The sequence below is a fragment of the Streptomyces justiciae genome (genome assembly GCF_015163075.1).
GTDB lineage: Bacteria > Actinomycetota > Actinomycetes > Streptomycetales > Streptomycetaceae > Streptomyces > Streptomyces justiciae.
In genome coordinates this window covers 111,505-167,167 of record NZ_JADDXU010000011.1, presented here as the reverse complement: position 1 = coordinate 167,167, position 55,663 = coordinate 111,505, and the positions used below count along the sequence as shown (strand labels likewise).

At 72.9% G+C, this 55,663-nt stretch carries 51 protein-coding genes (2 of these 51 running past the window's edge); 15 read left to right on the top strand and 36 right to left on the bottom strand.

The window, feature by feature from the left end:
* Both IQ210_RS28675 and IQ210_RS28670 read right to left on the bottom strand, forming a co-directional pair.
* Positions 1-1,262, bottom strand: partial view of an ABC transporter substrate-binding protein gene (locus tag IQ210_RS28675; RefSeq protein WP_194082051.1) — the 5' portion only. Its footprint begins 130 nt before the window's first position; 1,262 of the gene's 1,392 nt are visible here — the first part of the coding sequence; it begins with the start codon at positions 1,260-1,262; its stop codon lies beyond the left edge, outside the window.
* A 330-nt stretch (positions 1,263-1,592) separates the two neighbouring features.
* Positions 1,593-2,660, bottom strand: coding sequence for a LacI family DNA-binding transcriptional regulator (locus IQ210_RS28670; RefSeq protein ID WP_228048475.1), 1,068 nt, complete (start codon positions 2,658-2,660; stop codon positions 1,593-1,595).
* Positions 2,661-2,881: 221 nt separating this feature from the next.
* Here IQ210_RS28670 and IQ210_RS28665 point away from each other — a divergent pair, with 221 nt between their 5' ends.
* Together IQ210_RS28665 and IQ210_RS28660 are read left to right on the top strand one after the other, a co-directional pair.
* The gene (locus tag IQ210_RS28665; RefSeq protein ID WP_194082050.1) at positions 2,882-3,337 is read left to right on the top strand and encodes a DUF6153 family protein; all 456 of its coding nucleotides are present in this window, start codon (positions 2,882-2,884) and stop codon (positions 3,335-3,337) included.
* Positions 3,338-3,430: 93 nt separating this feature from the next.
* Positions 3,431-4,978 carry a multicopper oxidase family protein gene (locus tag IQ210_RS28660; protein WP_194082049.1) on the top strand — a complete coding sequence of 516 codons (1,548 nt, stop codon included), beginning with the start codon at positions 3,431-3,433 and terminating at the stop codon, positions 4,976-4,978.
* Positions 4,979-4,983: 5 nt separating this feature from the next.
* On the opposite strand, the gene IQ210_RS28655 is transcribed toward IQ210_RS28660, so the two are convergent.
* The 3 genes from IQ210_RS28655 to IQ210_RS28645 all read right to left on the bottom strand — a co-directional run bounded on the left by IQ210_RS28655 (position 4,984) and on the right by IQ210_RS28645 (position 7,189).
* On the bottom strand, positions 4,984-5,505 hold the full coding sequence (locus tag IQ210_RS28655; RefSeq protein ID WP_194082048.1) for a mycothiol transferase: 522 nt from the start codon (positions 5,503-5,505) through the stop codon (positions 4,984-4,986).
* 11 nt (positions 5,506-5,516) lie between these two features.
* A complete protein-coding gene (locus IQ210_RS28650) occupies positions 5,517-6,161 on the bottom strand; it encodes a dihydrofolate reductase family protein (RefSeq protein WP_194082047.1) in 645 nt (214 codons plus the stop codon).
* 104 nt (positions 6,162-6,265) lie between these two features.
* On the bottom strand, positions 6,266-7,189 hold the full coding sequence (locus IQ210_RS28645) for a LysR substrate-binding domain-containing protein (RefSeq protein WP_194082046.1): 924 nt from the start codon (positions 7,187-7,189) through the stop codon (positions 6,266-6,268).
* A 120-nt stretch (positions 7,190-7,309) separates the two neighbouring features.
* On the opposite strand from IQ210_RS28645, the gene IQ210_RS28640 reads away from it, so the two are divergent.
* Both IQ210_RS28640 and IQ210_RS28635 read left to right on the top strand, forming a co-directional pair.
* Positions 7,310-9,013: an NAD-dependent malic enzyme gene (locus IQ210_RS28640; RefSeq protein WP_194082045.1), complete on the top strand. Its 1,704-nt coding sequence runs from the start codon at positions 7,310-7,312 to the stop codon at positions 9,011-9,013.
* Positions 9,014-9,119: 106 nt separating this feature from the next.
* Positions 9,120-9,836: a YoaK family protein gene (locus IQ210_RS28635; protein WP_194082044.1), complete on the top strand. Its 717-nt coding sequence runs from the start codon at positions 9,120-9,122 to the stop codon at positions 9,834-9,836.
* 45 nt (positions 9,837-9,881) lie between these two features.
* Here IQ210_RS28635 and IQ210_RS28630 read toward each other — a convergent pair whose 3' ends face one another.
* From IQ210_RS28630 to IQ210_RS28620, 3 genes are read right to left on the bottom strand one after another with little or no spacing between them, the layout of a single operon-like run.
* A complete protein-coding gene (locus tag IQ210_RS28630) occupies positions 9,882-10,628 on the bottom strand; it encodes a metallophosphoesterase family protein (RefSeq protein WP_194082043.1) in 747 nt (248 codons plus the stop codon).
* Positions 10,625-10,882 carry a BON domain-containing protein gene (locus tag IQ210_RS28625; protein ID WP_194082042.1) on the bottom strand — a complete coding sequence of 86 codons (258 nt, stop codon included), beginning with the start codon at positions 10,880-10,882 and terminating at the stop codon, positions 10,625-10,627. The genes IQ210_RS28630 and IQ210_RS28625 overlap by 4 nt, the downstream gene beginning before the upstream one ends.
* Positions 10,879-11,604: a nucleotidyltransferase family protein gene (locus IQ210_RS28620; RefSeq protein WP_194082041.1), complete on the bottom strand. Its 726-nt coding sequence runs from the start codon at positions 11,602-11,604 to the stop codon at positions 10,879-10,881. Before IQ210_RS28620 ends, IQ210_RS28625 begins: the two co-directional genes overlap by 4 nt.
* A 146-nt stretch (positions 11,605-11,750) precedes the next feature.
* Here IQ210_RS28620 and IQ210_RS28615 point away from each other — a divergent pair, with 146 nt between their 5' ends.
* Positions 11,751-12,533: an Fpg/Nei family DNA glycosylase gene (locus IQ210_RS28615; protein ID WP_194082040.1), complete on the top strand. Its 783-nt coding sequence runs from the start codon at positions 11,751-11,753 to the stop codon at positions 12,531-12,533.
* A gap of 28 nt (positions 12,534-12,561) precedes the next feature.
* On the opposite strand, the gene IQ210_RS28610 is transcribed toward IQ210_RS28615, so the two are convergent.
* From IQ210_RS28610 to IQ210_RS28570, 9 genes are all read right to left on the bottom strand, one after another.
* A complete protein-coding gene (locus IQ210_RS28610) occupies positions 12,562-12,789 on the bottom strand; it encodes a DUF6480 family protein (protein WP_194082039.1) in 228 nt (75 codons plus the stop codon).
* Positions 12,786-12,974 (bottom strand): hypothetical protein, encoded by a 189-nt coding sequence (locus IQ210_RS28605; protein WP_194082038.1) that lies wholly within the window; start codon positions 12,972-12,974, stop codon positions 12,786-12,788. The genes IQ210_RS28610 and IQ210_RS28605 overlap by 4 nt, the downstream gene beginning before the upstream one ends.
* Positions 12,975-13,076: 102 nt before the next feature.
* Positions 13,077-14,936: a hypothetical protein gene (locus IQ210_RS28600; RefSeq protein WP_194082037.1), complete on the bottom strand. Its 1,860-nt coding sequence runs from the start codon at positions 14,934-14,936 to the stop codon at positions 13,077-13,079.
* Entirely contained in the window at positions 14,933-18,613 is a 3,681-nt protein-coding gene (locus IQ210_RS28595; protein WP_194082036.1) for a vWA domain-containing protein, read from the bottom strand. Before IQ210_RS28595 ends, IQ210_RS28600 begins: the two co-directional genes overlap by 4 nt.
* Positions 18,610-19,770, bottom strand: a complete 1,161-nt coding sequence (locus tag IQ210_RS28590; RefSeq protein WP_194082035.1) for an ATP-binding protein — start codon at positions 19,768-19,770, stop codon at positions 18,610-18,612. Before IQ210_RS28590 ends, IQ210_RS28595 begins: the two co-directional genes overlap by 4 nt.
* Positions 19,771-19,861: 91 nt before the next feature.
* Complete coding sequence (locus IQ210_RS28585) at positions 19,862-24,769, bottom strand: DNA-binding protein (protein ID WP_194082034.1); 4,908 nt, start codon at positions 24,767-24,769, stop codon at positions 19,862-19,864.
* Positions 24,766-25,632 carry a DUF4132 domain-containing protein gene (locus tag IQ210_RS28580; protein WP_194082033.1) on the bottom strand — a complete coding sequence of 289 codons (867 nt, stop codon included), beginning with the start codon at positions 25,630-25,632 and terminating at the stop codon, positions 24,766-24,768. The genes IQ210_RS28585 and IQ210_RS28580 overlap by 4 nt, the downstream gene beginning before the upstream one ends.
* A 194-nt stretch (positions 25,633-25,826) precedes the next feature.
* A complete protein-coding gene (locus tag IQ210_RS28575; protein WP_194082032.1) occupies positions 25,827-26,315 on the bottom strand; it encodes a hypothetical protein in 489 nt (162 codons plus the stop codon).
* Positions 26,316-26,375: 60 nt separating this feature from the next.
* On the bottom strand, positions 26,376-28,421 hold the full coding sequence (locus IQ210_RS28570) for a DUF1996 domain-containing protein (protein WP_194082209.1): 2,046 nt from the start codon (positions 28,419-28,421) through the stop codon (positions 26,376-26,378).
* A gap of 304 nt (positions 28,422-28,725) precedes the next feature.
* On the opposite strand from IQ210_RS28570, the gene IQ210_RS28565 reads away from it, so the two are divergent.
* A complete protein-coding gene (locus tag IQ210_RS28565; RefSeq protein ID WP_194082031.1) occupies positions 28,726-29,196 on the top strand; it encodes a DUF5709 domain-containing protein in 471 nt (156 codons plus the stop codon).
* 291 nt (positions 29,197-29,487) lie between these two features.
* Positions 29,488-30,741 carry a sulfite oxidase gene (locus IQ210_RS28560; RefSeq protein ID WP_194082030.1) on the top strand — a complete coding sequence of 418 codons (1,254 nt, stop codon included), beginning with the start codon at positions 29,488-29,490 and terminating at the stop codon, positions 30,739-30,741.
* Between the two features lie 14 nt (positions 30,742-30,755).
* Here IQ210_RS28560 and IQ210_RS28555 read toward each other — a convergent pair whose 3' ends face one another.
* Positions 30,756-31,811, bottom strand: a complete 1,056-nt coding sequence (locus IQ210_RS28555) for a Glu/Leu/Phe/Val dehydrogenase (protein ID WP_194082029.1) — start codon at positions 31,809-31,811, stop codon at positions 30,756-30,758.
* A gap of 79 nt (positions 31,812-31,890) precedes the next feature.
* Between IQ210_RS28555 and IQ210_RS28550 the strand changes: the two genes are divergently transcribed.
* Complete coding sequence (locus IQ210_RS28550; protein WP_194082028.1) at positions 31,891-32,346, top strand: Lrp/AsnC family transcriptional regulator; 456 nt, start codon at positions 31,891-31,893, stop codon at positions 32,344-32,346.
* Positions 32,347-32,353: 7 nt separating this feature from the next.
* Here the strand turns inward: IQ210_RS28550 and IQ210_RS28545 are convergent, their stop codons facing one another.
* Together IQ210_RS28545 and IQ210_RS28540 are read right to left on the bottom strand one after the other, a co-directional pair.
* Positions 32,354-33,448 carry a winged helix DNA-binding domain-containing protein gene (locus IQ210_RS28545; RefSeq protein WP_194082027.1) on the bottom strand — a complete coding sequence of 365 codons (1,095 nt, stop codon included), beginning with the start codon at positions 33,446-33,448 and terminating at the stop codon, positions 32,354-32,356.
* Between the two features lie 14 nt (positions 33,449-33,462).
* Positions 33,463-33,885, bottom strand: a complete 423-nt coding sequence (locus IQ210_RS28540) for a VOC family protein (RefSeq protein WP_194082026.1) — start codon at positions 33,883-33,885, stop codon at positions 33,463-33,465.
* A gap of 107 nt (positions 33,886-33,992) precedes the next feature.
* On the opposite strand from IQ210_RS28540, the gene IQ210_RS28535 reads away from it, so the two are divergent.
* On the top strand, positions 33,993-34,991 hold the full coding sequence (locus IQ210_RS28535; protein WP_194082025.1) for a helix-turn-helix transcriptional regulator: 999 nt from the start codon (positions 33,993-33,995) through the stop codon (positions 34,989-34,991).
* On the opposite strand, the gene IQ210_RS28530 is transcribed toward IQ210_RS28535, so the two are convergent.
* Positions 34,954-35,862 (bottom strand): glycoside hydrolase family 16 protein, encoded by a 909-nt coding sequence (locus IQ210_RS28530; protein WP_194082024.1) that lies wholly within the window; start codon positions 35,860-35,862, stop codon positions 34,954-34,956. The genes IQ210_RS28535 and IQ210_RS28530 overlap by 38 nt on opposite strands.
* A 239-nt stretch (positions 35,863-36,101) precedes the next feature.
* On the opposite strand from IQ210_RS28530, the gene IQ210_RS28525 reads away from it, so the two are divergent.
* The gene (locus tag IQ210_RS28525) at positions 36,102-37,259 is read left to right on the top strand and encodes an FUSC family protein (RefSeq protein ID WP_194082023.1); all 1,158 of its coding nucleotides are present in this window, start codon (positions 36,102-36,104) and stop codon (positions 37,257-37,259) included.
* A 77-nt stretch (positions 37,260-37,336) separates the two neighbouring features.
* Positions 37,337-37,771 carry a VOC family protein gene (locus IQ210_RS28520; RefSeq protein ID WP_194082022.1) on the top strand — a complete coding sequence of 145 codons (435 nt, stop codon included), beginning with the start codon at positions 37,337-37,339 and terminating at the stop codon, positions 37,769-37,771.
* A 10-nt stretch (positions 37,772-37,781) separates the two neighbouring features.
* Here the strand turns inward: IQ210_RS28520 and IQ210_RS28515 are convergent, their stop codons facing one another.
* Positions 37,782-38,630 (bottom strand): YhjD/YihY/BrkB family envelope integrity protein, encoded by an 849-nt coding sequence (locus IQ210_RS28515; RefSeq protein WP_194082021.1) that lies wholly within the window; start codon positions 38,628-38,630, stop codon positions 37,782-37,784.
* Positions 38,631-38,840: 210 nt separating this feature from the next.
* Positions 38,841-39,776 (bottom strand): LysR family transcriptional regulator, encoded by a 936-nt coding sequence (locus tag IQ210_RS28510; RefSeq protein WP_194082208.1) that lies wholly within the window; start codon positions 39,774-39,776, stop codon positions 38,841-38,843.
* 71 nt (positions 39,777-39,847) lie between these two features.
* Here IQ210_RS28510 and IQ210_RS28505 point away from each other — a divergent pair, with 71 nt between their 5' ends.
* Entirely contained in the window at positions 39,848-40,735 is an 888-nt protein-coding gene (locus IQ210_RS28505; RefSeq protein WP_194082020.1) for an SDR family NAD(P)-dependent oxidoreductase, read from the top strand.
* 18 nt (positions 40,736-40,753) lie between these two features.
* On the opposite strand, the gene IQ210_RS28500 is transcribed toward IQ210_RS28505, so the two are convergent.
* Positions 40,754-41,410: a phosphotransferase family protein gene (locus IQ210_RS28500; RefSeq protein ID WP_194082019.1), complete on the bottom strand. Its 657-nt coding sequence runs from the start codon at positions 41,408-41,410 to the stop codon at positions 40,754-40,756.
* 127 nt (positions 41,411-41,537) lie between these two features.
* On the opposite strand from IQ210_RS28500, the gene IQ210_RS28495 reads away from it, so the two are divergent.
* On the top strand, positions 41,538-42,320 hold the full coding sequence (locus IQ210_RS28495) for a DUF899 family protein (RefSeq protein WP_194082018.1): 783 nt from the start codon (positions 41,538-41,540) through the stop codon (positions 42,318-42,320).
* A gap of 33 nt (positions 42,321-42,353) precedes the next feature.
* Here the strand turns inward: IQ210_RS28495 and IQ210_RS28490 are convergent, their stop codons facing one another.
* The 10 genes from IQ210_RS28490 to IQ210_RS28445 all read right to left on the bottom strand — a co-directional run bounded on the left by IQ210_RS28490 (position 42,354) and on the right by IQ210_RS28445 (position 51,825).
* Positions 42,354-43,022: a DNA alkylation repair protein gene (locus IQ210_RS28490; protein WP_194082017.1), complete on the bottom strand. Its 669-nt coding sequence runs from the start codon at positions 43,020-43,022 to the stop codon at positions 42,354-42,356.
* Positions 43,023-43,060: 38 nt separating this feature from the next.
* Positions 43,061-44,119 (bottom strand): LLM class flavin-dependent oxidoreductase, encoded by a 1,059-nt coding sequence (locus IQ210_RS28485; RefSeq protein ID WP_194082016.1) that lies wholly within the window; start codon positions 44,117-44,119, stop codon positions 43,061-43,063.
* Between the two features lie 50 nt (positions 44,120-44,169).
* The gene (locus IQ210_RS28480) at positions 44,170-44,994 is read right to left on the bottom strand and encodes a DUF1684 domain-containing protein (RefSeq protein WP_194082015.1); all 825 of its coding nucleotides are present in this window, start codon (positions 44,992-44,994) and stop codon (positions 44,170-44,172) included.
* A gap of 30 nt (positions 44,995-45,024) precedes the next feature.
* On the bottom strand, positions 45,025-46,425 hold the full coding sequence (locus tag IQ210_RS28475; protein ID WP_194082014.1) for an NtaA/DmoA family FMN-dependent monooxygenase: 1,401 nt from the start codon (positions 46,423-46,425) through the stop codon (positions 45,025-45,027).
* Positions 46,422-47,522, bottom strand: coding sequence for an LLM class flavin-dependent oxidoreductase (locus tag IQ210_RS28470; protein WP_194082013.1), 1,101 nt, complete (start codon positions 47,520-47,522; stop codon positions 46,422-46,424). Before IQ210_RS28470 ends, IQ210_RS28475 begins: the two co-directional genes overlap by 4 nt.
* 297 nt (positions 47,523-47,819) lie before the next feature.
* A complete protein-coding gene (locus IQ210_RS28465) occupies positions 47,820-48,083 on the bottom strand; it encodes a hypothetical protein (RefSeq protein ID WP_194082012.1) in 264 nt (87 codons plus the stop codon).
* A 43-nt stretch (positions 48,084-48,126) separates the two neighbouring features.
* On the bottom strand, positions 48,127-49,005 hold the full coding sequence (locus IQ210_RS28460) for a TauD/TfdA dioxygenase family protein (protein ID WP_194082011.1): 879 nt from the start codon (positions 49,003-49,005) through the stop codon (positions 48,127-48,129).
* Between the two features lie 36 nt (positions 49,006-49,041).
* Entirely contained in the window at positions 49,042-49,857 is an 816-nt protein-coding gene (locus IQ210_RS28455; protein ID WP_194082010.1) for an ABC transporter ATP-binding protein, read from the bottom strand.
* The gene (locus IQ210_RS28450) at positions 49,844-50,896 is read right to left on the bottom strand and encodes a taurine ABC transporter substrate-binding protein (protein ID WP_194082009.1); all 1,053 of its coding nucleotides are present in this window, start codon (positions 50,894-50,896) and stop codon (positions 49,844-49,846) included. Before IQ210_RS28450 ends, IQ210_RS28455 begins: the two co-directional genes overlap by 14 nt.
* A 71-nt stretch (positions 50,897-50,967) precedes the next feature.
* Positions 50,968-51,825, bottom strand: coding sequence for an ABC transporter permease (locus tag IQ210_RS28445; RefSeq protein WP_322656893.1), 858 nt, complete (start codon positions 51,823-51,825; stop codon positions 50,968-50,970).
* Positions 51,826-52,167: 342 nt separating this feature from the next.
* Between IQ210_RS28445 and IQ210_RS28440 the strand changes: the two genes are divergently transcribed.
* Positions 52,168-52,905: a VOC family protein gene (locus IQ210_RS28440; protein WP_194082007.1), complete on the top strand. Its 738-nt coding sequence runs from the start codon at positions 52,168-52,170 to the stop codon at positions 52,903-52,905.
* Positions 52,906-52,920: 15 nt separating this feature from the next.
* Here IQ210_RS28440 and IQ210_RS28435 read toward each other — a convergent pair whose 3' ends face one another.
* Positions 52,921-53,115, bottom strand: a complete 195-nt coding sequence (locus tag IQ210_RS28435) for an antibiotic biosynthesis monooxygenase family protein (RefSeq protein WP_322656892.1) — start codon at positions 53,113-53,115, stop codon at positions 52,921-52,923.
* A 184-nt stretch (positions 53,116-53,299) separates the two neighbouring features.
* Here IQ210_RS28435 and IQ210_RS28430 point away from each other — a divergent pair, with 184 nt between their 5' ends.
* Positions 53,300-55,033: an SMP-30/gluconolactonase/LRE family protein gene (locus IQ210_RS28430; protein ID WP_194082006.1), complete on the top strand. Its 1,734-nt coding sequence runs from the start codon at positions 53,300-53,302 to the stop codon at positions 55,031-55,033.
* 9 nt (positions 55,034-55,042) lie between these two features.
* On the opposite strand, the gene IQ210_RS28425 is transcribed toward IQ210_RS28430, so the two are convergent.
* Positions 55,043-55,663, bottom strand: partial view of a hypothetical protein gene (locus IQ210_RS28425; protein WP_194082005.1) — the 3' portion only. 54 nt of this gene lie beyond the right edge of the window; only the last 621 of its 675 coding nucleotides appear in the window; its start codon lies beyond the right edge, outside the window — the gene reads right to left on this strand; it ends in the stop codon at positions 55,043-55,045.

Here is a 55,663-nt window from a genome sequence, read left to right as displayed (position 1 = left end):
GCCGCCTGGTCGAGGAACGGAGGCCACTGGAAAGAGGAGTTGACGGTGGAGCTGATGTCGGCGAAGACCTGGTTGACCTTCTGGCCGCCGTAGAAGGAGGGTGTGTCCCCGACGAACTCGGCGTCCGTGAGCAGGGCCTTGGTGGCGGGGAAGAAGAACTGATCGGTGGCGAACATCTTCGCGCTGGCCGGGTCGCTGTTGAGGAACTGCGCGAACACGGCGGCGGCGATGGGGTTCTTGGTGGAGCGGATGACCGCGGTCGTGGAGCCGCCCCAGTTGCCCGAACTGGGCTTGGCCGCGTCCCACTGCGGCAGCGGCGCCGCCCGCCACTTGCCGGCCGTGGCCTTGGCGGAACCGGACAGGAACACCGGCCCCCAGGCGGCGGTGATCCAAGTGGCGTACTTGCCCTTGTTCAGGGCGGCGTACCAGGAGTCCGTGAAGTCGGGTTCCACGCCGATGACGCCCTCCTTCGCCAGGCCGCCCCAATAGGAGCCCAGCTTGCGGGAGACGGCGTCGTCGACGCTGATGGTGAGGTCGCTCTTGCCGGAGGAGGCGTACGGCTTGGCGCCCGCCTGCCAGAGCAGACCGTGCCAGGCGGCGACCTGGTTGGCGGCGAGGTTGGTGAGGTAGACGTCCGGGTCCGCCTTGTGCAGCTTGCGGGCGGCGGCCGCGAACTCGTCCCAGGTGGTGGGCACTTCGATGCCGTGCTCGTCGAAGATGTCCTTGCGGTACAGCATGCCCATCGGGCCGGTGTCCTGCGGTATCGCCCAGATCTGGCCGTCAGCTCCGCTGACCTGGCCCCAAGTCCAGTCCACGAACGTCGACTTGAGTGCCGCGGCGCCGTACGGGCGCAGATCCAGCAGGCTGTCGGTGATCGTGAAGGTGGGGATGGCCTGGTACTCGATCTGCACCATGTCCGGGGCGCCGCTGCCGGCCTTCAGGGCCGTCCGCAACTTCGTGTACTGGGGCGTGCCTTGACCGGCGTTGACGACCTTGACCTTGACGGCCGGGTACTTCTTCTCGAACAGGGCGACTTCCTTCGCGATGTTCGGGACCCACGTCCAGAACGTCAGCTCGGTCGGCGTCGTCATCGCCTTGTCGATGTCGGCCTGGGCGACCGGCTTGGCGGCGGCCGTGGAGCCGCCGGAGTCGCCGCCGCCGCACGCGGTCAGGGCGGCGCCGAGCGACAGGGCGCCCGTGGTGCTGAGGAACAGCCGACGGCTCATCGGCGAAGGGGTGGACGCGGAGGCGAAGTTGGGCATGGTGAACTCCCGCCGGAGGCGAAGATGGCGGCACGCCTGGCGAGGGCGTGCGGGGGCATGGTGGGGTGCGGCGCGTCGAGGAGCGCGCACGGGTCGGCCGGGGCGCGGAGGCCGGAACACGGCCGGGCGGTGCGTACGGAGTCAGGGGGAGGCCGGCGCGTGCGTCGCGTTCCGTGGAAGTCGCTGTCGCGGCCGGGCGGGGCGGGTCGCGGAAGGCCGGGGGAGACCCGGGGGTGCGGCCCGTCGTGTGCAGGTGCGGCTCGGCGTCGTCCGGGGCGGGGTCCCGATGGTGCGGATGCCCGGGCGGAGGTGCCGGAGGTCAGTCGGCGGTCACTGCTCGGTGGCGCGGCCTCCCTTCATGAGCGGCCCGCTGGACGCCCGGACGATGAGGTCGACCGGTGGGTCGGCGGCCGGCAGCTGTGTCGCGTCCGGGTTCTCGATGGCGTGCACCAGACGCTTGAGCCCTTCCTGGGCCACGGTGTCGAAGGGCTGGCGCACCGTGGTCAGGGGAGGCGTCACATAGGCGGCGACGGGAATGTCGTCGAAGCCGACGACACCGACGTCCTGCGGCACCCGCCGCCCGGCCTCGGTCAGGGCCCGGACCAGACCGATCGCCATGTCGTCGTTGGCGGCGAACACGGCGGTGACCTCGGTGTCCCGGGCCAGTTCCCGGCCCGCCGCGTATCCCGACGCGGCCGACCAGTCGCCCTCGATGACCTCGGGCACGGTCCGGCCGTGCGCGATCAGCGCGGACCGCCACCCCTCCAGACGGTCGCGGGCGGCGTACCACCGCTGTGGACCGGCGAGGTGATGGACCGTCATATGTCCGAGTTCCAGGAGGTGTTCGGTGGCGGCCCGGGCCATCGGTCCGGCGCCGCCCCCCGCGGTCAGCACCAGGGGCGCGGTCACCGGTGAGGGCGCGCCCAGCACGAGGACGGGTACGTCGACGCGCAGGGGTGTCTCTCCCGCGGTGCCCTCCTCCTCGATCGGCTCGGAGATGACGATGCCGTCCACGCCCTGGTCGAGGAGTGAGCCGACCGCGCCGGCGACGCCTGCCGGATCGCCTTCCATCGTGTTGACCACCCGGAGCGCGTACCCCATGTCCCGTACGGCCCGCTCGACGCCCATGAGCAGTGAGGCGGGACCGTACAGGGCGGTGCCCAGCGTGACCACTCCGATGGAACGGGTGCGTCCCGAAGCCAGCGCCCGGGCGGCGTTGTTGCGCCGGTAACCGAGCTGCTCGGCGGCGTCGAGGACGCGTCTGCGCACGTCGGCGGAGACGTACGGCTCGTCGTTGAAGACCCTGGAGACCGTCTTCTGCGAGACCCCGGCCAGCCGGGCCACGTCCACGCCGCTGGGCGCCGCGGAGTTCCCGCCGCGCTTCGTCCCTGGCGCCATGTGTGTCTCCCGTCGACCGTTTCCGGCTGTTTCGACCACTTGATCGAAGTCCGACTGCCGCAGGCATCCTTTCAATGACTGCGCAGTCATGTCTACGCGGACATGTCTACGCAGTCATACGGGAGTCGTCAAGGGTTCGGGACGGATCAGGCTTCCTCCGGTGGGCCCCGGCGTGCGACGGCCCGGCCCCACCATTACCCCCTCCGGGTATATTGGCGGCGATGACGATGACAGTGCGGGGAACCTCCACCCAACGGAACCGTGCCCGGCAGGGCGTGGGCCGTGTGGTGTGCGCCGCTGTCGTCGCCGTGCTCGCGGCACTCGCCGTGCTGGCCCATCACGAGCTGTCCGCCACGCCGACCGCCGGGCACGTCATGACCATGTCGGCCGGCGATATGGCCTCCGTTGCCGGGCATCGGCACGGTCGTACGGTCGGACAGGCCGCCCTCAACGGTGTACCGCAGGTCGGCGGAGTGGATCGGGCCGCCTGCTCGGGGACGGCCATGCAGCACTGCTCGGCCGCCGGCCTCGAGGTGGTGAAGCTCCGAGCGCCCGTGGAGACACCGGTGCTGTGGAGTCCCGCCGAGGCCGAAGCCGTCGTCGGGGTGCCTGAAGCCACCAGCACGGTGGAGCGCGCACCCCCGGACCTGTCCGTCCTCTCCCAGCTGCGCATCTAGGCCGTGCCCAGCGGCTTCCTCGCGCCTGCACATCAGGCCGCGAAGCCCTCCGGCACGCCACCTTCCCTCTGCGCACCTGAGATCGAGGACCCCATGAACAGCATCCACCGCCGCTCCGTCCTGCTCGCCGGACTCGGCGCCGCGGGCGTCGGCGCGCTCGCCGCCTGCACGAGCGACTCCGGTACGACCCCCGCCGCCCTGGTCGACCCGTCCGGCCCGGCGGTCGCCGCGGCCGAGAAGCAGCGCAAGGGCACCGGCAGGGCACACCACGTGAACCTCACCGCCGCCCCCGCCGTGCTCGACCTCGGCGCCGGGATCACGGCCAAGAGCTGGGCCTTCAGCGGCCGCGCCCCGGGCCGGGAGATCCGCCTGACCGCCGGCGACACCCTGGCCGCCGAACTCTCCAACCAGCTGCCCGACCGGACCGCGACCTCCCTGCACTGGCACGGCATCGCCCTGCGCAACGACATGGACGGCGTCCCTCCGGTGACCCAGCGGACGGTCCGCGCGGGCGCCAACTTCACCTACCGCTTCATCGCCGACGCGCCGGGCACGTACTTCGTCCACCCCCATGTCGGCGTCCAGCTCGACCGCGGCCTGTACGCGCCGCTGATCGTGGACGACCCCCGGGAACCGCTGTCGTACGACGACGAATGGGTCGTCGTCCTCGACGACTGGGTCGACGGGGTGACCGGCACCCCCGACGAGGTCCTCGCCGAACTCCGGCAGGGCATGGGCGGGATGGACATGGACGGCATGGACATGGGAGAGGCTTCTGCACCTCCGTCAGGCGGCATGTCGATGAGGTTCATGCTGATGGGCGCCGAGAGCGCGCTGCTCGGCGGCGACGCCGGAGACGTCAAGTACCCGTACCACCTGGTCAACGGGCGCGTCCCCGCCGACCCCGAGGTCTATCGGGGCAGGCCCGGGCGGCGGGTCCGGCTGCGCCTGATCAACGCGGGCGGCGACACCGCGTACCGGGTCGCGCTCGGCGGCCACCGGATGACCGTCACGCACACCGACGGCTTTCCGGTCGAGCACCAGCAGGTCGACACCCTCCTGATCGGGATGGGGGAGCGGTACGACGTCCTGGTCACCCTCGGCGACGGGGCCTTCCCGCTCGTCGCGCTGGCCGAGGGCAAGGACGCCACCGGCATGGCCCTGGTCCGTACGGGATCGGGGGCCGCGCCGAAGGCGACCGTCCGCCCGAAGGAACTGGACGGACGGATGCTGACGGCGTCCGAGCTGCGCGCGGCCGACGACGTCCGACTGGCGTCCAGGAAGGTGGACCGGGTGCACCGCGTCGAGCTGAGCGGCGGCATGGCCAAGTACAACTGGACCGTCAACGGCAAGGCGTTCGACATGGACGACCCGGCCGCGCACCCGCTCACGGTCGAGGAAGGGCAGCGCGTCCGGCTCGACTTCGTCAACAGCACGCAGATGTGGCACCCGATGCATCTGCACGGGCACACCTACCAGCTCGACGGCGGTGGCCCGCGCAAGGACACCGCCGTCGTGCTGCCGAAGAAGAAGCTCTCCGTCGTCTTCGACGCCGACAACCCCGGCCGGTGGATGCTGCACTGCCACAACGCCTACCACGCGGAGGTCGGCATGATGGCACTGGTCGCCTACCGGGACTGATCGTTTCAGGTCAGGACCAACCAGCGGCGGCCGTCGATGAGTTCGCGGGCCGCGTCGAGATGTCCGGCGTGGCACGCGGTCTCGGTGATGACGTGCAGCAGGACGTCCCGCAGGGTATGGAGGTGCGGCTCGCCGAACAGGTCGTGCGGCCACCAGGCCAGGGCGGCGCCGGCGGGGGTGGCGGCGATGACCTCGTCGGCGAGTTCCGCCTCCCGCCGGTAGCCGTCGAGCACGTCGGCCGCCGGTACGCCGGGGGCCACCCGCCAGGCCTCGTCGCCGCTCGGCAGACCGCGGATCACCTCCTCGTCCCCGGCGACGACGGCCCGGAACCAGAAGCGCTCGACGTCCAGCGCGAGGTGCTGGACCATCCCCAGGCAGTGCCATCCCGAGGGCAGCACGGGCCGTCGTAGCGCCTCCTCCTGTTCGGCTCCGTCGATGCCGTCGAGGATGCCGAGCACATGGCGTCGCTGGGAGTCCAACACCCGGAGGAGGACGCTGACTTCGCTGTCCTGAACGTGTGGGGGCATCGGCCGTCCCGTCACTTGCGCCAGAGGAGGTGGTGGGTGACGCCGCTGGAGCTGGGCACGACCTCCAGATGGAAGCGGTCCCGCAGGTCGTCCGGGGAGTCCCACAGCCGCAGTCCCGTCCCGAACTTCACCGGCGCGACGGCCACATGGAGGCTGTCGACGAGGTCGGCGTCGAGGAACTCGCGGACGGTGGTGACCCCGCCGCCGAGCCGGACGTCCTTGCCCTGCGCCGCTTCCCGCGCCAGCTCCAGCGCGGTGGCGGGGTCGGCGTCCACGAAGTGGAACGTGGTGTCGGAGAGGGTGATCGAAGGGCGCGGGTGGTGGGTGAGCACGAACACCGGGGTCCGGAACGGCGGTTCGTCACCCCACCAGCCGCGCCACTGGTGGTCCTGCCAAGGGCCGCGCTGCGGGCCGAACTTGTTGCGGCCCATGATCTCGGCGCCGATGTTGTGCCTGAAGTCCCGGGTGAAGTAGTCGTCCAGGCCCCGGCTGCCACCCGGGTCGGTGTGGTTGGGCCAGCTCGCCGTCGCACCCGCCCAGGAGAACAGCCGTTCCGCCCCGTCGAGGCCGAACGGGTTCTCCAGGCTCTGGTTCTCGCCGGCGGCGACGCCGTCACTCGAGACCATGAAGTTCTGTACGCGCAGTAGCTGTGCCATGTGTTCCTCCTGAGGCGTCGACGACGGTGGGGAGACTCTGCCCGCCACCGAAACTCATCGCCGATTCCGCGATCAGTCGGAAAAGAGTCGGAGCGGGTGTCTGCTCACTGCTCCTGCGCGGACACGTGCTCCTGCTCCGCGACCGCCGCCGCGTGGTCCAGGGCGTGGTCGATGAAGCGCAGGGAGTTGGCCGGCAGGGTGCGGGACGTCAGCCAGGCGATGCCGATGTCGCGGGTGGTCTCCACGTCGGTGACCTGGAGGTAGCGAGGGGCACGGCGGCCGGAGGGCGCGGCGGAGTGCGGGCGGGGCAGGAGCGAGACGCCGAGGCCCGCCGCGACCAGGCCGCGCAGCGTGGCCACCTCGTCCCCCTCGAAGCCGGCGCGCGGAGTGAAGCCGGACCTCCGGCACAGCGCCTCGGTGACGGCCCGCAGCCCCTGTTCGTGCCGGAGCATGATGAACGGCTCGTCGGCGACCTCGGCCAGCCGCGCCCGGCGGCGCTGGGCCAGCCGGTGCCCCGGCGGCACGGCCAGCCACAGCGGCTCCACCAGCAGGCGCCGCCAGGTCACCAGCGCATGGCCGGGGTCCTCGGCGGTGAGCAGCAGGTCGGCCGTGCCGTCCAGCAGCGTCTGGAGGAGCACCGCCTCGCTGCCCTGGCGCAGTTCGAAGCGGGCGAGGGGGAACCGCTCCCGGTAGCCGGTGATCAGCGACGGCAGCAGCCAGGTGCCCAGGGAGTGCAGGAACGCGAGCGGGATCAGGCCCGACTCCGGCGACACCGTCTCCCGCACCGCCCGCAGCCCGTGGTCCAGCCGGTCCAGTACGGCGTCCACGTGCTCCTTGAAGACCTGCCCCGCGGGCGTCAGCCGCAGCACCCGGCCCACCTGCTGGAAGAGCTCGGCTCCGACCTCGCGCTCCAGCCGCCGCAGCGCGCGGGACAGGGCCGGCTGGGTGAGATGCGCCTCCGCCGCGGCCTGCGTCACGGTCGCGCCCTCGGCCACGGCGCGGAACGACCGGAGTACCTGCACGTCCATGGAACCGATGCTATCGGCGCATGCATTTGGACGTATCCAGGCATTGGACGCATCGAATACGGCAACACGACGATGGAACCCGAGCCCCAGAACCTCTTCACCCCTTCAGGGAGAACGACGATGAACACCCGGTGGAACCCGCAGACCCGAGGCTTCGAGACATCGGCCCGCGGCCGGGCCGTCCTCGCCGATCCCCGGCTGAACCGCGGCACGGCCTTCACCGCACCCGAACGGCGCGCCCTCGGCCTCGACGGTCTCATCCCGCCCCGCGTGCTGACCCTGGACCAGCAGGCCGACCGCGCCTACGGGCAGTACACCGCGCAGCCCAGCGACCTCGCCAAGAACGTCTACCTGACCGCCCTGCACGACCGGAACGAGGTCCTGTTCTACCGGCTGGTGAGCGACCACCTCTCCGAGATGCTGCCCATCGTCTACACCCCGACCGTCGGCACCGCCATCGAGCGCTACAGCAACGAGTACCGGCGCCCGCGCGGCATCTACCTCTCCGTCGACGCACCCGAGGACATCGAACCCGCGCTGCGCGCCTCCGGCCTCACGGCCGCGGACGTCGACCTGGTCGTGGCGACGGACGGCGAGGCCATCCTCGGCATCGGCGACTGGGGCGTGGGCGGCATCGACATCTCGGTCGGCAAGCTCGCCGTCTACACGGCCGCCGCCGGCATCGACCCGGCCCGCACCCTGGCCGTCGTCCTCGACGTCGGCACCAACCGCGAGCAGCTCCTCGACGACCCGCTCTACCTGGGCAACCGCCACCCCCGCGTGGACACCGAGACCTACGACGCCTTCATCGACGCCTACGTCACCACCGTGAGCCGGCTCTTCCCCGACGCGCTGCTGCACTTCGAGGACTTCGGACCGGCCAACGCCCGCCGCATCCTCGACCGTTACCGTTTCGAGCGGTTCGTCTTCAACGACGACATCCAGGGCACCGGCGCGGTCAACCTCGCCGCCGTCCTGTCCGGCGTCCGCGCCAGCGGGCTGCCGCTGCGCGAGCACCGCGTCGTCGTCTTCGGCGCGGGCACGGCCGGGATCGGCGTCGCCGACCAGCTCCGGGACGCCCTGGCCGCGGACGGACTCGGCCACGAGGACGCCACCCGCCGCTTCTGGGCCGTCGACCGGTACGGGCTCCTCACCCAGGACCAGGACGGCCTGCGCGACTTCCAGCTCCCCTACGCCCGCCCCGCCGACGAAGTAGCCGACTGGCAGCGGGATGACAAGCTCGGCGGCATCCCGCTGGAGGAGGTGGTCCGCCAGGTCCGCCCCACCGTCCTGATCGGCACCTCGGGTCAGGGCGGCGCCTTCACCGAGACCGTCGTCCGCGCCATGGCCGAGCACACCGACCGCCCGATCATCCTGCCGATGTCCAACCCGACCCGGCTCGCCGAAGCCGTCCCCGCCGAGCTGCTCGACTGGACCGACGGCCGCGCCCTGGTCGCCACCGGCAGCCCCTTCGAGCCCGTCACCCGGGACGGGGTCACCCACCTCATCGGCCAGGCCAACAACGCGCTGGTCTTCCCCGGCCTCGGCCTGGGCGCCGTCGTCGCCCGCGCCACCCGCGTCACCGACGGAATGCTCGCCGCCGCGGCCCACGCCGTCGCGGCCCAGGTCGACCCCACCGCACCCGGGGCGGCCATCCTGCCCCTCACCGACGAACTGCGCCGCACCTCCACCGCCGTGGCCGTCGCCGTGGCCCGCGCGGCGGCTGAGGACGGGGTCGCGCGTACGACGATCGACGCGACGATCGAGGAACGGGTTCGCGAGGCCATGTGGGAGCCGGTGTACCAGCCGGTGACCGCGGTCTGAGAAGCGACGGCGAGGCTCGGAAACGGACGACGACAGTGATAGCCGGTGCACGGCCCGGTGACCGCGGTCCGAGAGGCGGTTCCGAGGCTCGGAAACGGACGACGACATGAACTGCCGTACCCGGCCGGAGACCGACCGCCCCGCGCCCCTGCTGCGCAGCGCCCTCGTCGCCGACCCCCGGCACGACTGGCTCCCGATACCGCTGCTCGTGCTCACCCTGCTCAGCGGAGTGATCGACGCCGTCAGCCTGCTCGGCCTCGGCCATGTGTTCGTGGCCAACATGACCGGCAACGTCGTCCTCGTCGGCCTGGCGCTGAGCGGTGCGCCGGGGCACGCGCCGACCGGCCCGCTGATCGCCCTCGGCGGTTTCGTCCTCGGGGCGCTGCTGATCCGCGCGGTGCCACCGCGCCGGGTCAACTCCCGTACGTTGCTTGCCTTGTGTGCGGCGACGGAGTCCGTCCTCCTCGCCCTCGCCGCGGTGTCCGGCGGCGCTCGCTCCGTCCAGGTGCTCCTCTGCGCCGTGGCGCTCGGCATGCAGAACGCGGCCGTCCGGCGGGTCGGCATACCGGAACTGACGACCACGGTCATGACCGGCACCCTGACCGGCCTCATCGGCAGCCGCGCCGCGGAGCGCACGGCGTCCGGCGACCTTAGGCGCACCTTGAGTGTCCTCACCCTGCTGGCCGGGGCCGGACTCGGGGCGCTCAGCGTCCGTCTGGTGGGCACGCAGGGGACGCTCCTCGCGGAGGCGGTGTTGGCGGCCCTGGTCGCGCTGTCCGTGTCGGCGAGGCGTGCGGTCCTGCGGCGGTTGATCACGCCGTGAGGCCTGAGGTTCTGTGGCGGTCGGTCGCGAGGTGAGGGCCCGGGGCTACACCCGCGCCGCCCCCTCGTCCGCCGTATGCAGCTGGTACACGTTGAACGCCCGGCGGATCACCGGCTGGGCGACGTTACGGACCCGTACGCCACCGGCCGTCATCCCGTGCTCGGTGCCCATGTGGGCGTGGCCGTGGACGGCGAGGTCGGCGCCGCCGGTGTCGATCGCCTCGGCGAGGAGGTAGGTGCCGAGGAAGGGGTAGATCTCCAGGGGTTCGCCGGCGAGGGTGTCGGCCACCGGGGAGAAGTGGGTGAGCGCGATCCGCGCCTCGCAGTCCCGGTCCCGCAGCTCTTCAAGCGCTTCGCGCAGGCCGTCGGCGCAGTGCCGGGAGTAGCGGACGAACTCCTTCATCAGCGGCTCCCCGAACTCGCCCGCGCTGCGCCCCACGAATCCGCCGCCGAACCCCTTGGTCCCGGCGACGCCGACGCGGGTGCCCGCGCAGTTCAGGACGGTCGCCTCGCGCTCCAGGACGGTCACGTCGGCGTCCTGGAGGATGCCGGTGACCTTCTCGGGCTGGTCGTCATGGTGGTCGTGGTTGCCGAGTACGGCCACCACCGGCACCGCCAGCCCCTGGACCTCCCGGGCCACGACGCGGGCTTCCTCCGGGGTGCCGTGCCGGGTGAGGTCCCCGGCGAGCAGCAGCAGGTCGGCGCAGTCCGGCAGCGTGTCGAACGCGGGCCGCAGCAGCCCTTGGCTCTCGGCACCCATGTGGATGTCACCGACGGCGGCGACGCGGATCACGGCAGCTCCTCCGCATGGTCGGGCGAGGTGTTCTCGGCGACGACGACATCGCTGTGCACGGCGAGTTCGGCCAGCTCCTCGCGGGCGGTGCGCAGCAGGATGTCCCGGCACTGGGCCGAGGGGACCGTGCCGGTGATCACGACCGTCTGGCCGTGCACCTCCACGCGTACGCCCAGTTCCCCGAGCTCCTCGGCGGCGAGCCGGTCGCGGAGGTGGGCGACGCGGTACTCGACGTTCCCGGCGGGGTCGGTCATCGGGACACCTCTTTGTGCGGCTCCTGGGGCGGGATGACGTCCAGCCGTTCCAGGAAGTAGAGGAACGCGTCGGGCATCGGGGCGCCCGCGCAGGTACGGCGTACGCCGTCCCAGTCGATCTTCTCGCGCAGGGTGCGGGCGATCGGCAGCACCGCACCGAAGTCGCAGTGGTGCTCGGAGAAGGCCGCCATCAGGCTGCGCATGAGGTCGGTCGGCGACAGGACCGGCATGTGCACCGAGTCCACCGACAGGTTCTGGGCCCGCCCCAGCAGCTCCGTGGTGACGGGCTGGTGGGCCAGCTCGAAGATGAGGTCGACCTGCTGTCCGAGACAGGTGGCCTTCAGCAGCCAGTCCTCGGGCGGCCTGCGCACCGGCAGACCGGCTTCCCGCAGGTCCTCCGCGACGGCTTCGGCGTCCTCGGGGCGGATGCAGAAGTCGACGTCGTGCTGGAGGTTCTGGGCGCCGCCGTGCGCGTACACGGCGACACTGCCGGCGAGGGCGAACGGGTATCCCGTCTGTTTCAGCAGCGCCCCGGTCCGTTTCGCGGCCCGCAGGATGGCCTGGTTGCGGTCGAGCGGGAGCTCCTCCGGACCGGCGTCGTCGGTGAGGGAGTCGTGCGCGAGCGCGCCGCCGCGGAGGAGGAGGTCCGGTTCCTCCGAGGCGAGGTGCAGTTCGGCCACGTCGCTACGCCGACCGGCCGTGTCGTCGCCGTGCTGCGTCATCGCTGCCCCTTCTTCGCTGCCCCTTCTGCGCCAGAGCGCCCCGAGTACCCGGCGTACGGTCCGCGACACGGATGCGTCGCTTTGCCGGCTCGAATGGCGGGGTACCCGGCGAAGCACGAAAGCCGGGGCACGAGAGCGGGAACGCCATGCCTGAACTTCCGGACGTCGAGGGATTCCGCAGGGTGCTGACGCAGTGCGGCAAAGGCCGCACCGTCGAGGATGTCGAGGTGCGGGACGCCGGGGTGCTTCGGGGAGTGACCGGGAAAAAGCTGCGGCAGGAACTCAAAGGCAAGCGTCTCGGGACGGCATGGCGGCACGGGAAATGGCTGTTCGTGCCAGTTGAGGAGGACGGTCTGACGCTCGCCTTCCATTTCGGCATGACAGGCTCGCTGCGGTGCTGTTCTTCGGACGAGCCGCCGGAAACCCACGACCGTATTTCCATCACATTCGACGGCGGTCAGGAATTGCGCTATCGCGATCAGCGCAAGCTCCAAGGCGTCCGGTTGTGTGACGACGCCGAGATCGAGCACAGGGTCAATGATCTGGGTCCCGATGCCCGTGCCGTTCCGCGCGCGGAATTCGAGGAATTGCTGTCGACGCGAAGGGGAGCCGTCAAAAGTGCGCTGATGGATCAGTCCGTCATCGCGGGCCTGGGGAATCTGCTCTGCGACGAGATTCTCTGGCGGGCCCGCGTCCATCCGCGTACTCCGGCGCGGGATCTCGATGCGAGGGCCTTGCGCGGTCTTCACACGCGGATGGGCCGCGTCCTGGATACGTCCGTCCGCGCCGGGTGTGTGCCGCCCCGCCGCTCCTGGCTCACCGGGCACAGGGACGAGAGCGACGGGGTGTGCCCGCGCTGCGGACAGTCCCTGCGTTCCAGCCGGGTGTCCGGGCGCCGCACGGTGTGGTGCCCCGGGTGCCAGAACTGAAGGGTCCACCTCGGGCCGCTCGCGACCGCTAGGCGATCAGTACGACGGCCATGCCGATCAGCCCGATCACGAACAGCGCCACCAGCAGCATGATCAGGACGAGCGGCACGGGGCCCCAGGCCCGCCGTAGCTCCGGTGGCTCGGGGTGGGAGATGCCGGACGTGCCGGACTCGGCGGGAGGCGTCTCACCGGGCGGCACCCCGCCCCCTGGTTCGAGTCCCGTCGTCCGCTTCGGCTCGGGGTCGGGGCTGGTCATGACTCACGCTCCTGTGGGCTGTCGGTCGGGCCGACGACGTGACCGGCCCCGTCGTCGGCCGCGTCGTCGCGTTCGCCCTCCGCCTGCGAAGGCGTCGTACGCTCGGGCACCGGCCCGTCGGCCGTGTCCGGCGCGTCACGCTCTTCCCGTTCCCCCTCCGCCTGTGACGGGGTCGGATAGGTCATCGTGATCACTCCTGACGGGATGGCGATCGACCCGCCGGGTACCCCTGTCGACGGCCGGTGACACGACCATCGGTGTCGCAGGGGACAGCGGCGACGGGGTGATCACCCCACGACCGCTGACGGCCGCCAGGTCGCCTCCACGAGGGCCCGTTCCGTGCCGGACAGGCAGACGGCCGCGGCGAGCCACGCCCGCGCGTACCCGTCAGGATCGGCCTGCTGGGTCCGCCCGAACACGTCGCGGCTCCGGCGGTCGGCCTCCGCGGCCAGCGCCTCCGCCAGGTCCGCGGCCGTCCGGAAGCCGCTGCGCCGCAGAGCTGCGGCTCCTGCGGCCCGGTCGCCGTTGCGAGCGGGCTCGGCGGCGGCACGCCGGCCCCCGGACACCGCCACCTCGACCAGGCGACGCAGCCGCCACAGCGGCGCCTCGGCCACCGGGTCCGGCGGCAGCGCGGACACTCCGGTCACCGCCGGCAGCTCCTCGGCGGGCGGGAAATGCGCGCCTTCGAGGCGGTCGTAGCCCAGATCGGCATGCCCCGCCCACTCGGCCGGCAGCCGCAGCGTCGCCGCCCCGTCCGGCAGCGGTCCGACCGCCAGCGGCCGCAGCGTCGCGGCCCGGTCCGGATCGAGGCGCCCCACCACACGCAACCGCAGTCCCGGCCGCGCTGCCAGCCTGCGGAAGTTGGCCGCATGCGCCAGCCCCGGGTGGCTGCTGGCCGGCACCAGCCGGAACAGCAGGCCCTCCCCGTCGGCCGCCAACTCCCGTACGAACAGGTGGTCCTCGTTCGCTCCTACGACGATGACGTCACAGCCGATCAGCTCCTCGGCGCCCTGCCCCGACCGCTCCGGATCGCTCGCCGCGCCGACCGCGAACCGTGCCACCGCGGCCTCGGCCAAGGGGCGGGAGAACAGGCCGGCGAGCGGACCCGACGTCCAGGACAGGCCCGGCACCGGGGTGGCCCGGACCCCCTTGCCGGCGCCGAGGCGACCGTCCGGGGAGAGCGTCGCGCCCGAGATCAGGAGCCCGCCCCGGGACAGCTGGGCGTGATCGACGCTGCCGGAACCGAGCGCGACGGTGGCCGTGGCGGCGCCCCGGGCCCGGGACGCCCCGCCGGGCTTGACGTCCGCCACCGAGAACCAACGCCCGTCGTCGGAGAGGACATGGGTGACGACGCCGCCGTAGCCGGTGGCCGAGATCACCGGCTCCCGGCAGACCCCGTGGACCCGCAGTCCGCCGCCCGGACGGTAGCCGCGCCGTGCGGTGCCGACCAGGGCCGTGTCCGGGTCGGAGGCTGCCAACAGGCCGCTGGTGAGGAGCAGTTCACGCAACGCCGCCACCAGGTCGGCCAGCCGATGGCCGTCGTGCCGGGCGCGGGCGGCGCGTACGGCACGTACCACCCGTAGAGCGGCGGCTTCCGGGCGGTGCAGCCCGGCGAGCCGGGCGGTGTGCGCCGCCCGCAGCAGCTCGGCCTGCGGTACGGCACCCGCGCCCGGCACCCCGGCCGCCAGCAGCGCGGCTGCCGCTCCCCACAGCCCGGCCGCGGCGGCCACCTGCGCGGGGGTCGGCCCGGCGCTCGGCTGTCCGGAGTCCGTGTCCTGCTGCGAAGTCGTGAGCTCCGGCGCATCATCGGGCGCGCTCTTGGACGAGGGAACCGGCGTCTCGACGGCCGTGTCCGCGTCGGCCACCGGAGCGGCGCCCAGCACCGCCGTGCGATGCAGGCACCGGGGCGCGAGCAGACAGCTGCACTCCGCCTGCCCGGCGTCCGTGACCGCGCCGGACGGCCCGGGCGTGAGCGTGACCTCGGCGTCCTCACCGCACCGCACGCGCCGTACGGCGCCGTCGACCGTGACGGGCAGCGTCGCGTACGTCTCGATCGTGGCGTCCAGCTTCTTGCGCAGCCGGGACGTCAGTTGCTCCACGGCGGCGGCGACCACCTCGGGCGCCACGGGAGGAAGTTCGGCGTTCATCGGGCCTCTCCGCGGAGACGGTCCCCCACCCAGCGGGCGAGGGCCAGGGGACTGAGGGCGGCGACCGGCATCCCGGCCGCGACCAGCTGCTGGGCCACGGGGACCGAGTAGCGCGGGGTGCCGGTGTCGTCCAGGGCGGCGCAGCCCATGAGATGCACCCCGGAGCTCGCGAGGGCGCGTACCTCGCCGAGGAGTCCGCCGAGCGGATACCCCTCCTCGAAGTCGCTCACCACCACCACGAGGGTCCGGCTGGGGACGGTCACCAGGGAGCGGGCGTGCGCCAGACCGGCCGCGATGTGCGTGCCGCCGCCGACCTTCACCTCCAGCAGCAGTGACAGCGGGTCGTCGACGCGGTCCGTCAGGTCGATCACCTCCGTGGAGAAGGCGAGGAAATGCGTGCTGAGGGTGGGCACGCCGCCGAGGACGGCCGCGGTGAGCGCCGACCAGATGACCGACGCCTCCATCGACCCGGACACGTCGACCACCAGGATCAGCCGCCAGTCCGCCTCCCTGCGCGACCGGGTGCTGAACACCGGCCGCTCCGGGACGACCAGGGTGCGGCCGTCCTCGGTCCTGCGGGTGTGGGCGAGGTTCGCCCGCAGGGTGCGTGGCAGGTCGATGCGACCGCCCGGACGGCGGGTCGGACGGGGTGTGGCCAGGCCTGTCAGCGCCGGACGCAGCTTGGTGGCCAGCTCCTTGGTGAGTTCGTCGACGAGGCGGCGCACCAGTGGGCGCAGCCGGGCCAGTTGTTGCTCGGGCATCCCGCCGGCCAGGTTCAGCACGGACGTCAGCAGGTCGACCGAGGGGCGGACGGCCTTGGGGTCGAGTTCGGTGAGCACGTCCGCGCGGCCCTGGTCGGCGGCCCGGGCGAGGACCTCCTCGCGGACGTCGGCGCCGAACAGCGCGTCGAGTTCCTCGGCCCACTCGCGGGCGGTCGGGAAGGACGCGTCCTGCCCGCCACCCTGTCCGCCCTCGCGGCCCAGGTCGGCGGAGCCCTCGCCACGACCGGTGCCGTACAGCTCGTCGAGCGCGTGCGCGTAACGGCGGGCGTTCTGCGGGAGTTTCTCGCTCTCGCGGCCGAGGAGGAGGCGCCAGCGGTCGGTGGGCGTGAGGTGGAGGGGAGCGTCGGGGTGTGGGCGGGAGGGCGATGAAGGTCGGGAGCTGGGAGTCTGCGGGGGTGATGTGTCCTGAGCTGTGGGCAGGCTCGTGCCGAGCGGTGGGCGCAGTGACTCGACCGCCGCGCGGCCCGCCGCGTCGGCGGCCGTCCACAGGGCGAGCAGCTGCGGCGAGGCGCCGAGGGAGAGGTCGAGGCGGTCGCCCAGGCGCTCGGTGACCGTGTCGAGGAGCCGGTCGCGGCCGGCCGGGCTGAGGGTGTCGAACCCACCGCGCAGGGCGGGCAGTCGGGCGAGGAAGCCCTGGTCGGTGAGTGCGTCGATGCGGTCGAGCAGGGGGTCCAGCGCGGTCGGCGCCGACTGCAGCAGGGGCGCGGCTCCGCCGAGCAGGCCGGTGAGGCGACGGCTGAGCGCATGCCGCTGGTCCGGTCCGGTGGCGGTGTCGATCCAGCCCGCGGCGCGGGAGCCGAGGGTGTCCGCGTCGTCGAGGTCGAGCAGGACGCGGGCGGCGAGCGCGGCTCCCTGGACGAGCGGGGAGCCGGTGCGCGCGAGGTCGTTCAGGGCGTCGTCCATGCGCAGCCCGAGGCGGTGTTCGCCCGCTCGGGAGGCGAGGGCGATGAGGGCGCCCGTCTCCTCGGGGTCGTCGCTGCCCGCCAGGCCCGGCAGGGACCGTACCGCCGACTCCAGGAGTTCGGCGGCGAGTTCGGCCGCGGTCTGTCGGCCCTCGGGTGTGGTGCCGGGCAGATGACCGCGCCGCAGTGCCTCCAACAGGTCGAGGGCGGCGAGGAGTTCGGGGAGGGTGGCACTGGCGGGGAGGATCTCGGCGGCGTCCGCGAGGCGCTCGGCGACCAGGGCGGGCAGGTCGCAGCGGGCGGCGTCGCGCAGTCCGGCGAGCACGAGGGCGCTGGTGGGGCCGCCCTCCGCAGACTTCCTGCGGAAGTTCTCGCGCAGGGTGCCCTCGGCGGCGCCCGCCGCCGTGACGCCGCGGATGCCGGCCAGGTCCAGCCGGACGGGCACGGCAGGGGTCCACGACAACCGCCACCGGGTGGTGAGTGCGGACGCGTCGCCCGTACCGGACACCTGGACCGGTTCGCCGTATCCGGCGCCGCAGACGGCGAGCCGCTGGAGGAGGATCTCCCGGCGGCCGTCCAGGGCCGAGCGCAGCGGGTCGAGCCGCAGCTCGCGCGCGGTGGGGTCGTCGGGGCCGGGCAGGCGCAGCGCGGCGAGTTCGGCCTCGACGGACGGGCCGAGCCCGGAGCGGGGCGTACCCGGGGCGACCCGGCCCCGGTCCGTGCCGACCAGCACCGTCTCCAGCGCCTTGGCGAGGGCCCGGCCGCGGCCCAGGGGCTCGCCCTGGCCCATCACGGTCGTCAGCGCCTCCAGCACCTCACCGCGACCGGGGGCGGCGAGCCCGCGCAGCCGGGCCAGGTCGCCCGCCACCCGCAGGGTCTCCCGGGCCTCGCCGGTGCCGGCGACATGCCCGGCCGCGCGCAGCTCACGGCACACGTCGGTGATCGCCCGGGCGGCGGTCTCGTACAGCCGCCCGGGATCGCCCGCGGCCATGAACACCGCCTGCTGCCAGCGCGGGTCGCGGATGCCGGCCGGATACCCGGAACGGGAGTCCAGCAGGTCGAAGGCGTACGGGACGAGGGAGGTGACGACGGCGGGACGCTCCGCGGAGGAGCCGGGCCGGCCGGGTGCCGCGCGGTGTGTCCCGCGCCCTTCGGCCGGCACGAGGGCCCCCTCAGGAGACGGCGCGACCTGTGCCGTACCGGGCGGCTGGTGCTCCTCAACGGTGACCACGCCGGGGCGTTCCCCGGCCATCGGCTCGGCATCTTCCGCCAACGCCGGTGCGTGGAAGGCGCCGACCACGGCCGCGACCCGGCGGCCCCCGGTCGCGGCGCGGGTGATCGTCTCGCGCATGTACGCCTCGCGCGCCAGGTCCACCGCGGGCACTCCGCCCGTGGACGCGGCGTCGTGGCGCAGCGCCCAGCCGACGGACAGGGCGGCGCGGCGGACGGCCTCGGGGGCACAGCCCGGCGCGAGGACCTCCACGCTGCGGTCCCACATGTCGTCGCCGTCACGCCCGGTCCCGGCCGCGGTGAGTGCCGCCGCGAACGCCGTGGGCGTCCGGTCGGCCGGGGTGCGGAGGTCACCGGACAGCTCGTCGCCAGGGCCGCGTGGGTCCCCGTCCGGGGCGTCGGCCCATCGCGGGTCCGACATCGGCAGGTCGCAGCACACGACGTCCACCCCGCGCTCCCGGGCCCAGCGGATCGCGGCGAGTTCGGGCGAGAAGTCGGCGAACGGGTAGAAGCCGAGCCGGCCGCCCTCGCCGGCCCCGGCCAGCGCGACCGGGGCGACGGTGCCCGGCGCGCCGAGATGGGGCAGCCACGGCTGGAAGTCGGCGGGCAGCTCCACGCACACGACCTCGGCGCCGGACGCGTCCAGCAGGGCGGGCACGACGGCGGCGAGCGCCGGGCTGTGGTGCCGTACGCCCAGCAGGTACGGCACCGTCGAGTCGGCGAGGGCGGTGAGCGCCGCCCTCGGTTCCTGAACGAGCGTCACCGAAGGTTCTCCCGCAGGTCCCAGAGGCGACGCCAGGTCGCCGAGCCGTCCTCGGCGCGGCGGCGCACCGGACCGTCCCAGTAGCCGAGGAGCCGCGCGTGATCGGCCGGGTCGTCCTTGCGGACCACGCCCAGCAGATGGCCGGGGACCAGGTCGAGGGAGTCACCGCCGGGCAGATACGCGGCGGCCACCCCCAGGGAGGCGGCGACCTGCACCGCTTCCGCGGTGGACATCACCGTGCCGGGCCGCTCCACGTCCCAGCCCTCGGCCGAGCGCCCGGCCCGCAGGTCGCGGAAGACGGTGACCAGGACGTCGAGCACCGCGTCGTCGACGCCGAAGGCGGCACCCGCCCGTTCGACGGCCGCCGTGGCCTGCCGCTTGACCAGGGCGGTCTCGGCCTCGACGTCGGCGATCGGGTGCACGGTCTCGAAGTTGAAGCGGCGCTTGAGGGCGGCGGACATCTCCGACACCCCGCGGTCGCGGAGGTTGGCGGTGGCGATGACGGTGAACCCGGGAGCGGCGGCGACCTGGGCGTCCTCGGTACCGGACAGCTCGGGCACGCTCATCCGCCGGTCGGACAGGATCGACACCAGCGCGTCCTGGACCTCGGGCAGACAGCGGGTGATCTCCTCGACCCGGGCCACCTGCCCGGCGCGCATCGCGGCGAGCACCGGCGAGTCCACGAGCGCCTGCGGGGTGGGGCCCTGGGCGAGGAGCAGGGCGTAGTTCCAGCCGTAGCGCAGGGCGTCCTCGGTGGTGCCCGCGGTGCCCTGCACGGTCAGCGCGCTGGTGCCGCTGACGGCGGCCGACAGCAGCTCGGACAGCATCGACTTGGCGGTGCCGGGCTCGCCGACGAGCAGCAGGCCGCGCTCTCCGGCGAGGGTCACCACGCACCGCTCCACCAGGGCGCGTTCGCCGACGAACTTGGGGGCGACGACCAGCTCGTCCGGCAGGCCGGCCGGGGCTTCGGGCAGCTTGAGGGTCTCGCCGCCACTGCCGCAGACGAAGGTGATCACCGCGCGGGGCGTCAGCAGCCAGCCGGGCGGCCGGGGGCCGTTGTCGTGGGCGGCGAGGAAGGCGAGTTCGGTGGCGAAGCGTTCTTCGGCGGGCAGGGTCTGCCGGGGCGGGAGGGCCGTCACCGTGTCGGTCAGGGGCATGGAGTTCCTTGCTCGGGAGATCGGTCTGAGTGGATGCGTGGGGGGAACGGGGGCGCCGCAGGTGAGCGGCGCCCCGGACTGCTCTGTCGCGTCAGCGGCGGCGTCCCCGCCGCGCCTTCTTGAGCTCCTCGAACCGGGGAGCGTCACCGTCCTGGACGCGCTGCCACGCCCGGCGGTAGAGGTCCGCGGCCGGTTCGAGCGGCACGATCACGCCGAACGGCACGTGCTCGGCGGTGACGTCGCCGAACAGCGGCAGCTTCCAGCGCTCCAGCGGAACGCGCGGCGCCGACTGCTCGACCCAGCCGCCGGGCAGGAACAGCGACCGTCCCGCCCGGGTCCGGGTGGCCTCGACCACGAGGTCGCCGGCGGCGAGTTCGGCGCGGGCGGCCTTGAGCCGGGCCGGCTTCCAGCCCGTCCACCGGGCCGTCATGCGGTCGGTCGGGTCGGGCATGGCGAGCAGCATCAGATAGAGCGTGGCGGCGTCCTCGCCCAGGCCGTACTCCTTTGCGGCCTCCGTGACCAGGTCGGGAACCGAGCGGCTCGGGTCCTGCGGCCACCAGGTGCCGTCCTTGTCCCGGTCGCCCGCGATCGGCTCGCCGGGGTCGGCGAGAAGGGCCGCGAACCGCTGGTCGCGGACGAGGCGCAGGGCCGCTTCGGCGGCGTAGGGCCGCTGGTCGTCGACGCGGACCGCGGGCAGGTAGGGGTCCTGCCCGGCCTCGTCGAGCAGGGCGACCCGCAGGCCCGGGGCGGGCTGGTCGTCGTGGGTGGACAGGACGACGGCGCCGTACCGCTCGAAACCCTCGCCGACCTCGGTGGGGGCACCGGCGGTCCTCCGGAACTCCGGCAGGCTGATGTACCGCCCCAGGTCGAGCATGAGCCCGGGGTGCGCCAGCCGTTCCCGCACCGCGGTGAGGGCCGGTGGCAGGGCGGCGCGGACCGGGTCGCCCGCGGGCAGCCGGTGGGCGAGCCAGGCGACGAGGCCGACCGAGCCGGTCAGGGTCCCCGCCGTGAAGCCGTCCTTGTCGTTCCCTACGGGGCGCACCCGGTCGCCGCTGACCTCCCACTCCAGGTCCCGGCTCAGCTGCGGGGAGCCGGCCGGGTCCAGCAGCGCGGGCAGCGCCTGCCGCACCGGCCAGGTCGAGTACCGGAAGGCGCGGACCCCGTCGCTGAGCAACGCCTCGGGGACGGCGACCCGCTTGCCGACCTCGGCGTTCCACACCGCGGCGGCAGCCGCCACGTCCGGGCCCTCGGACCACAGCCGCGTGGGGTCGGCAGGCAGCAGCGCGCCCACGACGGCGGCCCGTACGGCACCGTCGACGTTGCTCAGCTCGTCCTTGGCCACCGCGGCCGGGGCCACCTTCACCCCGATGACGGCGCGGGCCTCGGCGCTCAGGAAAGTCCGCTCGTAGACGTCGATCCCCGGCAGACCGGCGACGATCAGCCGTGCCATGGTGTCGGTCACGCCGGTCAGCCGCGCGAACTCCTCGGCGGCCTCCGGGAACCAGGGCGCCGGACCGCGCTCGGCCAGCTCCGCGAGGAACGCGCCGAGCCGTCCCGTGGCCGCTTCCTCGCCCAGCGGCTCCGACGACACCGCCTTGTACGGCTGCGGGATCTCGAACCGGCCCGCCGGGTCGTGGAAGTAACCCGTGAAGGTGCAGCCGTCGTCGTCGAGCGCCCGGCGTCCCGTCACGGCGACGAAGGCACCGTCGGCCAGCGGGAGCACGCCGTTCCACGCGCCCTCGCGCCAGTCACCGCCCGGGGTGCGCAGCGGCGCCGCCTCCAGACGCAGACCCACCTTGCGCCAGTGAGCGGACGCGGCCGGTGCCAGCCCGAGCCGGTCGAACTCGGCGAGCAGCGTGCGCAGTACCTCGCGGTGCTCCTCTGTGGTGGTGCCGGAGGCCGCCCGGTAGGCGAGGGCGGTGGTGCGGTCGAGAACGGTCTCCAGGTCCGGGTCGCCGCTCGGCAGTGCGTGGCCGTCGAGGTGCAGCTGTACGTCGGGACGGTCGGGGAGGGCGGTGTCGGCGAGCCCGGTGGCCCGGGCCAGGACGCGCAGGGCGCGGAAGACGGTGTCGGCCTCGTCGTCGCGGTTCCACCAGTACCGGCGGGACACACCGAGGCCGTTCATCGCGTCCGTCAGCAGACGGTCCGCCGGCCCGGCCGGCCCCTCGTCCTCCAGACCGCCCTCGAGGGCACGGGTGAGCCGGGTCGCCGCCGCGTCCAGCACCGCCTGCTGCGCCGCGGCATAGCGGACGACACCGGCGATGCCCTTCACGAGCGCCTCGTGGGTGACCGGCAGCAGGGCCCGGATCGCGTCGGGCAGCGCCTCGTCGGCCTCGTTGGTCGCGGCGGCCAGCAGCGCGGCGGCCGTGTCCCGGTCGATGCCCCGCAGCGCCTTCGAGCCCTCCGGGTCACGCGGCGTCAGGCACTCCCACCACTGCACGGGCGGCAGCAGCAGGGTGCCCTCGCCGAAGACCCCGGGGGTGCGGTCGGTCTTGCCCCAGGCGGTGACGACGCCGTCGGCGTCGATCACTTCGAGCTGCCAGTTGTTGCGCACCACGGCACTGGGCCGCTCGGCGCCGGGGAACGTCACGAGCGCGGTCGGACGTCCCGCCTGCGCGGGCACGGTGACGGTGCGTCCGGCGAGGTCCTCGGCGCGCAGTGAGCCGTCCGGCAGCTTCACCACGCGCAGCCCCGCCAGCCCGTTGACCGGCACGCAGGCCGGGGTGGCCTCGGCGGTGGGGGCGGGACGCAGTCGTCCGCCCTCGTACGTGCTGCCCTCGGGCGCGTCGCGCAGGGCGTCGGCCAGGAAGGCGGGCAGGCTCATGCGCCCGCGTTCGTTGGTGGCCGGGTCGTACTCGTACCAGCCGTGCGTCTCGCGGTCCTCGGAGTCCGCGTGCCACACCCAGTAGGAGGAGCCGTCGAAGAGCAGCCGCCGTTCGTCGGGCAGGGTGGTGTCCCCGGCGTGCAGGACGCCGAGCCCGGTGGTCCGGCCGCCGTCCGGCAGGGGCAGCGTGATCGGGAAGTCGCCCCGGTACCAGTCCATCTCGGTGCCCCGGGTGCGGTGCGGGCCCTTGAGGGACTCGACGCGGTCGGCACGGGAGTGCCAGTAGCCGCGCAGGCCGTCCTTGCGGGAGTTCCAGCAGACGAGGAGTTCGCCGTCCACGTGGTGGAAGCCCGGGTCGCCCGACACGTCGTTCGCGGGCAGCCGCAGGTCATGGGTGAGCAGCGTGCCGTCGGCACCGATGACCCGGGCCTGGGCCTTGCCCGCCACGACGAGGTGGGGCCAGGCGTCGGCCACGACGACGTCCTCCACCCGGTCCTTGGGCACGAGGGCGGCCGTCGCCTCCTCCCAGGCGGGCCAGCCGAGTTCGTCGAAGAGCCCGGCGCGCAGGGTGCGGGCCAGCACCGGTGCCAGGTCGGTGCCGACCGCGGCACGGACGTCGTCCTCCGCGAGCGCCAGCGCCTCGGCGGGCAGCCAGCCCAGCCGGGTCAGCGCGTTCGGCAGCCCGGGCAGACCGACCGCGCTGAAGCGCCGTACGACCGAACTCACCCACTTCGCCAGCCAGGGCCGGCCGCCGGGGGAGTCGGCCAGCAGCCGGATGGCGCGGTGCGCCTGGTCGTGGTTGTGGAACTGGTCCGCGCCCCGCAGGAAGGCGTCACGGAACCGGGAGTCGGCACCCAGGAGCACCAGGCCCCGCTGCCCCTCGCCCATGGCCCAGCTCTGCAGGGGCAGATGCTCGTCCTTGCCCGGCGCGGCCACCGGCACGTCCAGCGACAGCAGCAGGTCGATCAGGTCGATGTCGTGCTGCACCCTCAACGCCCGCCCGGACGCGGCGAGTTCCGTACGCAGCCGGTCCGCCGCCCGCTCCACCAGCGGATACAGTTCCGGCATCCGCGTCGAGCCGCGCCAGGACCTGGCCCGCTCCCGGAACGCCAGGAAGCGCTCCAGCCAGCCCGCAGTGCCGTCACTCGGCCGTTCCTCGGCGGGCAGGGAGCCGTCCCACAGCCCGGCCGTGGCGCCCGAGGCCTCCAGCACCTCCAGCCACATCGCGGGCAGGTCGCTGTCGGAACCGGCGGGCAGCATGTCCAACAGGGCGCCCCGCACCCGCCGTTCACGCTCGGCCAGCGCCACCAGGGCGGCCCGGTGCCCCTTCCACCAGCCCGCCGCAGCCCGCAGCGTCGCCGGAAGCTCCAGCAGCTCCGCCAGATAGTCCTGCTCGGCACGGTCGGTGTCCTGCCCGGCGGCGCGCGCCAGCCTGCGCAGGTCGTTGGCCATCTGCGCGGACGGCGGCAGACCGCCCGCGGTACGGCGCAGACACAGCCGGGTGAAGCGGCGCAGCGCCTCCTCCGCCGACACGCGCGCGGCCAGCTCCTTGCCGTACGCGGACAGCACCTTGACCGGCAGCGCACCGGCCAGCGCGAACTCCAGGAACACCGCGTCCAGGCGCTCCTCCTCCACCGTCAGCCCGTGTTCCGCCTCGGCCTTGCGGGCGCGGGTGAACAACTGGGCGGCATAGGTGGCGTTCTCCTCGGCGAGGAACACCCGCCCGGCCTGCTCGTAGAACGTCGGCAGGAAGTGCGGCACCGCCGCCGCCAGCCGCCCGCTGAGTTCCAGATAGGCGTCCATCGCGGCCTTCGGCCGGGACTTCGCCTGGCGGGCCGCCCGCTCCAGGTCCGGTACGACCCCCAGCGCGTGGTGGCCGTCCTCCGGGTGGTGCACCAGCACCCACTCCGGAAAGCCCAGCGACTGACGCAGCCCCAGGCCCACGACGGCCGGCTCGGCGTCCCGCTCCATGCCGAGGAACCCGGCGGCCAGGTCCTCGGCCGCGCCCAGCTCACCGGCGACCAGCCGCACCACCACACGGTCGTCCAGACCGGGATGGCGGTAGCTGCGCGCCGTCAGCGGCACCGCCCGCTCGCCCGCCCCCTCGACGTCGGGCGGCAACACCGCGCCCGCCGCCAGCAGTTCCTCGTACGACACCTGCGTCCCCCCGCTCATGCGCTCTTGCCCTCCTCGATCACGCGCCCCGCGTACAGTGCCGCGGCCATCCGCATCCCCTCGGACCAGGCCACCGGCCCGACCTCCCGCAACGGCAGGGCCCGCCCGCCCTGGTCCTGCCAGGTCAGGGCGCCGGTCTCCACCGTGTCCTCCCAGTACGGCTCCCCGATCCACACCGCGGCCTCCACGGTCCGCCCGCCGTCCCGCACCCGGGCCGTGGAGTAACCCCCGGAGACCCGGTAGCCGAGTGAACTCGCGCGCGCGGCGAGGGCGAAGCGGGAGCGGAAGGAGCCGCCGGTGAACTCGCGTATCTCGGTGGCCTTCGGATCGAGGTCGTCGGGGCGCTGCCAGGTCGCCCGGTGGATCTGCTCGACCCGCTGCACGATGCCCAGCTCCGCCGCGAACTCCCGGATGTCCTCCAGGTCCGGCAGCAGCACCGGGTGCGGCAGCGTGACCGTGCGCGGCGACAGCCGTACGGTCTCGCCGTCCAGGTTCACCACCCGCAGTTCGCCGTCCTCGGTGGCCCCCCGCAGGAACCCGACCTCGTCCGGGTCGTCGCCCACCACCGCGATGTCACGCAGCGCCGACTGCCAGGCCTCGTCCGGCCACACCCGGGCCAGCAGACCGGTGGGCACGGGCAGTGACGACACCATCCACGAGTCGACCTGCGCGACGCAGGACGCGGCGTGCCGATCCAGCCATTCGGCGAACCGGCGCAGCCGGTCCACCTCCGGGTGGTCGCGCAGCGCGCGCGGCAGCGACTTCAACTGCCGCCCCGCCGCCCGGCCCGAGGTGGCACGCGCCGCCACCCGCCCGTCCACCAGGGCGACTTCATACCCGTCACCCGCCGAGAGCCAACCCACGAGTCCCCGCCTTCCGCATCAGGACAGCAAGAAGAAAAGCACAGTTCAACCGGGGACATCCCGGCGCCAGTGCGACGATGCGAGGAACGTTAGCGGCGATCACTGACAATCGGTCCCGCGGGCCGGGAACGCGGCCTCGACGGTGGTGTGCGGAGCCGGACAGAAGCGCGCGGTGCGCGCCCCGACCGCGGCGATCAGTCCGTGTGCCTGTGCATCACATGGAGGTAGTGGCGGTCGCGGTAGGGCACCTGCTGGTCCCGGGCCGGGAGGCCGAAAACCGCGCACACGTCGGCGGGCCGGGTGAGGAGGCTGGACTGCTCACCGAAGGTGAGCACGTCGTTGACGTAGTGCGCGCAGCCCGCGGCGTCCAGCGCCGTCACGAATTGCTCGCGGTCCACGGTGGCCTCGTACGACTCCGAGTCGGGCAGCACCAGAGCGGGCAGCTGCGCGGGCGAGCTCCAGAGCTCGATCGCGAGGCCGCTCACCGTCCGCCGGGTGACGGTCAGCTTCAACCCGCCCCAGGCGTACGGGTAGCCGTCGATGTCCGGTCCCTTGAGGCGGATGGCGGGGTGCGGGCGCCCCGGACCGAGGAGTTCCTCGGCCTCGGTCAGGGGCATGCCGCACTCCAGGGGGCCGATCCGGCCGGTGCGGGCGAAGTCGACGAGGACGTCCATCAGGGTCACGGCAGTGACCTTGACATGTCCCGAGGTCCGCCCGCACTCCGATATCGGCGCGGGGTGGGCTCACATGTAACGGCGCCTGGTGCGTCGTAGGAGAACGAGACCGGAGATCAGGAGCACCGCGCCCGCCGCGGCCGGCCACAGCTGGGTGCCGGTCTCGGCGAGGCTGTCGCCGCCGCCCTGAGGCTCGGTCTGTGCCCCGAGCGGAGGCTGCGCCACGGCGCCGGTCGAGGGGCTGCTGCTCTCGGAGGTGCCTGCCGTGTCGTCGTCGGCTGCCGGGGTCTGGGTGGCAGGCCGTTGCGTAGCCGAGGGCGAGGTGTACGTCCTCGGTTCGTCGGCGGCCGGTGCGGTGCTCTCCTCTGCTGTCGGCGTCGGCTGCTCCTGGGGCTCGTCGTCGGAGCCGCCGTTGTCGCCGGAACCGGAACCGGAATCGGAGCCGGAACCGGGCGCGGGGGCCGTCGTGTTGTCGCCGCCGGAACCGGGCTCCTGGGTGGCACCGCCGTCCGAGCCGTTGCCCCCGTTGCCGCCACCGCCGTTGTCATCGCCCCCGTTGTCGTTACCGCCGTTGTTATTGCCCCCGTTGTCGTTGCCTCCGTCGTTGCCGCCGTTCCCGGGCTCCTCGCCGCCGCCCCCGCCGGCGCCCGCGCCGCACTGCTTTCCGTCGTTGATGCAGCCGACCATCTCGTTCATCAGACCCTCGTCGAAGATGTTGATGAAGTCGCCGTGGTCGGTGACGGGCTTGTGCAGTTGCTCGGGGAAGGCGTCCACCGCGAAGAGCGGCGTGGTGCGACCGCCGTCCTGAAGGCTCGGCGCGTCGATGTCGTAGACGATGCGCTGGACGAGCTGCGGGATCGCCTGGAAGCCGGCCGGGCAGGCGCCGTCGGCCTGGGCGAACGCCACGTGGGTGCGGTGGTTGGCGCTGTCGATGTTGCGGCCGTCCCAGCAGCTCTGGAACTTGAAGGTGCGGACCACGTCACTGCCCTGCGGGCACAGCGGGTACTTGTCCTTCAGCTGGCGGTCCTCGAAGCCGGTGCAGCTCCAGGACGCGTTGGCGTTGGCGGTGCCGTTGACGAACGCCTTGGCGTCGCCGGTGATGATGCGCAGCAGCCGGGGCATGGCCGTGACCTTGCTGTTCGGGCTGCCGACGAAGGTGAGCGTGACCTCCTTGGGCGTGACGATCTCACCCGCGTTGCCCTCGATGCCGCCGCCGGGAGCGCCGGCGTCCTGCTCCTGGGTGCCGTTCTGCAGCCGAATGACGGGCCAGTAGTACGAGGACTTGTCGCCCTTGTCGACGCAGCTGGTGTCGCCGGCGGCGAGCTCGTTGTCGTCGGCGAAGGCGTTGTTGGCCTGGTTGCCGACGTAGTCGTGGAAGTGGTGGGCGCCGTTGGACACGCCGGGGGCCACGATCACGTTGTCCGAGTTGAACAGCCCGTTGGCGTTGACGCCGCAGCTGGTGACGAAGCTGCCCTTGGAGGCGTCGGCGCCGGGGTTGGGGGCCGGTGCGGCGGGCGGCGCGGTTTTGATGTCGGCGTAGTCGGCGGCGACGGGACCGTTGCCGGACTGACCGCCGTTGCCCTGCTGTTGACCACCCTGGTCCTGACCGTCCTGACCGTCCTGACCGCCCTGGTCCTGACCGTCCTGACCACTCTGGTCCTGGCCGTTCTGGTCGCCCTGTTCCTCTTGCCCCTGCTGGGTTCCCTCATCCCCGTTGGCCTGGTCGTCCGACTCACGGAGCGTGCACGGGGCCAACTGGTCGAGGCCCTCGGGGCGTTCACCCGTGCGTTCGAGCGCGGCGGCGATGCGCTGGATCGTCGCCGCCCGGTTCTCCGAGAGCGGCTGCACGACCTGGCTCACGGCGGCCTCACGGTCCTGCACCGCAGGGTCCTGCAACTGCTGGTAGGCCTGGGCCGTCTGCTGGTCCAGCTGGGCGAGCTCCTTGTCGACGTCCGCCCGCGCGTCGTCGGGCACGCTGGTCAACGTGTCACCCACGTCAGGGCAGTCGATGGTGCCCGCTCCCCAACCACCGTCCGCCGACAGGGTCGTCGGAGAGGTGTCCTCGGTCGCGGAGGCGTACACGTTCGCGGCCACCAGGCCGCCGCCTCCCAGCATGAGAGCCACGGCGGCAAAGGTGGCCCGCCGTGCACCTGTCGGGCGTCTGCGCTTACTGCGTCCCACGGAAGTACTCCTGCGTCGGTGGTCCGTCCGGCATGGAAATCCCCCGGCCCCATACGGATACGGGGCGACCTGTGTTCAACGGCCCCGGAAATTCACAGCACCCTCATATGCGCCACAGGGCTCCGCAGGAGGTCAGCCCCCTCATCCGCCCCCGGAAACATATGCCTGACGACAGGTGTCACGCCCTGGGTACTCGGTACTCCCCGCAGACAGAAACACGCACGTCCGGGAGGCGATCATGAGTGATGAGGACATGGCGGACGAGGTCTACCAGCCCACGGGCAGCAACGAGGACCAGGAGGACGCCGCTCCGCTGGATCTCCAGGACGCGGTGGACGAACGTACGTACGACGACATGCTGGACGAGGGGTACTCGCCGCCGGAGAAGCCGCTGGGCGTGACCAAGACGGGCACCACGGCGGCGGAGCAGCGGGAAGGGGAGTCCCTGGACGAACGGCTGCGCCAGGAGGTCGCCGACGTGACGGAACCGGCCGGGGACGGGATCGGGGACACCCTGGGGGCGACGGGCGAACCGCGCGACGAGGAGGTCGGCGCCGATCGGGCAGGCCGGTTGGTGGCGCCGGACGAGGGAGCGCACGAGGACACCACCAAGGAGCTGGTCGCCGAGGACCAGGGCATCGACGGCGGCGCGGCGGGCGCCGAGGAGGCCGCGGTGCACGTCGTACGGAAGGACCGCGTCGACGAGTGACGGCTGCCCCTGTCGAGGGCTGGGGTTTCCTCGTACGATGGCCCGCATGATCCTCAGCCGACGCCGCCCCGCCGTTCAGCGGTACCGCGTGCTCTCGTCGCACGGCTGTTGTTGATCTTCCAGTGGTAGCAGCGTAACGACCAGGCCGCACAGGCCGGTTGGCGCTGCTGCGCGCCTTCGGCGCGTCTTCCCCGCGCGGACACGCGTCGCTGCGCCACGCCCGGGTTCCGCGCACCCGAGGTTCCAACCCCCGCTCTCCTCCTGGCCGTTCCCCTGAAAGGGCAGACATCCATGCGTACACCCGAATTCGCCTACGACCGTCGCAGACTCCGGCAGTGGCTGGCCGGTGAGGCCCGCGCGGACGGGGTCTCGCGGCGGGACATGCTCCGGCTGCTCGCCGCGGCCGGCGGCGCCCTCGCCGCCCCCGCCGGGCTCAACACCCCTGCGGCGGCGGCCACTTCACCGGGGATCGTCAAACCGCTGCCCGACGAGTGGTTCACCGTACGCGGCACCAACGCGGAGACCAGGTTCGCCGCGCTCGCGGACACCGGCTATCACACGCCCGTGGACCGCTTCTTCGTCCGCAACCACACCTCCACCCCGGTCCTCGACGCCGCCGACTGGACCCTGACCGTGCACGGCGACGGGCTGGTCCACGGCCGCTCCGTGGAGTTCTCCCTCGACGACCTGAAGCGGTTGCCCGCCGTCACCCGTACGGCGTTCGTGGAGTGCGCGGGCAACGGGCGCAGGTTCTTCACCTCCCAGCAGGGCCAGACGGTCAGCGGCACCGCCTGGACGCTGGGAGCGATCGGTACCGCGCGTTGGCGCGGGGTGCGGCTCGCCGACGTCCTCCACCGGGCGGGGCTCGGCCGCGGCGCCGTGGACGTGATGCCCCGGGGCCTCGACGCCGCCTACGTGACCGCCGACGGGACCGACCTCGGCCGGGTCCGCCGCCCGCTGCCGCTGTCCAAGGCGCTGGACGACGTGCTGCTGGCGTACGAGATGAACGGCGAGCCGCTGCCGTACGACCACGGTCATCCCGTACGGGTCCTGGTCCCGTCCTGGGTCGGGATCGCGTCGATCAAGTGGGTCGGCGACATCGAGGTGTCGGCCCAGCCCCTGTACTCCCCCTGGAACACCGACTTCTACCGGCTCTTCGGCGACGCCTACCCGCCGGGCGGGAGCGCCCCGCTGACCCGTCAGACCGTGAAGAGCGCCTGGGAACTCGCCTGGGGTGCGAGCCTTGACGCCGGCCGGGAGCACCGGCTGACGGGGCGGTCCTGGTCCGGGGGCGGCGGCATCGTCCGCGTGGACGTCAGCACGGACGGCGGGACGCGCTGGCGGCGGGCCCGGCTGCACGACGCCGCCCACCGCGACGGCTGGGTCCGCTGGTCCACCGACTGGCGGCCGCCGGCGCCGGGACCGTACAGCCTGCTCGCTCGTGCCACGGACAGCGCCGGCCGCACCCAGCCGGACACGACCGTGGCGAACACCCAGGGGTATCTGTTCGACGCCGTGGTCCGGCATCCGGTGACCGTCGTGTGAGGGGGGACGGCCGCTCAGATGCTCGGGGAGGGCGCGGCGGCGGTCAGCCGGGACTCGGCGAGCTGCCGTGCGGCCCGCAGCGGGGTGACGTCGGTCGAACGGGCCAGTTCCAGCACATGGCTGACGGTGTCTCCGATCCCGTCCACCCGCTTGCGGGCGGCCTCGTGGCTGTCGTGGTCCGATTCCCGGCTGAGCGTGTAGACGATGCCGCCCGCGCCGGCGACGTAGTCCGGGACCCAGACGACTCCGTGTCGCGCGAGGGTGTCGGCGACGGAGTCCTCGGTGAGCTGGTTGTTCGCCGGGCCGACGACCAGGGGCGCGGCCAGGCGGGGCGCGCTCTCCTCGCTGAGGACGCCGCCGACCGCCGCCGGGACGAGGATGTGGGCCGGGACCGACAGTGCCTCGTCCGGCTCGACCCATCCGAAACCGGCGGCCAGCGCTGCCTCCCTGCGCGACTCCTCGACGTCCGAGACCAGGACCCGCGCGCCCTCGGCGGCCAGTCCGGCCGCGACCCGGCCACCGACCGAACCGAACCCACTGACGACCACCGTGCGACCGGCGCAGGAGGCGTCACCGAAGACATGCCGGGCCCCGGCACGCAGCGCGGCCAGGACGCCGGAGGCGGTGGGACCGCCGGAATCGCCGGTCCCGCCGTGCTCCTCGGGCGCGCAGTACGCGTACGGCGTGAACCGCTTCAGCACCAGCATGTCCTGCGGGCCGGTGCCGATGTCGGGGCCGGTGCGGTACGACCCCTGCCAGGGGGCGATCAGTTCACCGAGGTCCTCAAGGGCGGCCTCGCGCAGTGTCGCGGTGAGGTCGGTGTCCCGGTCGAGGGCGATGACGCTCTTGCCGCCGCCGAAGTCCAGACCGGCCACGGCCGCCTTGTAGGTCATGGCCTCCGACAGCCGCAGCGCGTCGGTGAGTGCGTCCCGCCAGGTGTCGTAGCGGCGCATCCGGCACCCGCCGACCGCCGGTCCGAGCGCGCGTGAATGGACGGCGACGATGATCGGCAGCCTGGACCGGCGACCGCGGCGGACGACGACCTCTTCGTGTTCGTATGTTTGGCTCATACGGCCGAAGCTAGGGTCGCTGACGGCCCAACTGGCCTTCGACCGAAGGAAATTCGGATTCCGGCTCGTGGAGGCGACCATGGACGAAGTTGATTCGGCGATCGTGCATCATCTGCAGAAGGACGGTCGGCTCTCCAACCGGGCGCTCGCCGAGAAGCTCGGCATCGCGCCGTCCACCTGCCTCGAACGCACCCGGCTGCTGCGGCAGCGCGGCATCATCGAGGGATACCGGGCCCAGGTCTCCCTGCGCGCGCTCAACCGCTCGGTGCAGGCGATGGTCGCCACGCAGATCCGGCCGTTGCGCCGGGACGTCGTCGCGGCCTTCGAGGAGTCGGTGACCCGGCTCCCGGAAGTCGTCTCCGTCTACACGATGGCCGGCAGCGACGACTTCCTCGTCCACGTGACGGCCCAGGACATCGACCATCTGCACGCCTTCCTGCTGGACCAGTTCACCAACCGGCGCGAGATCGTCGGCTTCCGCACCTCGATCATCTACCAGCACCTCACGAACCCGGTGCTCGATCCGCTGCCGTGACCCGGCGTCAGGCGACCGAGTCGATGTGGAGGTGCTCGATCCGTTCGTCCAGGAAAGCGGCCAACTCCCGTGCTTCCGCCCGGACTTCGTCCTCCTCCAGGGTGGTCAGGCGGCGCAGGGGGCTGACGCGGAGGCGGTCGTCGCGCACGGCCCAGGTCGCCGCGACGCGTCCGTCGACCAGGACCGTGCGATGGCCCGCGACGGACACCCCGAGATGGGCGGCGTCGACGATGCGGCTGCGGTCGTGGTAGCCGAGGAGGACGTTGTCGAAGGCCGGCAGGAAACGGACGGGCGCCGGGGTGTCGGGGTGCGGGCGGGGCGCGTCGGGCAGGTCGAACAGCTCCCGGCCGCGCGCGTCCCGGCAGACGACGAGCTCTTCCCGTACGGCCCTCACGGCGGCGGGAAGCCCGGTCAGACCGCACCAGGCACGCAGGTCCGCGCCGGCGGCGGGACCGTGGGCGGCGAGGTAACGGCGTACCAGCTGCCGCCCGACGGGGTCGTCGTCCCCGGCGGGCAGCGGATCGATGTCCCGCCCCAGCCAGGAGGCCAGCGGCACGTTGCGCACGCCGGCGGACTGCCGCCACAGGCCGCGCGGCGGCAGCTGGACCATGGGCACGAGAGCTGCGACGACCAGCTCGCCCAGGACCCGGCGCGGCGGCCCGGGCCAGCGATCCTCCAGGGCCTGCACCAGCTCGCGCATGGTGCGGGGCCGCTGGTCGGCCATGACCGCCCGGCCGGCGGCGGCGACCTCGTCCAGGTCGATCCCGGCCAACTCCCGCCGGTAGGTGCCCAGTACACGCCCGCGCAGCATCGAATCGTGGCGGGCCCGCCAGGCGAGCGCGTCGCCCGCGGTGACGAGGTGGACGGTACGGCGCATCAGGTGCGTGCGCACCACCGTGCGGCCGGTCATCGCCTCGTCCAGCTGCCCGGGCGTGAAGCCTGAGAGACGGGACCACAGCCCGATGAAGGGCTCCTGGGGTTCCTGCGCCTGCATCCCGCACAGGTGGGCCACCGCCTCGGGCACGGAGGCGTCGGCGCGGGTGAGCAGGTGCTGGCGGGCGAGGCCGGCGCGGTTGAGGGCGCGGTCGTCGAGGACGGTCATGGCGTTCCCGCGGCTCAGACGTGGTAGGGGACGGCCACGTCGAGCACCCAGGTGACGCCGAAGCGGTCGGTGAGCATGCCGTACAGCGGCGCCCACGGCGCGGCCTCCAGGGGACGTACGACCGTCGAGCCCGCGCTGAGCCTGCCCCACAAGGTGCTGATCTCCTCGGCGTCGGTGCCGCGCACGGAGACGAAGAACGGGTTCTCGCCCCGGTCCCAGGGCAGGTGCGAGGGCACGTCGTAGGCCATGACGTGGAAGCCGTCGTCCCCGGTCACCTCGCCCCACATCACCCAGTCCGCCTCGCTCTCGTCCCCTACGGCGCCGGCGTCCTTGTACGTGACCGCGACGGTGCGGCCACCGAACACGCTCCGGTAGAAGTCCAGCGCCTCGCGCGCGGCGCCACGGAAGTTCAGGTGGGTGGTGGTCGTGACGGACATGGTCTGCTCCTCGCCTCGATGTGCACGGCCGTGTCGACCGGCGCGTACGCCACCCTGGCGGAGGTAGCGGACAGGGTGTGTCCGCTACTTCGGCGACCATGGGACTCATGCGGAAAACGTCCTCCCGGCTGCTCGCGCTGCTCTCCCTGCTGCAGACACACCGTGACTGGTCCGGCGAGGAGCTCGCCGGGCGTCTCGACATCACCGCGCGCACCGTGCGCCGCGACATCGACCGCCTACGCGAGCTCGGCTACCTGATCACGACCGTCAAAGGGCCGGGCGGCGGCTATCGCCTCGCGGCCGGTAGTCAGCTGCCGCCCCTGCTGTTCGACGACGACCAGGCCGTCGCCCTGGCCGTCGCGCTGCGGACCGCGGCCACCGGCACCGGCGTCGCCGAGGACGCCGGCCGCGCCCTGGCCACCCTCCGCCAGGTCATGCCGCCCCGCCTGCGGCACCGCATCGACCTGGTGCGCGTCACCGCCGTCCCCGCGCCGGAAGCACCCGACGCCGCGCGGGTCGACGCCCAGGTGCTGACGGAACTGAGCCGCGCCGTCCACGCCCGCGAGGAACTGCGCCTCGACCACACCCCCGGGCACGGCGACGCGGCCGCCGAGCGCCGCCGTGTGCAACCCCACCACCTGGTCACCTGGCGGGACCGCTGGTACCTCGTCGCCTGGGACCTCGACCGCGAGGACTGGCGCACCTTCCGCGTCGACCGCATCCGCCCCCGCACCCCGACCGGCCCCCGGTTCACCCCACGCGAACTCCCCGGCGGCGACGTCGCCACCTTCGTCACCGGCCGGTTCCGCGGCAACGACGGCACCACCACCGACTGGCCCTGCCGAGGCGAAGTCGTCCTGCACCTCCCGGCCGCCGACGTCGCGCCCTTCGCCCAGGACGGAACCGTCGAGGAACTCGGCCCCCACCACTGCCGGCTCACCCTCGGCTCCTGGTCCTGGACCGGACTCGCCACCGCCATCGGCCACTTCGACGCCGACGTCGAAGTGGTCGGCCCACCCGAACTGGCCGCGGCGTTCGATGAGTTGGCCGCCCGCTACAGCCGCGCCGCTACTTCCAGTCGTACGCGTACGCCGCGACCCATGTGATGTCGAGCTGGGCGCTGCTGCCCGGCGCCGCCCCGGGTCCCTCCAGCGCGCTCTCGTTCTGCAGCACCCACGACAGCGGCTGGTCGGGCACCTCGCGGGTGTCGTGTCCGATCTGCCGGCCGTCGACGAAGAAGCGGACGTGGCCCGGCGTCCACTCCGTGGAGACCGTGTGCCACTCGGTCCAGTCGTCAGCGCCAGGGAAGTAGCCTTGCTCGCCGCCCCCGCACGGATGGTGGAACGCCGTCAGCGAGCCGGTCCACTCGCCCTCGGGATGGTCCATCTCGCAGCCGCCCCCGTAGTGCAGCCAGGCGGACTTGTAGCCGGGCGCCGGCTTCGTCACCTTGATCCGCGCGCTGTACTTGCCGTACGCCATCTCCATCACGGCCCGCGGAACCACCGCGGCGGCGTGCACGGGGCCGCCGTCGGCGGGCCGCCACATGCGGATGGTCATCCGTCCGTCGCTGTCTTCCGCGGGACCGACGCTGACGGTGTCCTCGGGGTGATAGACACCGACCACGTCCCGGCCCCGGCTGTTGGCGGTGTCGCGCCAACCGGTCGGATAGGCCCACCAGTTGTCGCGGTACGACCCGCTCAGGCCCCCGCAGTACGCGGCGGACGTGTCGACGTCGTGCTCGCAGTCGCTGAACGCGCCCAGCGGCACCACATCGCCGTTGAAGTCCTCCGCGAGCACCTGCCAGAAGGGACCGCAGTCGCCGCGGGGCAGGTTCACGCTCGTGGTGCGGCAGGCGTCGGCCGCGGCGGGTGCCCCGTCCGCGCGGGGGAGTCCCAGCAGGCCGGCCGCGGTCAGCACGACCGCGGAGGCGACCAGAAGTGCCTTCCGGTGGTGGTGTGGCGCCGCATGTGAACCCATCCGAGGCTCCCTCGATGCTCACCGGCTCGCGAAATCGGCGTTCGTCGACGCTCGTCGGCATCCGTCAGCGTTCGTCGGCCCTCATCGGCCCGAAGCAGCATCCTCGCGCGCAAGTCGGTGGGGAGCCATCCCCGCAACGGCCCGGGAAGGGGACGATCGCGCTCCGCCACGCCCGCCGCTCACGAACCCTGAGCCGCGCACTCAGGTGCGGCTCGCGCCAGATGTGGCACCTGTGTCCCATGGAGTGGATCGACAGGACGACCCGGGCGGTCAGGTGGCGCGCCGAGAACGCGGCGACGGCCGTACGGCGGGCCTGGGCGGAGCCGGGGCGTGAGCGGGACGTCGTGGCGCAGGCCGGGAAGGCGGCGCTGGCAGCCTGGGTGGCGTGGGCCGTCGCGGGCTGGTGGCTGGCGGCCCCGATGGCGTTCGTGGCGCCGTGGGTGGCGGTCGCGCTGGTGGAGTCGACGGTGTACCGGTCGGTCGCGCACGGGCTGCAACAGCTCGCGGCGATCGCGGTGGGCACCGTGGTGGCGACCGCCGCGGCGATGCTGCTGGGGGACGCCATGGTCACGATGGCCGTCGTCCTGCCGCTGGTGCTGCTGCTGGGACAGTGGCGGCGCCTCGGGAGCCAGGGCATCTTCGGCGCGACCGGGGCGCTGTTCGTCCTGACCGGCGGCGACGTCACGCTCGCCGGGGCGGCCGCACGCCTCTCGGAGGCGGTGTTCGGCGCGCTGGTCGGGGTGGCGGTCAACGCACTGATCCGGCCCCCGACCTACCTGCGGGACACGCGCGCCGCGCTGGCGGACGCCACCCGCGAGGCCCGAGACATCCTGGACGACGTGGCCGACGGGCTGACCGCCGCCGAATGGGACGACCACGAGGCAGGCGTACGGCACGAGCGCGCCCTGCGGCTGGGACGCCTCGTCGACCAGGCCAGGTCGGCGATCGGCTGGAGCGAGGAGAGCCTCCGGGGCAACCTCAGGCGGCCCCGCCGGCAGAGCGCGGCCGCGCACGGCACGACCTACGCCGACGCGCTGGCCGTGCTGGACTACGTCGCCGTCCACACCGCGGGCGTGACCCGCACCGTGCGCGAGGCGGCGGAGGGCACCACGCCCCGGCCGGCCGACACCGTCACCACCGCCTACGCCGACTTCCTGCGCGAGACGGCACGCGCCGTGCACCTCTACGGCGAGTACCGGTTCTCCGCGGACGGCCGGGACGAGACCGTCGGACGGGCCCTGAACGACACCGCCGCCGAGCTTCGACGCACCCTCGACGCCCTGCGCCGGCAGCTCCCCGGCGCCGCGCCCGACGACCCCGACGCGCTGGTCACGTACGGAACGCTGCTTGCACAGGCGCACCGCCTGGCCGACCACCTGGGTGCGGAACGGGTGTGACGACGGACCGAGCGCTCGCGAACCCGCTGAGCCGCACCGGGAGATGAGCGGACGAGCCGCCTTGCTATGGTGCGCCGATGTCAGCGATCAAGAAATTCCAGGTCACCTTCGACTGTGCGCAGCCCGAGCGCGTCGCCCGCTTCTGGTGCGAGGTGCTCGGGTACGAGGCGCCGCCACCACCGGAGGGGTTCGCCACCTGGGACGCCTACAACGAGGCCCAGGCCCCGGAGGACCGGGACGCCTGGTTCGCCTGCAGTGATCCCACGGGCGTCGGCCCGCGCCTGTACTTCCAGCGCGTGCCCGAGGGCAAGGTCGTCAAGAACCGGGTGCACCTCGACGTGCGGGTCGGCACCGGACTCGTGGGCGAGGAGCGCCTCGCCGTGCTCGAGGCCGAGTGCACGCGACTGCTCGCGCTCGGCGCGGTGCGTGTGCAGCTGCTGAAGGCCGACGGCGTCAACGAGTCCTGCATCGTGATGCAGGACGTCGAGGGCAACGAGTTCTGCCTCGACTGAGCATCCGTCCTCAGGCCCGGCGAGGTGGGGGGCCGCCTCGCCACAGGACGCGGTTCAACGGCGGCTCCTCCGCCAGCACGGCACCGATCGTCACCGCGAAGGTGACCGTCGCGCACACCACGATCAGCCAGGACAGCATCGTCAGGACCACGCCGAGGGAGCCGTACTCCTCCAGGGTGCGGTTCAGCGCGCCGGGCATGTAGAGGCGGGCGGTCAGGCCCAGGGCGCTGGTGGCGGCCGAGGCGAGCAGCGCTCCGGGCAGCAGCGGCAGCCAGGGGACCCGGCCGGCCAGCAGCAGGCGCTGCGTCCACAGCCACAGGCCGGTGCTCAGGACGAAGAACAGCGGGACGCCCAGCCACGCGCCGACGCCGAAGCCGCTGCGGATGGGCCCCTGGAGCAGCACGACGAGCATCAGCACGAGGAGCCACACCAGCCAGCGCCAGGCCGCGATCCTGGTCGCCGACTTCGGCAGCCGCCAGGCCCGCTCGCAGACCCGGGCCATGGCCCGGCTGAAGCTGGTGGCCGAGACCAGCGCCAGCACCAGGCCCACGGCACCGGTCGTCTCGCGCAGACCGTCGTCGGCGGAGCTGCCCAGCACCTGATCGAGCTCCACGTCGGACCGGCCGGTCAGCCCGAACATGGCACGCAGCGACTCCTGCAACTGCTCACGGACGCTGTGCGGGGTGAACGCGGCGATCGCGAACAGCAGCGGCACCACGGCCAGGAACGCCTGCGCGGCGAGCCTCGTCCCGGCGTCCAGGAGGTTCCCCGACAGCAGCCGCCCCGTCAGCTCGCCGATGACCGGGAACCGTCGCTCGGCGTGGGTACGCAGGCGCTCCAGCCGCGCCGTCCACGCCATCCCGCCTCCCACCAGTGCCGCTGCGCCGTTCAGGCCAGTCAAGGCGTCACTCACCTGGGCGTCGACCGGTGCTGGCCCGATCGGGGTGCGCCCTCCGCGCCGGGCACACCGAAGCCCCGGGCGAGAACCTCATCGGCGGAGCCGGTGACGAGCGTCCTCAGGCCGGGGCGCGGAGCGGCCGTCCGTGAAGGAGCGGAAAGACCGGCCCGTTCAGCGGTTGGCGTCGGCGTCGGCCTCCAGAGCCACGGCCACCGCCCGGAGCGCCGCCGCCACGCGGGTGACCGGCTCGGTCGGCGGGTGGGGGAGACGGGCCAGGAGCAGGCGGCGCTGTTCCTGGGGGCCGCCGCGGACCGGGAGGATGCGGACGCCCGGGGGTGCCGCGGGGGCGAGGGACGCCGGTACGGTCGTCAGGCCGCAGCCGGCGGCGACGAGCTGGAGCTTGGCGAGCCAGTCGCGGGCGGTGTGGGCGATCTCCGGCCGTTCGTCCAGCCCCGGCCACACCCCCAGCAGGCGGTCCTCCCCGGAGCCGGACCCGGTGATCCACCGCTGCCCCCGCAGATCGGCCACGTCGACGAACTCACCCCGGGCGAGCGGGTGACCGGCGGGCACCGCGAGGCACAGGGCACGTTCGGTGAGCGTTCGCAGCACCAGAGGCGGAGACTCGGCGTCCGGCGGCCGGAAAGGCGGTGCCGACGCGAGCAGCGCCAGGTCGAGGCTGCCCGCCCGCAGGGCGCGCACCAGCGCCGGCGTGCTGCCCTCCCGGCCCACCACGGTGAGGCCGGGGTCGGTGCGCCGCAGGGCGGCCAGGGCTCTGGGCAGCAGGACGGCGCCGGCGCTGGGGAACCATCCCAGGCGGACCGTGCCGGCCTGCTCCGGCAGACCGGACAGTTCTCGTGCCGTGGCGTCGATCTCGTCGAGCACCACCGTCGCCCGGCGCAGGACGACGCGTCCGGCAGCGGTGAGCCGTACGCCGTCGCGGCGCCGCTCCAACAGCTCGGCGCCCGCCGCCCGTTCGATGGAGGCGATCTGCCGGGACACCGCCGACTGCGTGTAGCCCAGCGCGTCGGCAGCCGCGGTGAAGGTCCCCTGCTCGGCGACAGCGCGGAACACGCGCAGCGCGGTCAACGACACATCCGTGAAGTCCATGACGATCACGCATACCAGGCTTGCCGAACTTTCGTTGGACTCATGGGCAAGGCGTTCCTAGCGTGGCCGTCATGAGTGCCTCACGCATCGCCCTCGTCACGGGCGCCAACCAAGGACTCGGCCGCGCTCTCGTCGAAGGCCTGGCGGCCCGCCTGCACCCCGACGACCTCGTCCTGCTCACCGGCCGCAACCCCCAACGCGTCGAGGACGCCGCCCGCGAAGTCACCCAACTGCCGGGCACCCGCGCCCGCGTCGAGGGCCGCGTCCTGGACGTCGCCGACACGGAAGTCATCGCCGACCTCGCCAAGGAGCTCGAAAGCCGGTACGGCGGGGTGGACTTCGTCGTCTCCAACGCCATCACCCGCCTGCTCCCCGAGGACTCACAGGCGGCGCGGGCCGACGAGTTCATCGACGTCTCCAACACCGCGACGCACGCCGTCCTGCGTTCCTTCGGGCCCGTACTGCGGCCCGGCGGCCGTCTGTTGGTGGTGGCCAGCAGCCTCGGCACGCTCGGCCATCTCGACCCGCGGCTGCATCACCACTTCGAGAACGCGAGCCTCGACCAGGTCGAGGACGCGGTCGAGTCCTGGCGCGGCGCGATCCACAACGGGACGGCGACGCAGGCGGGTTGGCCGGTCTGGCTGAACGTGCCCTCGAAGGTCGCGCAGGTCGCCGCGGTCCGCGCGGTCGCCGCCGAACGCCGCGAACACGACCTCGCCACCGGCACGTTGGTCGCCTCGGTCTGCCCCGGCATGGTCGACACCGCCACCTCACGCCCCTGGTTCAGCGACTACAGCCACGCCCAGTCACCGTCACAGGCTGCCGTCGCCGTACTCGACCTGATCCTCGCCGAAGACGTCGATCCCGCCCTCTACGGCGAACTCGTCCGGTTCGGCAGGGCCCTGCCCTGGCACGACGGCACACCGCCGGTGGAACAGGACAGGATCGTCACACCCTGAGACACCGGCCGTCCCGCGTCACTCCCGCCAACCGGCGGTCACCTCGATCCGCTCCTGCCACTGCCGTACCCCCGGACCATGCGGCTCCCAGCGGTCGCAGAACCGGCGGAGCTCCTCGCACCTGGCCAGCATGGCGGACTTCCGGACCGGCCAGGGCGGCACCTCTCCGCCGTACGTCCGGAAGAAACGGGGGAGTTCAGGGCGGCACCGCGGATGGTGCATCCGTACGATCCACTCGCACCACGCCAGATCCTCGACCGGGTCGCCGAGATGGGCGAACTCCCAGTCGACGACCGCGGTCACGGCGAAGGTGCCGGGATCGAGCAGCAGGTTCTGCGGCCCGAAGTCACCGTGCACGAGCACGCCGTCGCCGCCCGCCAGGATTTCCGGTGGGGCGGCGTGGATGCGGCGCAGTACCTCTCCGCAGCTCGTGAGCACGGCCGCGGGCCGGTCCTCCAGGAGCTCCTGGCCGGGCACACCCGCCACGAAGCCGAGCGTCAGGGTCCGCGCGTCGACCGCTCGCACGGGCGGCACCGGCAACCGGCCCTGAAGCCGCTCCAGCAACAAGTGCTCGCCCCGCAGCCGGAGTTCGGCGCCGGGACCCTCGTAGCCCTTCACCACGACGGCGCCGTCGGTGGCGGTGCGGTTGGTGTAGCCGTGCCGGAGCGGACGCATCCACCGATCATCCATCACACGCGGTGCGCTCGGCGATGAGTTTCGGGCGGGCCTGGAGTCTCATCCTGTGACCGTCCCAGGGCGGCGTACGACGCTGCCCGGCACGAGACACCACGGAGGACGCACCATGACGACCACACCGGACGACCCGACCACCGCGCGGCCCGGCCGACCGCCCGTCGTCGACCTGGCCACCTGGCAGAAGGCCCGCGACGAGCTCCTGGTCCGCGAGAAGGCCCACACCCGTGCGGGCGACGCCCTCGCCGCGGACCGCCGCCGACTGCCGATGGTGGAGTTCGACGGGACGGTCGAGGTCGTCGGCGCCGACGGCCCCGTCCCGTTCCTGGACCTGTTCCAGGGCCGCGACGAGCTCGTCGTCTACAAGCACATGTGGTACGACGGCGCGCCGCACCAGGGCCAGTGCGAGGGGTGCACCACCACGGCCTGGCACCTGAAGGACGCCGTCTACCTCAACGCCAGGGGTGTCTCCTTCGCCGTCCTGACCGTCGGGCCCTGGGAGGAGGTGGCCCCCTACGTCGCGTTCATGGGCTACACCCAGCCCTGGTACTCGGTGCGCGACACGCCCGCCCCGGTCGGCGGCGACATGGGCCACCTCACCTGCTTCCTGCGCGACGGCGACCGCACGTTCCTCACGTACACCACGACGGGCCGCGGCAACGAGCGGGTCAACGGCTCCCTCGCCCTGCTCGACATGACGCCCTACGGCCGCGGCGAGACCTGGGAGGACAAGCCCGAGGGCTGGCCGGAGGGGGACAGGGCCTGCTGGTCCTGGCGCTCGGACGCGGACGGCAACCCCACCTGGGGCCCGACCAGCCGCCCCGTACCCCAGTGGACCCGGCCCGGCGCCCACCCGGTGGAGACCCTCGGCCGACAGGGCCACGGCCACTGACGGGCCGTCGGCGAGGGCCGCTGACTCGGCCGGTCAGCCGCCCTGCCGGCGCACCATCTCGTCGATCCAGACCGGCGCGAACGGTGACGTGCAGCCCGGGGGAGTCGGATAGTCCTTCAGCACCTCCAGGCGCTCCCCGATGGCGATCGCGCGGGCCCGGTGTTCGGCGTGGTCGATCCCGATCTGGGCCAGGCAGTGGTTCATCGCCCACTGCAGCCGGTCCGGCGCGCCCTTCATCTCCGCCTCGATGACGTCGAGCAGCCCCGCCAGGTCGATGCCCTCGGGCCGCTTCGCCACCCGTTCCGTCGTCAGTGCCCAGCCGGCACTGGCCACCACCGGGTCCGGATCGGCGGTCCAGGCCACGCGCAGTTCCTCGGCGTGCGGGCTCTTCTTCACCACGTAGGAGACGAGCCAGTCGTGCACCTTGGGTGTGCGTGCCTCGCGCAGCATGGCGTCCAGCTCGTCGCGCCCGTACGCCTTGGGGCGGCAGACGAGGATCGCCAGCAGTCTCGCCGGGCTGTCGCCCGTCGCCCAGAGCCGGCCGGCGAGATCGTGCTGCGTCTTGAGCCGCTTGGCGAGGGCGCGCAGTTTGCCGAGGTTCACACCGTGGTCGTCGCCGTGCCTCTCGTTCACGGCGCGTGCCTTGGGGTCCTCGAGCCCGGCCAGTTCGGCCAGCACCTCTTCGACCGTGGTCTCGGCCACTGCGGCCTCCTGCCCGGCATAGGCGAAAATCAGCCGGATCAGCCTACGTCGGAGGCCTGCCCGACCGCCGCGGGGACCGCCGTGGAACCGGCCCGCCACCCCAGCTCCGGCGCGATCAGGTGCCGTACGTCGTGCAGGATCTGCTCATACTCCTCCCGATGGAACTCGTACGGCAGCTCCAGCCGCAGCTCCGACACCTCCGCGAGGACCGGATCGGCGGTCAGCTGTTCGAGGATCTGCTCGGCCGTGCCGACCACGTCGGGGGCGAACAGTGTGCGTTTCGGGCCCTGGGGTGCCAGGGTCCGTTCGTGGCGGCTCGCCGCGTAGGCGCGGTAGCGGGCCCGGCCGGCCGCGTCGGCGCTGTCGAAGGGGACGATGACCCGGCCCAGCGCGACCCGGGCCGGGGTGCCGGCGGGGAGCGTGCGGCGGTATTCGGCCAGCAGGTTCAGCTGGGCCGTGGTGAAGTCGTCGGTGCCCTCGCCGGTGACGATGTTGCCGGTCAGCAGGCTCAGCCCGCTCTCGGCGGCCCAGCGCACCGAGCGCAGGCTCCCGGCGCCGTACCAGATGCGCCGGGCCAGCCCGGGGCTGTGCGGCTGGAGGCGTGGCCGCTGGACGTTGCCGGGCGAGTGGATGACCGTGTCCGGGCCGCCGAGGTAGTCGCCGCGCAGGTGGGTGAGCACGCGGGCGATCCGGCCGTACGACAGGTCGAAGCCCCGCCAGTCCCCGTCGTGCACGAGGTCTCCGAGCAGTTCGGCATGCGGCATCCCGGTGCTGAACCCGACCTGGAGCCGCCCCCGGGACAGGACGTCGGCCAGCGCGAGGTCCTCGGCGAGACGGAAGGGGTTCTCGTAGCCGATCGGGATGACCGCGGTGCCCAGTTCGATCCGGTCGGTGCGCTGGCCGGCCGCGGCGAGGAACACGGCGGCCGAGCCTACGCCGTGTTCCAGGTGGCGCTGGCGGATCCAGGCGCCGTCGAAGCCGAGCCGCTCGCCGTACTCGAAGAGCCCGAGCGTCTCCTCCAGGCCGGTGTGCGGGTCGTCGTCGGCGAAGTTGCCCGGGGTGAGGAAGGCCAGTGAGGTGAGGGCGGGGGTGGTCATGGGCGGCGGTCCTCGCATCGTGGTGGGTGGAAGGACAGGGGGCGGTCCGCTCAGGCGCCGCCGCGCTCGCGGGGGATCTTCAGCCCCGCCTCGATCGCCACCGGCAGCCGGTTCTCGGCCGGCGGGAGCGGGCAGGTGGCGAGGTCGGTGTAGGCGCAGGGAAGGTTGGCGGCGCGGTTGAAGTCCAGCGTCACCGTGCCGTCGGCCGCGGGCGGACCGACCGTCAGGGAGCGGTTGGCGGCGTAGGTGGTGACCCCGGAAGTGGCGTCGGTGAACAGCACCGACAAGGCGCCCTCGGCGTACCCGGGGAACGCGGTCAGGGACAGCTCACGCCCCTCCAGCTCGAACTCGATCCGGCCCGGCGCGTCGTACACGTGCTCAAGCCCCTCGACCGCGGCTCCCACGGTGGTCGGACGCGGCTCGTCGAAGGGGAGGTACCGGCCCCGCACGACCCAGCGCGGGTCGGGGGCGTAGGCGGGGGTGCCGGTGAAGGCCGTGCGCAGTTCGGCGTCCGGGTGCCGGGGGCGGACGATGTCGTGGCCGCCGCGCTTGGCGACCTCGATGACCGCCTCGCCCCAGACCGCGTTGACGCCGCCGCGCTCGGGCAGCACGCCGAAGCGGTGCTCACCGCGCACCGGGGTGCCGTCGACGAGCAGTTCCTCGCCCTCGTCGAGGGTGACGACGACGCCCTCGGGTCCGGTGTGCCAGGCGCCGGGGGCGTCGGGGAAGCGCTGGGGTCGGTCGTCGAGCCAGTGCAGGCCGGTGATCGCCAGGAACCCGTGCGGGTCGGCGAGTTGGGTCTCCTGGGCGCGGTACCACTCCAGCCAGTTCTCGGTGAAGGCCTGGAGGTCGGTCGCGGTCGCTTCGATGGTCATGACTTCTCCTCAGGGGGCAGGGGCGTTCGGTCAGCTCGCCTGGCGTCGGTCGGCGGCGGTGCGGTGGGTGAGGGGCTCGCGCAGGCCGAGGTGGTCGCGCAGGGTCGTGCCGGTGTACTCGGTGCGGTAGACGCCGCGTTCCTGCAGTTCCGGAACGAGCAGGTCGACGATGTCGTCGAGGCCGTCCGGGATGAGGTACGGCGTGACGTTGAAGCCGTCGAGTGCGCCGTGCCGTACGAAGTGGGCGAACTTGTCGGCCAGTCCGGCCGGGGTGCCGACGTGGCCGCGCTGCGGGCCGAGCGCGATGACGGTCTCGCGCAGCGACCAGCCAGGTGCCTCCGCCTTCGCCCGCCACTCGGCGACGACCGCCCTCGGGTCGGCGATGCGCCGGGCGCCGAAGGAGCCGTCGTTCTCGGCGACGACCGGGTCCTCGGCGGGCAGCGGCCCGTCCGCGTCGCGGTCGGACAGGTCGATGCCCCACAGCAGCGAGGCGATCCCCAACGCCGTGGCGGGAGTGACCTGTTGGAGCCGGACCCAGCGCTTCTTCTCCTGCGCCTCCTCCTCGGTGGCGCCGATGATGATCTCGGTGCCGGGCAGGATGCGCAGATCGTCGTCGGGCCGGCCCACGGCGCGCAGCCGGGTGCGGATGTCCTCGGCGAAGGCCAGCGCGTCGTCGAAGTCGTTGCCGTGCGCGGAGAAGATCACGTCGGCGTTGCGGGCGGCGAAGTCACGTCCCTCGCCGGAGTCGCCGGCCTGGAAGATCACCGGGTGGCCCTGGGCGCTGCGCGGCAGGGTCGGGGCGAGATCGACGTCGAACTGCGGGCCACGGTGGCGCACTTGGCGTACGGCACCGGGCGCGGCCCAGTTGGAAGCGGTCTGCGTTCCGGCGACGGCACCGTCCGCCCAGCCGTCCCAGAGCGCGCGGGCCACGGTGAGGAACTCCTCGGCGCGCCGGTAGCGGTCGGCGTGGTCGAGGTAGCCGCCGCGGCGGAAGTTGGCGCCGGTCCAGGCGTTGTCGGTGGTCACCACGTTCCAGCCGGCCCGCCCTTCCGAGAGCAGGTCGAGGCCGGAGAGGCGGCGGGCGAGGTCGGCGGGCTCGTTGAACGTGGAGTTGGAGGTGGAGACCAGGCCGATCCGGCGGGTCACGGCGGCCAGCGCGGCGAGTTGGGTGAGGGCGTCCGGCCGTCCGGCCACGTCGAGGTCGTGGATCTTCCCGTCGACCTCGCGCAGCCGCAGCCCCTCGCCGAGGAAGAACGCGTCGAACAGGCCGCGTTCGGCGGTCTGGGCGACCTTGCGGAAGGAGGCGGGGTCGATCTGCGAGCCGCTCTCGGGGGCCGACCAGATGGTCCAGTGGTTGACGCCCTGGAAGAAGACCCCGAAGTGCAGCTGGGCGTGCGGCCGGGGGACGTCGAGGGGGTCGGTGCGGGTCATCGGGCGTCCTCCGGGAGGGATGCGGCGGCGAAGCGGTTGGCGGGGCGCGCCAGCCCCAAGGTTGTGCGCAGGGAGGTGCCCGGCAGCGGGCGGGCGACGAGGCGCCGCTCGGACAGGGCGGGCAGCACGAGACGGGAGAGGACGGCCAGATCCTCGTCCAGCACCAGCGGATGCAGCCGTACGCCGTCCACATGGCGGCTCAACTCCCTGAGCAGTGCGACCAGTTGCTCGGCGGAGCCGATGTGCCGCAGCCGTCCCTGGTCCGGCCACGGCGCGTGCCGCTCCAGGTCGGCGACGCGGGCGGCGGCGGTGGCGTCCGGGGTGTCGAGCGCGACCTCGACCTCGGCGAAGACACGGGCCGTACCGGCGGCAGCGGCGGCCGCGGTGATGGACGTCAGGTCATGGCCCCCGACGAGGCCGACGTCGAGTTGTGCGGCGGGCACCCGGTCGGGCCGGCCCAGGACGACGACCTGGCCCTGCGGCGGACGCGGCACGATCGCCGGGCCCTTCACGGCGTACGTCTCCCCGGTGAAGTCGATGTAGTGCAGCCGCTCGCGGTCGAGGTAGCGGCTGGTGGCGACGGACCGGATGACCGCGTCGTCCTCCCACGAGTCCCACAGCGCCCGGGCCACCTCCACCCCGTCCCGGGACTCCCGGGCCCGCGCCTCGGCACCCTCGACGAGCGGGCGCCCCCAGGCGCGAGCCGCCTCCGGCTGGTCCTCCTCCGTCACCACCCACCCGGCACGACCCGCGGAGACATGGTCGAGCGACGCCAACTGGCTGGAGACATGGAAGGGTTCGGCGTACGTGAGCGGCACGACCGGCGCGATGCCGATGCTGCTCGTGGACGCGGCGACGAAAGCCGCCCGCTCCACCGCGCCGATACGGCCCACCGGGTTCGGCGCGGCCCCGGGCGGCAGCACCCCGTCATCGAGGGTGATCAGGGTGAACCCGGCGTTCTCCGCCACGGCGGCGACCTGGGCCACGCGGCGCGGGGTGAGCAGCTGGTCGGGCGAGTGGGCGGCACGGCGCCAGGCCGCGGGATGAGCGCCGTCACCGTCGAGCTCGACGGCGAGGTGCAGGGCAGGGCGGGACAAGGGGAGTTCCTTCCGAGAACACGTGAACTCGCGGCCGTACAGCGCAAACGGCGGGGCCACGACGAGACGGCCGGCGAGGCGGGCCGGCAGGGGTCAGACGTGTACGGAAGGACAGACCGCGGAGGCGGTGCGGCAGTAGTCGACATGCCGCCGGATGATCAGCCACGCACCCGTGCAGGCACCGTGCGGCACCGCGCCAGGAACGTGCATCGAGGGCCTCCACCCGTCAGGAATTCGCGAGTTCAACGTACGTCGGTCGCCCCGGCGGGTGTCAAGAGCGCCGTGGTGCGGCCCTTTTCATCGCCACCTGGGCGGAATGTTCGCGATCTGGGCGAGCAGGTCCCAGTCCGCCGGTTTTCGGGCAGGCTCGTGCCACCGGGCGCCGTGGCCGAGCCACAGGCCGCGGAGTTCGCGGACCTGCATCAGGGTGTCGTCGCCGATGCCCGACTCGTTGTAGCAGCAGGCGCAGATCACGTAGAGCGGTACGCCGTGCCGGTCGAACAGCTCGTCACCGTCGTCCAGTCCACAGATCCGGCACGCGGTCTCGGCCAGGTTCTCCATGGCCGGGAGACTACCGGCGCCCCTGGAGGCGCCGGTGTCCGTGTCAGGCGGTGGCGGGGCCCACCGGGACGTCGCCGCGCAGGGTGATCCGGTGCATCACCCGGTGCTGGTCGCCGTAGTCGCGGTTGGCGTAGTGGGCCGTGCTGCGGTTGTCCCACAGCGCCACGTCACCGGCCTGCCAGCGGTGCCGTACGACGTGCTCCGGCTTGGTGAGGTGGGCGTACAGGATGTCGAGGAGGCCGCGGCTCTCGTGTTCCGAGACACCAACGATGTGCGAGGTGAAACCCGGGTTCACGAACAGGCCCTTGCGGCCGCTCTCCGGGTGCACCCGCACCACCGGATGCTCCACCGGCGTCAGCGAGGTGAACACCTCGCCCTCCCACAAGTTCCCCTGGCCCTGCCTGCGTTGGGCGAGGTAGTAGCCGAACTCGCGGCTGCCGTCGTGGACGGCGGTCAGCGTGTCGATGTGGGCCCGCAGTCCCGGCGACAGGGACTCGTAGGCGAGCTGGCTGTCCGCCCAGTTGGTGTCGCCGCCGGTGGGCGGCAGCACCACGGCCCGCAGCACGGAGATGGCCGGGGGCCGCCGTACGAACGTCACGTCGGTGTGCCACACGTCGGCGAACCCGTTGTCCTGGCTGTCCAGGGAGTACACCTCGGGGGCCACGTCACCGGAGTCGTGCACCGGATGCCCCACGGTGACCTCGCCCAGCCGCCGGCCGAACTCGATCTGGGCCGCGTCGTCGAGCCCGTGCTGGCCGCGCACGAACAGCACCTTGTACGCCACCAGCGCCTCGCGCAGCGCGAGGACCTGGTCGTCGTCGAGCCGGCCGAGGTCGATGCCGTGCAGTTCGGCACCGAAGTTCGGGCCCAGCGGGGTGATCGGGAGCCCGGTCACGGCCGGGCGTTCGCTGAGGATGCTCACGGGTCAAATCCCTTTCCTGAGGGGGGTGTACGAGGTTCAGGCCGCCGCCGCTGCCTTGACGGCGTGGGACACCTGGGCGCGCAGCTCGGCGAACTCGGGGGAGTTGCGGAGCTCTTCGGCGTCGACGTCGCCGCGCGGCAGGCCGATCGGCAGGTCCAGGGCCACGGTGCCGGGGCTCTTGGTCAGCACCACGATGCGGGAGCCGAGGAACACCGCCTCCTCGGCCGAGTGGGTCACGAACACCGCGGTCCGCCCGGTGCGTTCGGTCACCTGGCGCACGTCCTCCTGGAGGCGCTCTCGGGTCAGCGCGTCCAGTGCGGCGAACGGCTCGTCCAGCAGCAGGAGCGGGTTCTCGGCGGCCAGGGCCCGGGCGATGGCGACGCGCTGCTGCTGCCCGCCGGAGATCTCCCAGACCCGTCGCCGCTCGGTGCCCTCCAGCCCGACCCGCGCCAGCAACTCGGCGCGGCGCTCCGGCCATTGGGCGCGGTCCACGCCCGCGTAGCGCAGCGCCAGATCGACGTTGCCGCGCACGGTCCGCCACGGGAAGAGCCGCGGCGTCTGGAAGACCACACCGGCCGAGACACCGGGGTGCGGCTCGGCGCCCGACACGCGCACCGAGCCGTGCGTGGGCTGCTCGAACCCGGCGATCAGTCGCAACAGCGTGCTCTTGCCGCACCCGGACGCGCCGACGAGAACGAGGAACTCCCCGGCCGGGACGGCCAGATCGACCGGCCCTACGGCGGTGAAGGCCTCGCCGCCACGGCCGTACTGGTGCGTGACCCGCTCGATGCGGACCGACCCGGCGCGCTCCGCATCGACAACCGGCTTGGCGGTGAGCTCACTTGACGACATCGGACAGCCCCTCCAGATAGAACGCCTTGCGGACGGCGTCCTCGGACGGCGCGGCGTCTATCTGCTTCTGGGCGGCGAGGAAGGCGGCGGTGTCGCTGACGTAGGTGAGCAGCTTGCCCGGACCGCTGTCGGTGCCCAGCCAGTTGGCGGAGACGACCTGCTCCGGGGTGAGGAAGACGCCTTGCGCCAACTGGGCCTTGGCGTCGGCCTCGCTGATGTTGATCTCGGCAGCGACCGCCTTGACCGCCCCGTCCGGATCCGACTTGAGCAGGCGCAGCGCCTCGGCCTGCGCCGTGCGCCACGCGGCGATGGCCTTCGGGTCCCGGCCGATCAACTCGTCTGACACGACGGCCAGATCGAGGGTCGGCTTGCCCGCGGCGCCGATCTCCTTGCTGCTGGTGAGCTGGGTGCCGGTCTTGCGCAGCTCGTCGAGCGTGGGGAGCCAGACGTAGGCGGCGTCGATGTCACCGCGTTCCCAGGCGGCGAGGATCGGCTGCGGCTGGAGGTCGATCAACTGCACGTCGGACGCGGCGAGTCCGGCCGCCTCCAGGGCCGCCAGCAGACTGTAGTGGGAGGTCGAGGCGAACGGGGTGGCGATCTTCTTGCCCTTGAGCCCGGCGACGTCGGTGATGCCGGTGTCCTTGCGTGCCACGAGGGCCTCGTTCTCGCCCGCGACGTCCAGAATCCACGCCACCTTGTACGGGATCGGCGAACTGCCTGAGATGCCGCGGGCGAAGGGGCTGGAGCCGAGCGCGGCGATGTCGAGGGACTTGCCGAGGAAGGCCTGGTTGACGCTGGCACCGGAGTCGAACTTGATCCACTTGATCGTGTACTCCGGCAGCGCCTTCTCCAGCAGCTTTCTGTTCTTCACCAGCAAGTCGCCGCTGGGGAAGGCGAAGTAGCCGATGCGCAGCTGCTTGGCACCGCCGGACGTGGCGGCCTCACTGTCGGCGGAGCAGCCGGTGACGGCGGCGGACACGGCGGCCAGGGCGCCGGCGAGGAGGAGACGACGGGAGGGGCCTTGGGGGAGAGGGGACATGGTGGTGCCGTTTCTGTGCGAGGGGTGACAGCGGGGACTGTGCGGCTTGGGGCGGGTGGCCGGGGGGGGGCTTACGTGCGTCCGCGCCAGGGCACGACCGTGCGCTCCAGCCGCAGCAGCAGGCCGTCGATGATCAGGCCGGAGACGCCGATGGCGATGATGCCGACGAGCACGACGGGGGTGTTGTTGTAGTTGGCGGCGTCCTTGACCATGCCTCCGATGCCGGGCAGCCCGTTGACCAACTCGGCGGCGACCAGGGACGAGTAGGCCACGCCTACGGCGAGCCGGACGCCGGTGAGGGTCTCCGGCAGCGCGGAGGGCACGACGACGTCCCGGACCACGTCCCACCGTGATCCGCCGAGCGCCCGGGCGGCTTCGATCAGCTGCTTCGGTACGGCCGCCACGGCCGCGGTGGTGGACACCGCCACCGGCGGGAACGCGGCCACGGCCAGCAGCGTGACCTTCGGCTCCTCGTCGATGCCCAGCCAGATGATGAGCAGCGAGAAGTACGCGAGCGGCGGCAGCGTCCGCAGGAAGGTGATCCACGGTTCGAACAGCGAGCGCAGCCAGCCGACGGTGCCCATGAGCAGTCCGAGGACCACGCCGGCGACGATGCCGATCCCGGCGCCGAGTGCGATGCGGCGCAGGCTGATGCCGAGGTGCTCGACGAGTGTGGTGCCGTTGTAGCCCCGTACGCCGTCGTGGGTGGTGGAGACGTCGACGAACGCGTCCCACACCTTCGCCGGCGGCGGCACCAGGGTCTCGCTCCAAGTCCCGCTCGCCGCCAGCAGTTGCCACAGGCCGAGGAAGACGAGAAGGGAGGCGAACGGCAAAGCGACCGGCCGCACCCGCGCCCATGCACGCCGTTGGCGACGGGGTGAGGGTGATGGAGGGTCAGAAACCTTTCTCTGAACCGACGTTGTGGACACAGGCGTCCTCCAGGGGCGCGCCCGGGTACGGCACGTAGCCGTCGACCGACACGGACGGTCGGCGCCGAGCGGGAATGTGGGCGAGGAAAAGGGAGCGCACCTGCACAAAGGGCGCAACAACCGCGCTCACACCGGGTGGTTCACCGCGGGGGAGGGCGCGTCAGGGGTTCGGATCAAAGAAAAGGTGTCAGAGACAACAGGAGCCCGCGCGGAGGCACAGGTCGATGACCAGGCGTCGCACCAAGAGCTCGGAGATCATGGAGACAGTTCTACCGCAGCCGTGGCCCGGCTCCAACAGCGTCCCACTCTCTGGAACGGACGGTCCCGCATAGGATCGCCGGCATGGCGCTGCGACCGGTGATGGTGAACGTGAAGGCCCTCGACGCCGCGGCGGTCGGCCGGTTCTGGGCGGAGGCGCTCGGCTGGACCGCGTACAGCGCCGGCGTGACCACCTACGTCGGACCGCCCGGCGGCCTCGTCTGGCCGGACCCGGTCGTCCTCGGTATCGACGTCGTGCCCGTACCGGAGCCCAAGACGGCGGTGAAGAACCGCGTGCACCTCGACCTCGCCACCACCTCCGCCGCCCATCAGACCGAGTTGGTCGCACGCCTGAAGTCGCTCGGTGCGACGCCCGCCGACGTGGGTCAGGGCGACGTGCCGTGGACGGTGCTCGCCGATCCCGAGGGCAACGAGTTCTGTGTGCTGGAGCCGCGCGAGATCTACCGGGACACCGGGCCGGTCGCCGCGGTGGTCGTCGACTGCACGGACCCGCGGGCCATGGCCCGGTTCTGGGGCGAGGCGACGGACTGGACCGTGCACGAGGTGGCCGACGACCACGCGTCACTGCGGTCCGCCAAGGGTGGCGGTCCGTACCTCGAGTTCCTCCGCACACCCGACACCAAGACCGTGCCGGACCGCCTCCACCTCGACCTGCTGCCATACCCCGATGACGACAAGGCGGCAGAGGTGAACCGACTGCGGACCCTGGGCGCATCCGACCTCGACATCGGCCAGGGCGACGTCGCGTGGACCTGCCTGACCGACCCGGAGAACCACGAGTTCTGCGTCCTCGCCCCGTGAACGGCAGGGCTCGGCTCACTCCTCGCGCACGAAACCGTGGCTCCGCTCCACCTTCGCCACATGCAGCTTGTAGCGCTCGTACCACTGGGCCCGCCCGCGTTTCTGTGCCGCGCGGTGCTCGGGGTGGGCCTGCCACTGCCGGAGGCCGTCGGCGTCGCGGAAGTACGCGACGGTGATGCTCAGCCCGCCCCGATCCTGCGCGTGCGCCATGCCCGAAGGGCGGCGCGAGGGCCGCCCCCGGATCACCCATCAGCTGCCCCATCCCCGCACCGCCCACTCACCACGAGCCGTTCCCCGCGCCCCCTTGATCACAGGATCTTCACCCCTGTTACATGGGGGACACACGGGTCTCGCCGTTCCTGGTGGGGTCCAACGAAGCCTGTGGGGGGCACAGTTGGACAGCGCTTACCGTCGTAGACGCCTCGCGGCCACGGCTCTCGCCGCCACTCTCGCCGGGACCGGCCTGACCGTCGCCGCCGCGCCCGCGGCCCACGCCGCCGCCTCCGAAGCGGTGGCCAAGCTGCCGATCACCTCGTACTCGGCGCTGGCCGTGGACTCCGCACACCAGCGGGTCTACGTCGCCGACAGCAATCTCGGCAGCTACGACTACCCCGGCCTCATCGCCGTCTACGACTTCCAGGGCGAGCGGATCACCACGATCAGCACCCAGCAGCACATCTCGGGGCTGGCCCTGAGTGACGACGGCTCCACGCTCTACGTCGGCGGCCGCCAGGTGATCTGGCGTTACGACACCAGCACCTACCAGTCCAACGGCCTGTACGTCTCCACCGACACCTGCGGCCGCAGCCTCGCCTTCTCCGGCGGCACGGTGTACTTCACGACGCCGTACTCGTACTACACCGCGGAGTGCGACACGGCGCTGACGTACCTGGACTCCTACGTCCCCGCCACCAACACCGCACCGCGCACCAACTGGCAGGACTACGGCAAGCTCCAGCTCGAAGCGGGCCCGGGCGACCGCATGTTGATGGGGCAGCCACTCAACTCCCAAGCGCCCAACCCGTTCCTGACGGTGTACGACACGAGCGGCGGCACCCTCGTCCGCAACGCGGCCCGGCGTTTCGCCGACGCCGACGGTCAAGGCGCCCTGGATCTCAAGGACATGGCGTTCTCCGCGGACGGCAGCAAGGTCGCCGTCGCCGACGCGGCCGCCGGTACGCGGCTGCTGAACACCAGCGACCTGTCCGACGCCGGCATCGGATACGCCACCCTGCCCGCCGGTGCCACCGCGAGCGCGGTCGCCTTCAGCGGCGACGGCAAGTACATCGCGCGCGGCGCCTCGGCCGGCGGCGCAACCCCGGACCTGCTGGTGCAGCCCGCCGACCCGGCTGACTCCACCGCCCCGCTGGAGTTCGCCTTCGAGGGCAGCCTCGACGGCGACCGGGTGGCGCCGCGCGGCATGGAGTGGTCCGCCGACGGCTCCCGCCTGTTCGCGGTCACCACGAACGCGGCCGGCAACCAGTTCTGGCTGCACGTCATCCAGCCCCCGGCGGTCCAGTACGACGTACGCCTGAACGCCACCCTGAGCCACAGCCCCGCCCAGGCGGTCGCGGGCGAACCGCTGTCGGTGCGCGGCCGGCTGGAGTACGACGGCCCGGCACCGGCCGAGCCGCTGAAGGTGAAGGCGACCCGCACAGACGCCACCGGCGTCCACGACCTCGGCACCTTCACCGTCAAGGACGACGGCTCCTACACCGTCCTCGACGAGCCCGACCTGGTGGGCGACGCCACCTACACCGTCTCCTACCTCGGCGACCTCACCCACCGCCCGGCGACCGACGTGACCCACACGGTGAGCGTCGGCAAGGCACCCACCTCGATCGCGCTCACCGCCCCGGCCGAGGCGTCGATCAGCACGGGCCTGGAGATCACCGGCACCTTCACCGCCCAGGGCAAGGCGCTGCCGGACCGTGCGGTGCTGAAGGTCGAGCGCACCGACCGGCTCGGCACCGGCACACTGTCGTCGGTGACGGTCGCCGCGGACGGCACGTTCACCATCAACGACATCCCGCGCACCCGCCGGGAGACGACGTACAAGGTGAGCTGGCCGGGCGACGACCTGCACGCGGCGTCGACGGCGTCGGCGACGGTGTACGTCACCCGCTGACCTTCCCGGTCAGGGTTCCCCGGCGAGCAGTTTGTCGAGGGAGGCTCCGTCCGCCCAGCGTGCCAGGGCCGGGCCGTCCAGCAGGACGGTCCGGCCCTCGCGCCGGGCCCACCGCACGTCACGGGCCCGGAACGTGCCCCGGTGCACCACGACATGGATGAACGAGTCCGGGTCCTCCCCGTGCGCCCGGGGGTGCGGCACGGCCTCGTCCGGCAACGGCTCCGCCACCGGCCGGAAGGCCACGTCGAGCCGCCGCCCGTCCTGATGCCGGGCGCACAGCCGCGGCCGGTCGGGCGCGGGTAACAGGCGCACCTTCCACTGGTCCCGGCGCAGCATCCGCGCCACGGCCAGGGCCAGCCCCTGGATGTCGAGTTCGAGGAGTTCCTGCGGGGTGTAGTGGCCGCGCCGACGTCGAGCACCGGGGCGGCGGCGCCTGACCGCGACCGTGAGGAGGACCGCCGACAGCAGCACGCCGACGACCGGGACGACGACGCCGATGGCCCGGAAACCGGCGACGAGTCCGGCCACGGCCGCGCACACCAGGACCGCGAGCACGGTGAACGACGGCAGGACATCGCGGAACCGGGGCCCGTAACGGCCCTGGGCGCGCAGCCGGCGCACCACATCCCG

Excerpts from the sequence above, each read along its gene's own strand:
- IQ210_RS28435 (WP_322656892.1), bottom strand. The coding sequence starts at position 53,115 with ATGGCGCACGCGCAGGATCGGGGCGGGCTGAGCATCACCGTCGCGTAC.
- IQ210_RS28605 (WP_194082038.1), bottom strand. The coding sequence starts at position 12,974 with ATGACCTATCCGACCCCGTCACAGGCGGAGGGGGAACGGGAAGAGCGT.
- IQ210_RS28495 (WP_194082018.1), top strand. The coding sequence starts at position 41,538 with ATGACGACCACACCGGACGACCCGACCACCGCGCGGCCCGGCCGACCG.
- IQ210_RS28510 (WP_194082208.1), bottom strand. The coding sequence starts at position 39,776 with ATGGACTTCACGGATGTGTCGTTGACCGCGCTGCGCGTGTTCCGCGCT.
- IQ210_RS28585 (WP_194082034.1), bottom strand. The coding sequence starts at position 24,769 with ATGAGCGGGGGGACGCAGGTGTCGTACGAGGAACTGCTGGCGGCGGGC.
- IQ210_RS28600 (WP_194082037.1), bottom strand. The coding sequence starts at position 14,936 with ATGAACGCCGAACTTCCTCCCGTGGCGCCCGAGGTGGTCGCCGCCGCC.
- IQ210_RS28450 (WP_194082009.1), bottom strand. The coding sequence starts at position 50,896 with ATGTCCCCTCTCCCCCAAGGCCCCTCCCGTCGTCTCCTCCTCGCCGGC.
- IQ210_RS28645 (WP_194082046.1), bottom strand. The coding sequence starts at position 7,189 with ATGGACGTGCAGGTACTCCGGTCGTTCCGCGCCGTGGCCGAGGGCGCG.
- IQ210_RS28610 (WP_194082039.1), bottom strand. The coding sequence starts at position 12,789 with ATGACCAGCCCCGACCCCGAGCCGAAGCGGACGACGGGACTCGAACCA.
- IQ210_RS28550 (WP_194082028.1), top strand. The coding sequence starts at position 31,891 with ATGGACGAAGTTGATTCGGCGATCGTGCATCATCTGCAGAAGGACGGT.
- IQ210_RS28650 (WP_194082047.1), bottom strand. The coding sequence starts at position 6,161 with ATGGCACAGCTACTGCGCGTACAGAACTTCATGGTCTCGAGTGACGGC.
- IQ210_RS28520 (WP_194082022.1), top strand. The coding sequence starts at position 37,337 with ATGTCAGCGATCAAGAAATTCCAGGTCACCTTCGACTGTGCGCAGCCC.
- IQ210_RS28555 (WP_194082029.1), bottom strand. The coding sequence starts at position 31,811 with ATGAGCCAAACATACGAACACGAAGAGGTCGTCGTCCGCCGCGGTCGC.
- IQ210_RS28590 (WP_194082035.1), bottom strand. The coding sequence starts at position 19,770 with ATGCCCCTGACCGACACGGTGACGGCCCTCCCGCCCCGGCAGACCCTG.
- IQ210_RS28625 (WP_194082042.1), bottom strand. The coding sequence starts at position 10,882 with ATGACCGACCCCGCCGGGAACGTCGAGTACCGCGTCGCCCACCTCCGC.
- IQ210_RS28475 (WP_194082014.1), bottom strand. The coding sequence starts at position 46,425 with ATGACCCGCACCGACCCCCTCGACGTCCCCCGGCCGCACGCCCAGCTG.
- IQ210_RS28660 (WP_194082049.1), top strand. The coding sequence starts at position 3,431 with ATGAACAGCATCCACCGCCGCTCCGTCCTGCTCGCCGGACTCGGCGCC.
- IQ210_RS28515 (WP_194082021.1), bottom strand. The coding sequence starts at position 38,630 with ATGGCGTGGACGGCGCGGCTGGAGCGCCTGCGTACCCACGCCGAGCGA.
- IQ210_RS28635 (WP_194082044.1), top strand. The coding sequence starts at position 9,120 with ATGAACTGCCGTACCCGGCCGGAGACCGACCGCCCCGCGCCCCTGCTG.
- IQ210_RS28560 (WP_194082030.1), top strand. The coding sequence starts at position 29,488 with ATGCGTACACCCGAATTCGCCTACGACCGTCGCAGACTCCGGCAGTGG.
- IQ210_RS28655 (WP_194082048.1), bottom strand. The coding sequence starts at position 5,505 with ATGCCCCCACACGTTCAGGACAGCGAAGTCAGCGTCCTCCTCCGGGTG.
- IQ210_RS28525 (WP_194082023.1), top strand. The coding sequence starts at position 36,102 with ATGGAGTGGATCGACAGGACGACCCGGGCGGTCAGGTGGCGCGCCGAG.
- IQ210_RS28465 (WP_194082012.1), bottom strand. The coding sequence starts at position 48,083 with ATGGAGAACCTGGCCGAGACCGCGTGCCGGATCTGTGGACTGGACGAC.
- IQ210_RS28615 (WP_194082040.1), top strand. The coding sequence starts at position 11,751 with ATGCCTGAACTTCCGGACGTCGAGGGATTCCGCAGGGTGCTGACGCAG.
- IQ210_RS28540 (WP_194082026.1), bottom strand. The coding sequence starts at position 33,885 with ATGTCCGTCACGACCACCACCCACCTGAACTTCCGTGGCGCCGCGCGC.
- IQ210_RS28565 (WP_194082031.1), top strand. The coding sequence starts at position 28,726 with ATGAGTGATGAGGACATGGCGGACGAGGTCTACCAGCCCACGGGCAGC.
- IQ210_RS28570 (WP_194082209.1), bottom strand. The coding sequence starts at position 28,421 with ATGCTGGGAGGCGGCGGCCTGGTGGCCGCGAACGTGTACGCCTCCGCG.
- IQ210_RS28545 (WP_194082027.1), bottom strand. The coding sequence starts at position 33,448 with ATGACCGTCCTCGACGACCGCGCCCTCAACCGCGCCGGCCTCGCCCGC.
- IQ210_RS28670 (WP_228048475.1), bottom strand. The coding sequence starts at position 2,660 with ATGGCGCCAGGGACGAAGCGCGGCGGGAACTCCGCGGCGCCCAGCGGC.
- IQ210_RS28440 (WP_194082007.1), top strand. The coding sequence starts at position 52,168 with ATGGCGCTGCGACCGGTGATGGTGAACGTGAAGGCCCTCGACGCCGCG.
- IQ210_RS28480 (WP_194082015.1), bottom strand. The coding sequence starts at position 44,994 with ATGACCATCGAAGCGACCGCGACCGACCTCCAGGCCTTCACCGAGAAC.
- IQ210_RS28535 (WP_194082025.1), top strand. The coding sequence starts at position 33,993 with ATGCGGAAAACGTCCTCCCGGCTGCTCGCGCTGCTCTCCCTGCTGCAG.
- IQ210_RS28640 (WP_194082045.1), top strand. The coding sequence starts at position 7,310 with ATGAACACCCGGTGGAACCCGCAGACCCGAGGCTTCGAGACATCGGCC.
- IQ210_RS28455 (WP_194082010.1), bottom strand. The coding sequence starts at position 49,857 with ATGTCGTCAAGTGAGCTCACCGCCAAGCCGGTTGTCGATGCGGAGCGC.
- IQ210_RS28505 (WP_194082020.1), top strand. The coding sequence starts at position 39,848 with ATGAGTGCCTCACGCATCGCCCTCGTCACGGGCGCCAACCAAGGACTC.
- IQ210_RS28500 (WP_194082019.1), bottom strand. The coding sequence starts at position 41,410 with ATGCGTCCGCTCCGGCACGGCTACACCAACCGCACCGCCACCGACGGC.
- IQ210_RS28485 (WP_194082016.1), bottom strand. The coding sequence starts at position 44,119 with ATGACCACCCCCGCCCTCACCTCACTGGCCTTCCTCACCCCGGGCAAC.
- IQ210_RS28665 (WP_194082050.1), top strand. The coding sequence starts at position 2,882 with ATGACGATGACAGTGCGGGGAACCTCCACCCAACGGAACCGTGCCCGG.
- IQ210_RS28530 (WP_194082024.1), bottom strand. The coding sequence starts at position 35,862 with ATGGGTTCACATGCGGCGCCACACCACCACCGGAAGGCACTTCTGGTC.
- IQ210_RS28620 (WP_194082041.1), bottom strand. The coding sequence starts at position 11,604 with ATGACGCAGCACGGCGACGACACGGCCGGTCGGCGTAGCGACGTGGCC.